The following is a 46,494-nucleotide window of genomic DNA, read 5'->3' as shown; positions in this document are numbered from 1 at the left end:
GGTCCGGTGCCGCCCGCGCCTGTGCTGGCAGGAACTGGCCGCTCGGTCGCTCGGTCGACGGGCAGCATCGACCCGCGCTCCGGCCGATGGGGAGCCGCCACCCGGGGGGGGAACGAGCCGGCGGGCCCCGGCACGCTCCTGGGCCCGCCGGCACACGGCCGCCGCAGGCGTTGATCAGCCGACGGACGACCGCCGGGCAGGCCGGTCAGCCGACAGGCAGCCACCGAGCGGGCCGCCGAGGGGACCGGTCAGCCGATGGGCGGCGTGCCATGGGTGTGGAAGGACTCGATGGTCTTCAGGCCCCAGGCCTGGCCCTTCTTCCGCTCGTTCTCGCTCCACGTGACCAGGGGCCAGTCGGGGGCGAGGACGAGGCGGGTGAGCGGGTTGCACAGCTCGATACGGTTGCCGCCGGGTTCGTAGACGTACAGGAAGAACGTCTGCTGGATGGCGTGCTTGTGCGGGCCCGTCTCGATGAACACACCGGTGTCGATGGCGAGGTCGGCCGCGCGCAGGATGTCCTCACGGGTGTCCGTGGCGAACGCGATGTGGTGCAGGCGCCCGCTCGAACCCGTCCAGTCCTCCGTGTACACGATGTCGTACGACTTGCTGCTGAAGGTCAGCCACTGGGCGGCGATCCTGCCGCTGTCGAGCTGGATCTGCTCGGTCGGGCGGGCGCCGAGCGCGTCACGGACGAAGTCTCCGTTGGCGGCGACGTCGGAGGCGAGGAAGTTCACGTGGTCCAGGCGTCGCACGCCGACCCCGTGGCCGGGCTTGGCCTGCGGCTGGTTCTTCAGACCGGGCTTGAGGTGGTCCGGCGCCTGATACCACTCGCTCTCCCAGTACAGGGCGAGTTCGTGACCGTCGGGGTCGGTGGTGACGTAGACCGAGCCGAGACCCGGCTCGTCGTTCGCCCAGCGGCCCTCGCGGCCGGCGCTCTCGATCTCCTTGACCCGGCGCTGGAGGGCCCCCTCGCTGGAGGCGCGCAGGGCGGTGCGGCGGACGCCCGAGGTCGTGTGGGCGGTGAGGGTCAGGCTGTGGTGCTCGTAGTCGTCCCAGGTCCGCAGATAGACGGAGTCTCCGGAGCGGCCGTTCTCGGTGAGGCCGAGGTAGTCCGTGAAGAACCGGACGCTGGCGTCCAGGTCGGGGGTGAGCAGTTCGACGTGCCCGAGGTGGGCGATGTCGCCGAGCGGCGGGGCCATGGGGGCCTCCTCATGGTTGAAGTGCGGCTCCGGCCGGCCGGGGGAAGACCGTGCCGTCGAAGATCTTGCGTGCGGTGCGGACGACGGCGGTGCGCCGGGCCACGGGCGCTACGCCCCCGGGGCCGTACTCGACACCGGCTTCGATGTCGAGGAATCCGGTGGGGTGTTCGATACGCAGCTGGTCGCCCCGTTCGGGCGGGCGGGCCACGGCGTGCCCGACACCGCCCTCCACGCGCAGCCCGGCGGCCACGCTCGCGGCGCCGAGGACGCCGATGGAGGTGTGGCAGCGCACCGGGATGAAGGTGCGGGTCATGACGGCACCGCCGTCGCGCGGCGGAGCGAGCAGGGTCAGCTTCGGCACGGTGGCGTTCTCGACGTCCCCGAGACCCATCAACTTGCCCGCCTCCAGGCGGATCTCGCGGAGCCGGTCGGCCAGCGCCAGATCCTCCTCCAGGTCCTTGGGAGTCTCGTATCCGGTGACACCCAGCGAGGACGCGGCGATCAACACGGTCGGCATGCCGTTGTCCACGCAGGTCACCGGGGTGTCGGCGACAATGTCCCGGGCGTGGCCGGTGGGCAGCAACGGGCTGCTCCCTTGCGGGAACTCGATCACCACGGGGGCGGCGGTCCCGGGCACCCCGGAGATCTCGGCGGAGCCCGGGTAGACGACGCGCCCGCCTTCGGTGGGGAAGCTCGCCACCGCGAGGTCCCCGGAGTTGACCATGCGGATGCGCACCGAGGTGCTCCCCTCCCCCGGCTCGACCAGTCCGCGTTCGACGGCGAACGGACCGACCCCGGCGAGGATGTTGCCGCAGTTCTGACGGTCCGACACCTCCGCCCGGTCGACGGCGACTTGGAGGAACAGGTAATCGACGTCGGCCGCGGGGTCCGCGGAGACCGAGACCACGGCCACCTTGCTGGTCAGCGGGTGGGCACCGCCCAGGCCGTCGATCTGGCGCGGGTCGGGGCTGCCCATCACACGCAGCAGCAGGTCGTCGCGTTCGGCGGCGTCGGCGGGCAGGTCCTCGGCCAGGAAGTAGGCGCCCTTGGAGGTGCCGCCGCGCAGGAGCATGCAGCGCACCTCCTGCGGCCCGCTCACGGCGCGGCTCCGTCCCGCACGTACTCGTCGTAGGACGTGTACGTCACACCAAGGCGTACGAGGGTCTCCCGCAACCCGTAGCGGTCCAGGCCGAGTTCGCCTTCGAGGAAGGCGGCGCGGGCCAGCGCCTCCTTCCGCTCGCGGGCCTCGGACGCCTCGGCGACCCGGCGGGCGTCCTCGCGGGGCACGCACACCACGCCGTCGTCGTCGGCGAGGATCACGTCGCCGGGCCGGACGATCTGGCCGCCGAGGACCACCGGTACGTTGACGGATCCGCCGGTCGCCTTCACGGTGCCCTGCGGGCTGACCGCGGCGGACCAGGCGGGAAAGCCCATCTCGCGCAGTTCGGCGGTGTCCCGGATACCGGCGTTGATGACCAGACCGCGCACGCCGCGCCGGTGCAGCGCGGTGGCGAACAGCTCACCGAACATGCCGTCGGTGGACGGCGAGGTGGTGGTGATCACCAGGATGTCGCCCTCGCCGCACTGCTCGACGGCGGCGTGGATCATGAGGTTGTCGCCGGGCCAGGAAAGGACGGTGACCGCGGTGCCCGCGACACGGGTGCCCTGCTGGATGGGGCGCAGACGCGTGCCGAGCAGGCCGGTGCGGCCCATCGCCTCGTGCACGGTCGCGGTGCCGTATCCGGCGATCGCCTCGACGTCCTTCGCGTCCGCCTTCGGCGGGCCGGTGACGATCACGCCGCTCATGCCAGCTCCTTCGCGATCTGCGGGTAGGGACGCATGAACGCCTCGGCCATGGTCTTGTGGGCCAGGCCCAGATTGGGGCCGGCGTTGCGCTTGAGCTGGACCCCGCGGCGCACGGCGAGGTCGGTGTAGTAGTCCCACAGGTGCTGCTGGGCGCCGAGGCATTCCATCGCCTTGCGCTTGGTCTCCCACACCTCGGTGATGTCGAGCAGCACCTCGGGCCGGAAACCGCTCATCTCGGGCTGGTGGGGCTCGAAGCAGAAGACGGGCGGGGCGCCGATGATCTCGCCCTCGCCCGGGTAGCCGATGGCCTGGGCGAGGACACGGGCCTCCAGCGCCATGCGGTTGGCGGCCGGGTGGTCGCCGTTGTACGGGTCCTCGGCCGGGTGGGTGAGCACGACGTCCGGCTGGGTCTCGCGGTAGACCGTCACCAGGCGGTCGGTGAGCTCGGCGGTGGCGGTCAGCGGGTAGTCGCCCGCGTCGAAGAAGCGGACCTCGGCGCCGAGCGTGGCGGCGGCCTTCTCGGCCTCCTCGCGGCGTATCGCCTTGATCTCGTCGAGCTTCTTGCCCTCGCGCCAGGCCTTGGCGGACTCGCCGCGCTCGCCGAAGGTCAGGCACGCGATGGTGACCTTCTCGCCCCGGGAGGCGGCCAGGGCGATGGCTCCCCCGGCCCGCCACACGAAGTCTCCGGCGTGCGCGGTGACGACCAGTGTCGACCGTGCTGGGCGCCCCCCTGGCTCGGGCGGGTCCGAGGGTTCGGGGGCGGCGGGCGCGTTGCCGTGCGTCATTGCAGCAATCTCCTTGGTGGACAGGTGCGCGCCCGCCTCGGCTGTCCGTCGTACCGCGCGTCGCCGCGCGACACGTCAGTCGCGCAGCGCTTCGATCACACTGCCGAGGTGAGCGCGGACGGCCGCTTCGGCCGCCTGCGGGTCCCTGGCCCTGATCGCCTCGATCATGGCCAGGTGTTCACTCAGGGAGTGCTGCGCACGACCGGGGCGCAGCGCCAACTGGAACCGGTGGCGCACCAGTTGGGCGTTGAGCCGCTCCAGGAGTCCCACGGCCGTCTGCTGGCCGGAGAACTCCCTGATCCGGGCGTGTACTTCATGGTTGAGCTCGGAGTAGGTCACCGGTTCGCCGTCGGCGACCGCCTTGGACATGGCCGCGCCGAGGTCCGCCAGTTCGGCGAGCTGGTCGTCGGTGGCCAGGGCGGCCGCCTTGGCGGCACAGAGGCCTTCGAGTGCCATACGGCACTCGGTGATGGCGACCGCTTCCTCCACGGTCACCACCCGGACGCGCGACCCGCGGTTGCGGATCCGCTCGACCAGGCCCTCCGATTCCAGCTCGATCAGCGCCGCGCGGGCGCTGGCCCGGGTGACACCGAACTGCTCGGCGAGTTCGTTCTCCACCAGCCGCTGGGCCGGTGCCATCTCTCCGCGCAGAATCGCCTGCCGCAGCTGCGCCAACGCGTGCTGCTTGGCCTGCTCGCCGGTGCCTGGACGGGCTTCCTTCTGCATTGCTGCCCTCCCTGAGTGAGTGCCTGTCGAACGTAAATCTAGACCAACAAGATTGTCAACAATTTTGTTCGGTATGTTGCCGACATGCTTCGGGCAGCGACACGCGCACCCGAGACCGCCGGTCGGGTGCCCCTGCCTTCACGGCCGCCGGGTTGTGGTGCGCGAATGACACCCCTGCGGCCACCCGCCCGCGCCACGGTGTACCTGCCGGAGTCCGATGGTTCGCCGCCGGTGCACGTCAACTTCCACAGCGGCGGCCCTGTGATGCCGCCGACCGAGCTGGACGACCCGCTGTGCCGCTGCCTGCCGCCTCGGCGGGTGTGGTCGTCGTCGACGTGGACAAAGTGGTACCGAACCCGCGTGAGCGCTCCGACCCGCTGGTGTCGCCGGCCCATCCGTCCGACACCGGTGACCTGAACGGCATCGCGCCCGCCCTCCTGGTCACCGCGGAGTTCGACCTCCTCAAACCGGAGGGCGAACGCCACGCGGGACGACTGCGGAAGGCGGGCGCGCTGGTGGACCACGTCGATGTGCCGAAAGCGGACTACGGATACGACGGCACGGACGACGAGCCCGTGCCGGGTCCTACCCCTGGACCTCGGGCGGTGAGATGCCGAACCTGCTCGCGCTCTCCGTGAGTTCGCGCCACACCTTGGCCGCCACGGGCACCCCCTCCCCCGCGCGCCGCTCCGCCACCGAGGCGCTGCGCTCGCCCGGATAGAACACGCCCTGTGCTCCGTCCGCCGGAGTCAGTGCCTTGAGGGTGGCGAGCGTGACGTCGACCGCCGCGGTGAACGCGGCCGGGTCGCCGAAGGCCGCCGGGTCGATGGCGATCAGCAGGGCGTTCTGGCGGTGCTTGCGTCCCGCGGGATCGTCGGAGTGGAAGGCGGCGAAGATGGGCCCTCCGACGAGCACGCTGGTCAGCAGCTCGAAGGCGAGCGACATGCCGGACCCCTTGGCACCGCCCAGCGGCAGTGGCATGACGGCCTTGTCCGGGTCCGTGGTGGGGGTGCCGTCCTCGGTGGCCGCGGCCCCCTCGGGCAGCGGGGTTCCGCTCGTCCTGGCCTGCCGGATCTTGCCCAGGGCGATGGTGGCGGTGGCCATGTCGAGGAGCAGGGGGGCGTGGCTCTCGGCCGGTACGGCGACGGCGAGCGGGCTGGTGGCGACGGCCGCGCCCTTGACCCCGGTGTAGCCCATGTTGGGCATGCCGGCGACGAACGCGATGCCGATCAGGCCCTGTTCGGCGATCTTCGAGACGTAGTAGCCGATGGCACCGGTGTGCACGGTGCGGCGCACCCCGACGGCCGCGATGCCGTTCGCCCTGGCCCGGGTCACCGCCTCCTCGGCGGCCGCGGTGAGGGCCACGGGGCCGGGCGCGCGGTCGGCGTCGAGCACGGCGACGGCCGGGGTGCCCGACTCGACCGTGATCTCGGGACGGGCGTTGGCCACCCCCTTGGCGAGCAGCTCCAGATAGGCGGGAACGCGCGCGGTGCCGTGGGAGTCGACGCCGCGCAGCGCGGCCCAGACGAACACGTCGGCGGTGGTACGGGCGTGCTCGGGGCGCAGGCCGCCCTTCTCCAGCAGAGCCGCGGCGAAGCCGCGCAGTTCCTCGGCGGGCACGAGTACCCTGCCCGGCTTGGGCGTTGGGGTGTCGGTCATGGTGGCGGGTGCCTCCTGGATCAGCGGGTGACGAGGACGTCGACGACGGCGGTGGTGCCCTCCGCCACGGCCTTGAGCGCGCGCTCCAGGGCGGGGGCGAGCGCGTCCGGCGTGTCGACGGTCTCGGTGTGCATGCCGAACGGCTCGGCGAACCGCGCGAGTCGGGGCAGCCGGCGCAGGTCGGTGCCCAGCCACTCACCTGTGTCGGCCGCCGCGCCCTCGGGGTAGAACCTGCGGTGGTTGAGGTTCATCGACTTGTAGACGCGGTTGTTGAAGACCACGATCAGCAGCGGCAGTCCGTACGCGTTCGCGGCGTCGTACGACGGGATGACCGGGTTGTAGGTGAAGGCCCCGTCGCCGATCGTGAGGACCACGGGGCGTTCCCGCGCGGCGAGTTTGACGCCGAGCGCGACGGCGATGCCCTGGCCGAGTCCGCCCTGCACGTAGAAGTACGAGTCGGGGTCGGCGGTCCGCGTATGGCGTTTGACGACGCGGCTGTGCGTGATGGTCTCGTCGACGACGATCGCGTCCTGCCCGTCGAGCAGCCTTCGCAGGGTGGCGGCGACGAGCACCGGGTCGACGCCCTCGGCCTGTGCCGCCTTCGCCTCGGCCGCCGCGATCGCGGCCTGTTCGTCGGCGTGCCGCTCCTCGTGCGCCGCGCGCCGCGCGGTGACGGCGGCCAGTGCGGCCGGGTCGGAGGGTGTCGGGTCCGCACGCTTGGCCAACTGGCGCAGGGTGTTGGCGACGTTCCCTTCCAGGTAGCGGTCGGCGAAGAGGACCTGGTAGGCGATGTGCGGGCGTTGCGGAACCTCGTCGATGACGACGACGCAGGCCTTCGACGGGCGCCGCGAGGGCGGGTAGAAGGGGGCGCGGCAGTTGACGAGGAGGATGAGGTCGGCCTCGTCCATCCAGGGGCCGATGTCCGAGCCCGCGTGCAGCGGGTGGGTGCGCGGGAAGTTGCCGCACACCGCCGAGTCGGGTTCGACGACCGGGAGGTTCCAGGCCTCGGCGAAGGCGACCAGGGCCTCGAAGCCGCCCGCTTCACGGCCCGCCGTCTCGGTGACGATGACCGGATTGGCCGCCTCGCGGATCAGCTGCGCGACCGGGTCGACCTCTTCGGGCGAGCTGTGGGTCGAGCCCGGCCGGACGATCGGTTCGGCCTCGCGGCCGTCCCAGTCCTCCAGCAGGATCTCCAGCGGGATGTTGAGGTAGGCCGGTCCGGCCGGTGCCCGCCAGGCCAGCTCCGCCGCCCGCGTGACCATGGCGGGCAGTGTGTGCACCCCGGCGGCCTCGTTGGACCACTTGGTGAACGGCTGGGCGATGCCGTGCGGCCCGCCCACGACGGACAGGTTGCGGTACCACTGGCCGCCGGGGTCCTGCCCGGGGCCGTCGCCGTAGCTGGTCGACTCGGAGGAGGCGACCAGCATGGGGACGCCGGCGAGCAGGGCTCCGTGGATCGCCATGGAGCCCTGGAGCAGGCCGGGGGCCGCGTGCAGGAGCACGGCCTGCGGACGCCGGGCGATGAGGCCGTAGCCGGTGGCCATGCCGACCGCCACCGTCTCGTGGGTGAGGTCCAGGTACTGCGGGGCCGGCTCGCCGTCGCGGTGGCGCCGGGCCAGGGACTCCCAGACCGGGGCCCATTCCGACCCCGACGAGCAGAAGACGTAGTCGGCGCCGACGGCGTTGAAGGCCGAGACGAGCGCTTCGCCGCCGTCACCGCCGCCGGCACCCTGTGTGTTCTCGGTGTCCGTCATCTCCGGTTGTCCTCAGCCCTCGATCGGCCAGTCGAGGACCTCGGAGATGCCGCGGCCCAGGATCCACTCCAGCTCCTCGGGCGTGAAGTCCCAGTGCTGGGTGAACTGCTCGATGGTGTCGGTGTAGGTGATGCCGTGGCCGAGCAGGCGGGTGATGTCGGTGCCGTAGAAGCACCGCTGGGGGCCCAGCTTGTCGACCATCTCGCGCACGTACTTCTCGATGTTCTTGTTCGGGAAGGGCTGCGTCGAGTAGCCGGGGAGGGCGGAGACCTTGACGTAGATGTTCGGGTGGACGGCCAGGTCGGCGGTCTCCTGGACCCAGTAGCCGATCGCGTCGTCCACGCAGCGGGCCATGATGCCCATGTGGTCGATGATGATCTTCAGGCCGGGGTGCTTGGCGGCGATCTCGCCGAGCTCGCGCTTCCAGATCGGGGCGTGGACCATGGTGGGGATGCCGAGTTCCTCGGCGATCGGCCAGTACCAGTCGTTGGTGCCGTCGATCATCCAGTTGCGGTCCTGCGGGCGGTGGAAGGTGAGCCGGGTTCCCTTGATGTGCGGGTTCCGGGCGAAGTCCTTCAGCATCGCGGTGCCTTCGACGGCGTTGTCCTGGGGGACGCGGGCCATGATGCCGAAGCGGTCCGGGTGGGCCTCGCAGGCTTCGAGGGCGTAGTCGATGCGGTTGCCCTCCCACGACGGGGGCAGGATCAGCGCCCGGTTGACGCCGGCCTCGTCCATCAGCTCAAGGGCCTCCTCGTAGGAGAAGGGGTCCTCTCGGTGTCCGTTGAGGCGGATGCGCTCCCGTGCGCCCGGGACCCAGGGGCGGTCCGGGGTCTCTTCCTTCCAGATGTGGATCTGGGTGTCGACAACGAACATGTCATCTGCCGTTTCTCTGCGAAGGGGGTGGTGAGGTGGTGCGGATGGAACGCTAGGTCGGCGAAAGGCCTTTGCCGAGCGCTGGGAGTGCAAGCAGTTCTTGCGCGAAAGTCCCCTGCGCGCAGGGCATGTTCAGGTTGCGCGGATGTCGCCGAAGACGGTGTCCGCGATGTGTTCCGCGATCGCCATCGAGGAAGTCGCGGCGGGCGAGGGCGCGTTGCGTACGGCGGTGACCGCACCGACTTGACGGATGACGAAGTCGTCCACCAACGAGCCGTCCCTGCCGAGTGCCTGGGCGCGTACGCCCGCTCCGCCGCGCACCACGTCACCGGCGTGGATGGCGGGGACGTACGCCTTGGCGGCCTTCATGTAGGCGTCCACCGACAGGGAGCCGTGCATCTCCTTGATGCCGGTGCGCCAGTGTTGCCCGGCCAGCCGCCACATGCCGGGGAAGCGGGCGATACGGGCGAGTTCGCGCAGGTCGATGTCCGAGCGGCGGTAGCCCTCGCGGGAGAGGGCGAGGACGGCGTTGGGGCCGACCTCGACGTCGCCGTTCACGCGCCGGGTGTAGTGGACGCCGAGGAAGGGGTAACGCGGGTCGGGAACGGGGTAGATGAGGCCGCGCACCATGTGGGCCCGGCTCGGCGAGACCTTCATGTACTCGCCGCGGAAGGGGATGATGCGCGGCTCGTCCCCGTCGTCGGCGAGTCGGGCCACGCTGTCGCTCTGGAGTCCCGCGCAGAGTACGAGGCGGTCGACCCGCAGGGTTTCGGCGCCGGAGGCCACCTCGATGCCGCCGCCGGTCAGCCGGGTGACGCGGGTGACCGGGAAGCCGAGCCGTACCTCTCCGCCGGACTCCACGACGTCCCGGGCGAAGGACCGGGCGACGGCGGTGTAGTCGGTGATGGCGGTGCGCGGTGAGTGCAGGGCCGCCAGGCCCACGGCGTAGGGCTCGATCTCGTGGATCTCGCCCGCGTCGACCCGGCGCAGGCCGGGCACCCTGTTCTCCAGGGACTTGGCGTACAGGGCCTCCAGGCGCGGCACTTCGTCGTCCGTGACCGCGACGACGAGCTTGCCGCACTCGTCGTAGGGCAGTCGCCGGTCGCGGCAGTAGTCACGGATCATCGCCATGCCCTTGGTGCACAGCCGGGCCTTGAGGCTGCCGGGCGTGTAGTAGATGCCGGCGTGCACCACGCCGGAGTTGTGCCCGGTCTGGTGGACGGCGACCTCCTGTTCCTTCTCCAGCACGACGACCCTTGTGCCGGGGCGGCGCCGGGCGATCTCCCGGCCCGTGGCGAGGCCCACGATCCCGGCGCCGACGATGCCGATCGTCTCGTCAGCCATCGGCTTCCTCCTTTCGTCGTTCAGGGCGCCGTCAGACACCGAAGTGCATGGCGACGGTCTTGACCCGGGTATAGAAGCGCAGCCCTTCCTCGCCCTGCTCCTTGAACGGCGATCCGGAGTCCCGGAAGCCGCCGAAGGGGTGGTGGACGTCCCAGCCCGAGGTGGTGGTGTTCACCGCGATCTGGCCGCACTCGGCCTGGTCCGCGAACCGGTGGGCGGCGCCGAGGTCCTGGGTGAACACGGCGGCGGCGAGACCGAAGACGGAGTCGTTGACCGCCTCGACCGCCTCGTCGAAGGAGTCCACCGCGCAGAGCGCGACGACCGGCCCGAACACCTCCTCGCGCCAGATGTCGAGCTCCGGGGTCACCGCGCCGAGCACGGTCGGGTTGACGTAGCAGCCGTGACTCAGCGCCTCGTCCGTGGGCCGGTCGCCGCCGGCCAGGACCGTCGCGCCCTGCTTCACGGCGCGCGCGATGTCGGAGAGGACGCTGTCGCGCTGCCGGGCGCTGACCAGCGGCCCCATCGTGGTGCCCGCGGCGAGCCCAGGTCCGACGCGCAGGGCGGCGGTCTCGGCGAGCAGCAGCGCGGTGAACTCCTCGTACACGGGCCGCTCGACGATCACCCGGCTGGTGGCGGTGCAGCGCTGCCCCGCCTGGGCGAAGCCCGCGGCGGCCACGGCCCTGGCGGCGGCGTGCAGATCGGCGTCGGCGAGGACCACGGTGGCGTTCTTGCCGCCGAGTTCGCCCTGGAAGCGGACGCCTGTGCGGGCGAGCGCGGCCCGCAGGCCCTCGCCGACCTCGTTGCTTCCGGTGAACGTGAGGGCGGAAAGGCGCGGGTCACGGAGCAGGGCCTCGGAGATCTGCGAGCCGCGTCCGGTGACCACGTTGAGGACGCCGGCGGGCAGCCCTGCGTCGTGCAGGGCACGCGCGAAGTGCAGGGCGGCCTGCGGGGTGTCGGTGGCCGGCTTGAGGATCGCCGCGTTGCCCGCCGCGAGGCACGGGGCGAGCTTGCGGGCCGGGGTGATCAGCGGGTCGTTCCAGGGGGTGATGGCGAGGACGACGCCGATCGGCTCACGCTGGTGGTGGGTGCGGGTGTCGGGGCGCACGTCGTGCACCAGCGTGCCGTAGCCCTGGCGGGCGATACCCGCGTAGTACTCCAGGAAGTCGGCGGCCTTGACGGTCTCGCCGGTCGCCTCGGCGCGGGTCTTGCCCATCTCGGTGCTGAGGTCCTCGGCGATCCCGGCGACGCGCTCGCGCAGCAGCCGGGCCGCGTCGGTCATGATCCGGGCGCGTTCGAAGGGGCTGGTGCGCTTCCAGACGGCGAAGCCCTGTTCCGCGTGGTCGTAGGCGTCGGTCACGTCGGCGGCGCTGAGCGCGGGAACGCGGGCCACGGGGGTACGCAGATCCGCGGGGTCGTGGACGTCGATCCACTCGCCGGTCGCCACCCACTCCCCACCGGAGAGGGTTTCCAGGGTACGCATCAAGATCACTTCTCTCGTCCGCCGCGGTGCGGGGCCGCGGTCAACCGGATGGGACGGCCCTGGGGCCGCAACGACAACACACGAGTGGGGGCCGGTCGGACCAGCCCCGCGGCGGCAGACATTGCTTTCGCTCCGCGCGGGTCGCCCATCAGGGGATTCGTGCTGGAATCGGCGGGCCCGACAGCACGCCCCACCCGGAGGAAGACATGGCTTTCGCAGTCGTCGCCCACTACCGGTGCGCACCCGCCGACGAGGCCACCGTGCGCGCCGCGCTGCTGAAGATGCGCGAGCTGACGCCCACCGAGCCGGCGAACCTCGCGTACGAGGTCCACGCGGAGGCCGACCGGCCGGGGTCGTTCGTGCTCTACGAGCGGTACACGGATCGCGCGGGTTTCGAGGCGCACCGGGCGGCGGACCACTTCACGGAGTTCATCGTGGGGTGTGTGCTGCCCCTGCTGACGGAACGCACGGTGACGTTCGCCGAGGTGCTCTGAGCGGTCGGCCGGGAGAACGGGCGGCGCGCTCACCGTCGTGCTCCGAGTCGTCGGCCGGGAGGCGGTCCGCGTCTCCCGGCCGGCGTCGGCAGGCGGTCAGAACTCGTTGCCCCAGCAGTAGCGGGCGAGTGTCTCCACCAGGACCAGTTTGCGGCGCTGGTCCTCCGCGCCGAGCAGTGGCCGGGCCGCCACGTCGGCGAAGCCGCGGGACGGCGCGAGGGCCATGTCCTCGATGTCCTTGAGCTCGGCAGCGGCGTCGATGCGCGCCAGCACCGTGTCGATCTCCTCCAGCTCGGGCGTGGTCGCGTCCACGACCCCGAGGCACGCGTCCCGGTCCTCGGGCAGAGCCCTGAGCAGGTCGGTCTCGCCCGCCGTCCCCCGGTCGTACGGGAGGATCCAGCGGTCCGCGGGGACCTCGCCGTACAGCCGCTCGGCCCTGGCCCCGTCCACCACGCCCGGTGCCTCCCAGCCGGGACTGACACCGATCCGTACACCCTCGGGCCGTTCCTCCAGGCGCACCGCCATGGCCTCCACGGCGAGCGTGTCCGCGAAGGACAGCGCGCCGGGCGCGGCCGGGTCGGCGGCGAGGTGGCCGAGGAGCAGCGGGTTGTTCAGCTGGATCAGGCGGACGCCGCGGGAGACGAGCAGCTCGATCTCCGCGTGGATGATCTCCGCCAGGGCCTCGCCGAGTTCACGGGCAGAGGCCGGGCCGCCGGAGGCCGCGAGGCCGGGGTCGAAGGTGGTCGCGGCGAGGTAGGCCGGCGAGGGCAGGGACACCTTCGGGGCGATCACCGTCAGCTCGGTGAGCCGGGCCGCCCAGTCGGCCAGCAGCGGGCCGTTGGCCTTGGGCAGGGACTCGGCCACCCAGCGGGACAGTCCGTCGGGTCCCGCGTCCTCCGTACGGCGGAAGCCGGAGACGGTGCCGAGGACGGCTCCGCGGAAGTCCTCGCGGGGGAAGTCGCCGTCGGTGACGACGGTCGAGCGCGCCTTCCGCTGGAAGGCCACCGCCTCGGCGACCGCGTCGTCCAGCGCACCGGGGTCGTCGCCCGGGACGGTGAGGGTGACGGGGCGGACCAGGCTGCCGTGGTGGTCTATGCGGTAGTTGAACGTGTCCGCCATGGTTCAGGCACCCTTCTCGGTCTGCTCGGTCTGCTCGGTCTGCTCGGAGTTCTCGGAGTTCTCGGCCTTCTCGGGCTTCGCGGCGTCGCCGGCCGCGGTGCCGGCGACGCCCCAGGCGGCGAACTCCAGTTCGTAGCCGAGGGATTCGAGGACGTCGTCGGCGACCTGCTGGTCCTCGTCCGCGGTGCCGCCCGCGATGCCGAGTCCGCCGATGATCTCGCCGTCCTTCTTGATCGTGACGCTGCCCTCGGTGGCCATGATGGGCAGGGCCGCGCCGGGCAGTTGGGAGAGCTGCGCGAAGAAGACCGGCTGGCTCTCCTGCCACTTCTTCAGCATCTTGCCGGGGCGCTGCATCACGGCCGCGGTGTACGCCTTGGCGCGGGCGATGTCCGGGGTGAGGGGACGCGCGCCGTCGGAACGGCGGACGCTGATGACGAACCCGCCCGCGTCCACCACGGCGACGCTCACCGCCTTCCCGAGCGCCTGGGCGCGCTTCAGGGCGGCGCCGACGATCTCTTCGGCGGCGTCGAGGGTGAGGCTGCTCATGCTGCTTCCTTCTGTCCGAGAGTGCGGCGCAGGTGCGCGACGGCGTGGTTGTACGGGCCCGGCGTCTCCCAGTACATGGAGTGCGGGGCGTCCGGCACGATCTCCAGGCGGGAGCCGGGGAGCAGTTCGTGGGCGCGGGTCACGGTCTTCACGCTGAGCACCGCGTCCTTCTCGCCGAGCAGGAAGGCGATCCCGACGCCCGAGTCCTGGATGTCCCGCAGGGAGGGCCCGTCGGTGTCGAGGTTGCGCAGGTCGGCCATCCTCGCGACGTTGAAGGTGCCCATCTGCTGGAAGAGGAAGGTGCGGTCGGCGCTCTCCCGCCGGAAGCGGCCGGTGAGGAGCCGGTCGATGACGGGCAGCTTGACGGCCTCGGCGCGGTCGGCGGCGGCCAGTTCGCGCAGTTCGGGGTGGCTGATGCCGCCGAGGGAGTGACCGAGGACGACGGAGCCGACCCGGTCGGGGCGGAGCAGGCCGGCCCGCAGGGCGGCCACCGAGCCGATGGACTGACCCACCAGCATCACGTCGGTGAGGTCCTCGGCGTCCAGGACGGCGAGGACGTCGCCGGGGAAGTCCTGTCCGTCGAACTCGGGCCTGGACGAGCTCGGAGGAACAGGTGCGACGGACTTGCCGAAGCCGCGCAGGTCCATGGTGACGACGGTGAACTCGTCGCGCAGTGCGACCACTTGCTGCCACCAGGCGGCATGGTTGCCGCCGCTGCCGTGCACGAAGAGGATCGCCGGGCCGCTGCCGTGACGCTCGTAGTAGATGGAGGTGCCGTCGGAGTCGGCGAGGGGCATGGGAGGGAACTCCTAGCAGTACAGGGGAATGAACTCCGGGCCGAGCTCGCTCAGTTGGGACGCCTGCCGTGGAAGACCAGCTCGATCATGGTGTGGTCGGGGTCGTGGATGTAGCAGAACTTGGACTGGTTCTCCGGGCGTTCGATCGGGCGGGTGTGCCGGATGCCCAGCTCCTTGAGGTGGGCGAGGAACTCGTCCCAGTCGTCGACCTCGACGGCGAAGTGGTAGGGCGCCATGCGCTCCATCTCCTCGACCGGGGTGAAGTGGAGGTCGAAGTTGCCGCGGGTCATGAGAACGACCCGGGTGTTGGACTTGGGCATGATGCGCTTCATCCCGAAGACCTTCGTGTACCACTCGGCGGTCCGGTCGGGGTCGGTGGTGGGGAAGTTGACGTGGTGGATGTAGCGCGGTGCCTTGCTCATACGGAATTCCCTTCTGGGTGTACGGGGTTGGAGAGCACGCCGATGCCGCTGATCTCGACGTCGACGGTGTCCCCCGGCTCGATCTGGCACGTCGACTCGGCGCCCATCCACAGCACGTCACCGGGGCGCATGGTGATGTGCCGGGTGATCGCGACGATGTGGTCGAAGGGGTCGAAGACCATGTCGCCGGTCGGGAACGCGGCACGGACCTCGCCGTTGACCCGGAGCGTGGTCGTCTGCGCCAGCGCGTCGACGTCGGTCTCGATCCAGGGACCCATCGGCTTGAACGTGTCGCTGTTCTTGCTGCGCCAGAAGGTGCGGTCCTGGTGCTGCCAGGCGCGGGCGCTGACGTCGTTGCCGATCGTCCAGCCGAACACGGCCTCGCGGGCTTCCTCGTACGAAGCGTGCCGCAGCGTACGGCCGATGACCGCGACGAGCTCCGGCTCGGCCTCGAACCGCCCCGTCACCTCCGCCGGTTTGACGATGGGCGAGCCGTGGCCGGTCAGCGCGTTGTTGGCCCGGTAGCCCACTTCGGGGCGGGTGGGGACCTCGGCGCCGGCGTGCCGGATGTGCCGCGGGTAGTTCATGCCGACGGCGTAGAAGACGGGCGGGACGACGACCGGCAGCCAGACCGCCTCGCTGCGCGGCACGGCGCCGATGACGGTGGGGCCGCGTTCGCCGTGCGGCTCGCGCCGCGTGGCGTCCAGGGGGGAGTGGGACAGCAACTCGACGTCCCGCTCCCCCACGCGGCCCCACACCGCTCGTCCGCCGACCGACACCCGGGTGTATCGCATGGCGTCAGCCGGCCAGCAGATGGGAGACGCGCTTGGTGACCAGGTAGGCGTCCAGCGCCTCGGGCCCGCCCTCCCGTCCGTAGCCGCTCTCCTTGACGCCCCCCGAGGGTGCCTCGCTCACCGAGCCACCGCAGTGGTTGACGGAGAGGATGCCCGCCTCCAGTTCGCGCACCAGGTGCTCGGCGGTGGCCGCGGACTCGGTGAAGGCGTACGCGGCGAGACCGTAGGGCAGTTCGTTCGCGGTGCGCAGCGCCGTGTCGAGGTCGCTGAACGCGGTGATGGGCGCGAGCGGCCCGAACGGCTCCTCGCGCATCAGGTCCGCGTCCGGCGGTACGTCGGTGAGGACGGTCGGCGCGAAGAAGTAGCCCGCGCGGTCGAGCCGTTCGCCGCCGGTGCGCACGGTGGCGCCGCAGCGCACGGCGTCGGCGGTCAGCCGTTCCGTCGCCCGGAGCCGGCGTTCGTTGGCGAGCGGCCCCATGGTCGTGCCCTCGGCCAGGCCGTCGCCGACGACGACCGCCTCCGCCGCTTTCACGAACTCGGCGGTGAAGTCGTCGACGAGGCTCTCGTGGACGAGGAACCGGCTCGGCGAGGTGCAGACCTGGCCGGCGTTGGCGAACTTGGCCTGGGCGGCGCGCCGGGCGGCACGGGCCGGGTCGGCGTCCGCGCACACGATGACGGGGGCGTGGCCGCCCAGCTCCATCAGAGACGGCTTCATGACCTCACCGGCGGCCGCGGCCAGCAGTTTGCCCACGGGCACCGACCCGGTGAACGCGACGAGACGGATGACCGGCGAGGCGATCAAGTGGGCCGACACCTCGACCGGTTCGCCGAAGACGAGGTTGAGGACCCCGGCCGGCAGGCCCGCGTCCACGAAGCAGCCCACCAGGGCGGCTGCCGTGGCCGGGGTCTCCTCGGACGCCTTGATGACGATGGAGCAACCCGCGGCGAGGGCCGAGGAGATCTTGCGCATCGGTCCGCCGGCCGGGAAGTTCCAGGGGACGAACGCGGCGACGGGGCCGATCGGTTCACGGCGTACGGACAGCACGGTGCCGGGGGCGGAGGGGATGATGCGGCCGTAGGCGCGGCGGGCGTCGTCGGCGTGCCAGCGCAGGGTGTCCGCGACGCGGTGGGCCTCTCCGGTGGCTTCGGCGAGGGGCTTGCCCTGTTCGAGGGTCATGATCCGGCCGACCTCGCCGGCCCGCTCGGTGAGCAGGTCGGCGGCGGTGTGCAGGATCGCGGTGCGGCGGGCGACGGGGGTGTCGCGCCAGGTCCTGAATCCCGCGGCCGCGGCGTCGAGGGCGCGGTCCAGGTCGGCGGTGGTGGCGAGGGGTACTTCTCCGATCACCTCTTCGGTGGCCGGGTTCACGATCGGGGCGGTACGGCCGGTGCCGCCTTGGCACCACTCGCCCGCTATGTGCATGCGGACGGCGGGAAAGCCGTGGTCGGTGGTCATGGGTGGGAGCCCTCTCAGGCCGGCGAACGAGACGAATGGGGCCCGCGGCGCGAAGGCCGGGGGTGTGGGGCAGCCGCGTGGGGTGTCCAGCGCGGGGGTGCGGAGTGCGCGGGGGTGCGGAGTGCGCGGGGGTGCGGAGTGCGGCGCGCGCGTCAGGACGCGGGGGCGTCCTGCTGGTCGCGGTTGGTGCGCAGCGCCCAGATGTGGTGCGGCGGGGTGGTCTCGTGGACGCGGGTCTCGTACGAGTCGTCGACCCGGTCCATGTCGGCGGCGTACTCGACGCGTCCGCCGCAGGGCGCGTGCACGAAGCGGAAGACGTTGGAGCCGACGGTGTGACGGCCGAGCCTGCGGGCCTCGCGCCAGCCCCGGTCGATCATGTGGTTGCCGCCCTCGATGACGTCGTCGAAGCCGGGGACCTCGTAGGCGATGTGGTTGACGCCCGCTTTGTCGGGACGGTGGCAGAGCAGCATGGTGTGCTGGTCGTCGTCGCCCGGTGCCTGCATGAAGACGCCCATGGGCTCGACGACGTCGGTCGGCCGGAAGCCGAGGCGGTCGACGTAGAACGCGACGGCCTCCTCGCGGCCCTCCTTGCGGATGTTGAGCGCGACATGGCACATGCGCAGCGGGCGTACGCGGGTGATGGCCTCCAGCGCCGTGTTCCAGCGGGTGACCGTGCCCAGCGCGTTGGCGGGCCGGGGGGTGACGTCGGCGGGCCGGGGCCGGGCCAGGGTGAGTCCGGCCCCGAAACCCGTCTCGTCCACCGTGTGGAACACGCCGGCGGCGTCCTGCCGGACCGGGCGGTCACGGCCGGCCGCGGCCACGAGGCGCTCCAGTTCGCGCGGGGTGTCGACGCCCCACACCACTTCGCGCAGGGTGGGCCCAGCCTCCACCGGTGGCGGGAACAGCGGGCCGGGTTCGGTGTCGAGGTGGAGTGTCTGGCCGGTGCGGGTCTCGAACACCGCTTGCTCGTCGGTCCGTTCCAGCAGGAAGAGCCCGAAGTCGTCGAAGAACCGGACGCATTGGCCGAGGTCGTCGATGCTGTAGGTGACCGATTCGATTCTCTGGATTCCCATGGGTTCCTCGTTTCGCGGGTCGCCTGGTGAGCGTAGGTTTCGGGCGGCAGCGACCTCAACGGTCCAGGCTCGACGGAATCTGCAATCGTTTCTTGCGGCTACGACCGGATGGCCGGAATGGGGTTCTGGGAGAACCACGCGGTGAGGAAGTCGAGGAATACGCTGACCTTGCGCGGGGTGCCCTGTCCGGGGCCGTAGATGGCGTACAAGGGGCGGTCAGGGACCGCCAGTTCGGGCAGCAGCACCTGGAGAGCTCCCGAGATGAGGTCGTCGTACGCCGACCGCTGGGGCAGCAGGGCGATCCCGCGGCCGTGCACGGCGGCCTTCTGCAGGGCGATGTAGGAGTTGGACGAGAAGGCGACGTTGCGGATCTTGTGCAGGGTGGAGGCGTGTCCGTGGCCGATGCGCCAGACCGGGTCGTTGACGTGCACGAGGCACTCGTGGGCGGCGATTCCGTTCGGCTCGGTGAGCGGGCCGTTGCGGTCGAGGTAGTCGTCGGCGGCGCACAGCACGAAGGGCAGCGACGCGATCTTCTTGAGGCGGACGCTGGAGTCCCGTAGATCCCGGGTGTGGAATGCCACGTCGAATCCGCTGTCGAGGAAATCGTAGGTCCGGTCCGACATGCCTCCCAGTTCGAAACGGACCTGGATTTTGGGGTGGGAGGCGGAAAAGGCCGCTATCGCGTCACCGAGATCCAGACTCCCGATCCATTTGGGGCAGATGATGCTGAGCGTGCCCTCGGCGCGGTCGTGCAGCTGGGCGATTCCGGCGTCCTCGGCCTCGATCTCCTCCAGGATGCGCGCGGCGAAGTCGGCGTACCGCTGCCCCGGCTCGGTGAGGCTGACGGAACGGGCCGTGCGGTTGACCAGCCGGACACCCACCTGCCGTTCCAGTTCGGCGACGTGGCGCGACACCAGGGAGCCGGAGGAGCCCAGCTTCTTGGCCGCGCCGCTGAAGCTGCCGACCTGCGCGACGGTGACGAAGCTGTGCATGAGGAGCAAGCGGTCCATGTTTCCCTCCGGAGGCCCACGGCTGCCAGGGGTGGGCCCCGGCGGCGTTGCCGGTTGTTCGGGTGTGCGGGCGGCGTCCGTCCCGGGGACGGACCTCGCGGCGGTGCGGGCCTGGGTCACGCCGGCCGGAATGTCCCCAGAGCTCCTCTGTCAGGACATCCCGGTGACGACGGACGGGTGGCTCAGGACGCGCCGAGGAAGGCTCCGCTCATCGGGTGGGCGGCTATGACGTGGGGCAGTACTGCGGCGCCTTGGTCAGGTTGTCCTTGGTGACCAAGAGAAGAGGAATGTTGGCAATCTTGTCAACCTTCGGTTTGGCCAGCAGGCCGACGGTGCTCTTCACCGCCGTCTCGCCGATGACCATCGCCGAGTTGGCCACGGTGGCGGAGAAGCGGCCCTCCTTCACGGCGGCCAGACCCTCGTCGGTGCCGTTGACGGTCACGATCTTCACGTCCTCGGCACCGGCCGCGTCGAACGCCTTCCGGACGGCGAAGGCCATCTCCTCGTTGGCGACGAAGGCGTAGTCCAGGTCGGGGTGAGCCTGGATCATGTTCTCGGCCACTTCCTGCGCCTTGACCGGGTTGAACATGCCGGGCTGGTTCGCGACCACCTTCGCGCCGGCCGGCAGTTCCTTGGTGAAGCCGTCCACGAGCAGGTCGGAGGCCGCGCCGGGTGCTCCCGCGACCACGCCGATCTTCACGTCCTTGCCGGCGGCGTCGGTCCGGATCCAGTCCGCGTCCAGGGAGCCCACCTTGCGGAGGTCGACGACGGCCGCGCCCAGGATGTCGGTCGAGTCGGTGGGGATCACGGAGGTCAGGTAGATCGGGATGCCGGAGGCCTTGGCCTTGGCTATGTCGCCCGCGAGCGCGTCGACGTTGACCGTCTGCACGATCAGCGCGCTCACCTTGCGGGAGATCATGTCCTCGATGTTGGACAGCTCGGTTCCGGAATTCTGGTGGGAATTGGCCGTGTAGACCTTGGCCCCCTCCGACTTCGCCGTCTGCTCGACGGCTTTCTGCAGACAGGTGTGGAACGCGGTGTCGGCGCCGTTGACGAACCCGAGGGTGACGGCGCCGGAACTCGCTCCGGCGGTAGTGGCGTTGTCGTCCTTGCCACAGCCGCTCAGCACCAGGGTGGTGCCGGCGACCGCGGCGAACAGCGCGCGGCGGGAGCGGGCGGAAAGTCTCATGGTGGATCGCCTTTCGTGACGGGCCGAGGGCAGGGCAAATCACCTGCGGAAAGCGGGAGAAGGAAAGGGACGTGCGTCTTTCTGCGTCAATGCCGCGCGGCGCGGGCCTTGTGGACCTCGTTGGCGACGGCCGCGACGAGCAGGACGCCGCCGACGGAGACCTGCTGGTAATTGCTGGAGACCTGAAGGAGGTTGAGCGCGTTGGCCACCACACCGAGCAGCACGACGCCGAGCGCGGTGCCGATCACGGTGCCGTGGCCGCCCGCCAGCGAGGTACCGCCGATGACGACCGCGGCCACGGCGGTCAGTTGAAGGGAGAGGCCGCCCGTACCGGGGCTGCTGGAGCCGAGCCGGGACAGCAGCATCAGGCCGGCCAGACCAGACAGGGCGCCCGTGACGGCGTACAGCGTGAGCTTGCGCGCGGTGACGTTGATGCCGCTGAGCCGGGCCACGTGTTCGTTGCCGCCGATGGCGTAGGCGTCACGGCCGAAGACGGTGAACCGCATGACCAGAGCCGTCGCGACAAGGACCAGGACGGCGAGAACGAGCAGATAGGGAATGCCGAGGATCTTGTCGTTGCCGAGCGAGAACATCCTGGTGCCGATGGAGACGCTGACGCTGTCGAGCACCAGGAGCGCGACGCCGTCGAGCAGGGTGGCGGTGGCCAGGGTGACGACGAACGGGGCCACGTTGGTGAACGTCACGACGAGCCCGTTGACCAGGCCGATCACCGTCGCGAGCAGGATCGAGGCGACCACGGTGAAGACGGTGGAATGACCGTGCGACAGCAACTGCGCCCCGAGGGCGGTGGTGACGGAGACATTGCTGCCCATGGAGAAGTCCATGCCGCCCGCGGTCATCAGCAGGGTGAGACCGGCGGCGATGACAGCGGTGACGCTCACCTGCCGCAGGATGTTGATCACGTTCGTGTCGGTGGCGAAGGCGTCGGTCCGCAGCGCTGTGGCGACCACGACGACGACGAGAACGGCTGTCAGGCCGGTGTGCGGAGCGCGGCGCAGTGCGCCGAGCCGGTTCCCCGGCCGCCTCCGGTCGTGCGGCCCGCCGACCCCCGGGGCATCGGGAAGTGTCTTGACGCTCACTGGGGTTGACCTCCGAGTGCGGTGGCGACGAGCTCGTCGCGGGTGATGGCGGTGATGTCGTGTTCGGCGACCGTGCGGCCCGCGCTGACGACGATCACCCGGTCGGCGAGCCGCATGACCTCCTCGGCGGACGAGGACGCGAGCAGCACGGCCACGCCGCGCGCCGCGAGGTCGTCGACCAGGGTGTGGATGTCGGCCATGGCCGCGATGTCCACACCGTTCGTGGGGTCTTCGAGGAAGCAGGCGACCGGCTCGGTCTGCAGCCACTTGGCCAGCAGCACCTTCTGCTGGTTGCCGCCGGACAAGGCGCTGACCGGCGGATTGCCGGCGAGGGAGACCACTCCGTAGCTCCGCCTCAACGGCTGTGCCCGGCGGGCGAGTTCGGTACGGCGGTGCAGGCGCCGACGGGCGAGGCGGTCACCGGCGAGCATCAGGTTCTCTTCCAGGGACATCCCCGGGACCAGGCCGAGCGCCCGTCGGTCCCCCGTGACGCAGCGCAGACCGACGGAGAGCGAGGCGCGCACCCGGCCGAACGGCACCGGGGCGCCGTCGACGAGGAGTTCGCCGGCGTCGGGGCGGCGACGACCGGAGAGCAGGTCGAAGAGACGGGACTGCGCGTCGCCGGCCGGTCCGAGGACCGCGACGATCTCCCCCTTGCGCACCTCCACGTCGAGGTCCCGGACGGCCCGGCCGTCGCTCAGACCGCGCACCGCGAGGCCGATCTCGTCCTTGGGGGCGGGGCGTTCGGACCTCCGCGAGACGACGTCCCGGCCGACCATGCCGCGCACCAGCGAGGCCGGGTCGAGATCGGCGACCGGCGCGCTGCGCACCACGGCTCCGTCCCGCAGCACGGTGAGACGGTCCGCGACGGCCATCACCTCGTCGATGTAGTGCGAGATGTAGACGACGGCGACGCCCTCGTCGCGCAGGGTGCGCACCAGGTCCCTGATCTGCTGGGCGGCCTCGGCGCTCAGACAGGCGGTCGGCTCGTCGAGCATCAGGATCCGGCCGCCGCGCCGTACTTCTCGCGCCACCTCCACCATGGTCTGCTCGGCGACGGTCAGCGAACCCGCGGTCCGCTCCACGTCGATGTCGATGCCGAGCCCCGAAAGGGCGCGCCTCGCCTCGGACTTGAGCGTCGTCCAGCGCACGGCGCCGTGCCGGGTGGGCAGGTCGCCCAGCATGACGTTCTCGGCGACGGTCAGTCCCATCGCGAGTTCGCGGCGCTGGGGAACCGAGGCGATGCCGAGCCGTCGGGCCCTGCGCACGGTCAGCCCGTGCTGGACCTGCCCCCCGACCTCGATGGTGCCGCCGTCCGCCTGGTGCACCCCGGAGAGGATCTGCACCAGCGTCGACTTTCCGGCACCGTTCATGCCCATCAGGGCGTGGACCTCCCCGGGGTACAGGTCGAGGTCCACGTTCGTGAGCGCGGCCGCCCCGCCGAAGGTCTTGGTGACACCGCGGACGCGCAGCACGGCATCGTGCGGGGTTCCGGCGCCGTCGCCCGCCGGCGTCGGAATGCTGGGGGTCACGGCGGCGCCTCCTTGCCTGTCCCGGTCCGTGAGAGCGGTCACGGCCGGGGTCCGTCGGTGTCGTGGCCGACACGTCCGTAGCCGCGGATGTCGGGGAAGGGGGGTTCGCGGTCGGCCTGGAGGTCCACCTGGAAGGTGTTCAGGCACATCCCGAGCATGGTGAAGTTGCCGAGCGCTCCGATGGTGTCCACCAGGCCCTTCGAGCCGAAGTGGCCGAGCGCTCGGGCGAAGGTCCCGTCGGAGACGAAGTGCTCCTCGAGGATCTCCCGGCAGAACTGGTAGAAGGCCTGGTCCGCCGCGTCCTCGAAGACGGCCTCGCGCTTCTCGGCGACGGCCTCGACGGCGGCCTGCGGGATCCCGGCCTCGATCGCCTGGTGCACATGCGCGTTCCAGGAGTACTGGGCGTCCCAGTTCCGGGCGGCCATGAGCAGGGTGAGTTCGCGCAGGTGCTTGGGCAGACTGCAGTCGAACCGGGCGAAGGCGCCGAGGGATTCGGCGCGCTCGCACATCTCCGGGCTGTGCAGCCAGACCCGGAAGGGGCCACGGACGGCGCCGCGCCGGCCGGCGATGCGGGCGGCCAGTTCCTGCTGGCGCGGATCCATGTCCTCATCGGTCAGAACGGGGAGCCTCATGTGGCTGATACCTGCCTTTTCTTTCCGGCGTGTTTCAGGCACGTACGGGGAAGCCGTGCGATGCCAGCCGACGGTACAGCCGGGTGCGGGAAGCTCACCCTTCTCGGAGTGCAAGGTAAAACTGCACGCCGGAGGGCACCCATTCACGGGGACGCGACCTAACGTCGGTCGACGCAACAGCGTTGACGGGAGAGGAACTCCGGATGGCCACGATCATCAAAGCCGCGTCCGTGCCCCTGCTGGACCGGGGCGGTGCCGTCGTGACGACACCGCTCGTCACGACACGGTCCGCGGGCGGGGAGAACCGGATCACGAGCGGGATGAGCGTGTATCCGGTCGGCTCCGGCGCGCCTTTGCATGCGCACAACTGCGACGAGCACGTGACGATCCTCGAGGGCGAGGCGGAGGTGGTCGTCGACGGCGAGGTGACGAAACTGGAGCGCTTCGACACCACCTACGTCCCCTCCCCCGTCCCCCATCTCTTCAGGAACATCGGCGACGGCCCGCTGCGCATCCTCTGGGTCTACTCCTCGGGCCATGTGACCCGGACGTTCACCGAGACCGGCAGGACGGTCGAACACCTCTCGGACGAGGACCAGATGGGCTGAGCGCTCCCCGCACAGGGCGGCGGCCTGCGCGTGGGGCGCGTCTCGTACGGTGATCATCGGCGTCCGGGGCATCGTGTCCGCGCGCGCCGGTCACCCCGCTCGGGAGGAATCGCGTGCGGGGCCGTTCGATCCCCTCGTGAAAGGCCTCATCCTGTGCCCGTCGACGCCCCGCGCGACCGTGTCCGTACGGTGGCGATCGGTGCCGCCCGTTCGCGGCCGTGCACCCTCGTCGTCTGCCGAGGCTGCTGCTGCGGCGATCCTCGGAAGTTCCCGGACAGCGATCACGCCTGGCAGCTGGAGCGGTTGCGGGCCGGCGCCGAGGCGTCCGGGGGACGCTTCGCCGTACGGACGACGGATTGCCTCGGGCCCTGCGACCAGGCGAACGTGATCGTGGTGCAGCCGTCGGGCGAGGGCCGGCGCGGCGGCGGCCGGCCGACCTGGATCGGTTTCGCCATGGACGACGACTGCACGGACGAGCTGCTGGCGTGGGCCGCCGCCGGGGGGCCGGGCGTCGCCGCGCCACCGGCCGCGCTGGAGCTCCAGTTCGTGCGTCCGCCCCGCGAGGCCCGGGCCCGCGGGCGGCGTTGAGGTCGCGGACGGCGGCTTCCCCTTCGGCGAGGACACCCCCGGCCCCGCGCGAAACGAAGACGGTCCCGCCCCCATGAGGGCGGGACCGTCTTCAGGAGCGGGTCCGCACGTGGCTACCGGGCCGGTGCTCCTTGGGAGGGCGCCGGTGCGAGGCCGGTGGGCCGGGTGGTGAAGACACCCCGGCCCTGCGTCCGGCTGCGCAACCGGGTCGCGTAGCCGAAGAGTTCGACCAGCGGCACGGTGGCGGTGATCACCGTCGTACCCACCCGGGTGAGCGAGCCCGAGACCCGGCCGCGCCGGGCCGCGAGGTCGCCGAGCACCCCGCCGACCGCGTCCTCGGGCACGGTGACGGTGACCTCGACCACCGGTTCCAGCAGGAGCATGGCACTGGTGCGCAGCGCCTCACGGAGCCCGAACCGGCCGGCCGTGCGGAACGCCATCTCCGAGGAGTCCTTGGCATGGGTCGCCCCATCGGTGAGGGTGACGCTCACCCCGGTCACCGGATGACCGCCGAGGGGACCCTCGGCGAGCGCGTCCCTGCAGCCGGCCTCCACGGCACGGACGTACTCCTGCGGTACCCGGCCGCCGACGACCGTCGAACGGAACACGAAGCCCGCCGGACTCCCGTCGGTGTCGCCCGAGTCGGACCCCAGTGGCTGCACGTCGAGGACCACATGGGCGAACTGCCCGGCACCGCCGTCCTGTTTGACATGCCGGTACACCAGACCCGACACCCCGCGGGCCACCGTCTCGCGGTAGGCCACCCTCGGCCGCCCGACGGCGACGTCGAGCCCGTGGGCGCGCCGGATCTTCTCCACCGCCACCTCCAGATGCAGTTCTCCCATGCCCGACAGCAGCGTCTGCCCGGTCTCGGGGTCGGTGCGGACGACCAGCGAGGGGTCCTCCTCGACCAGACGCGTCAGGGCCGACACCAAGCGGTCGGTCTCGGTGCTCCTGCGCGCCTCGACCGCCACGGACACCACCGGATCGGCGACGGCCGGCGGTTCGAGGAGCAACGGTGCCGCGGGGGCGCACAGAGTCGCCCCGGCCCGGGCGGACTTCGGCCCGATCACGGCGACGATGTCACCGGCCACCGCGCGCTCCAGCTCCGCGTGGCGGTCGGCGCGGACCCGCAGGATCCGCGCGATCCGCTCGGTGCGTCCCGTGCCCACGTCCACCACCGCCTGTCCTTTCTCCACCGTGCCCGCGTAGACCCGCACGTACGTCATCCGTCCGGTGGCGGTGGCGTTCACCTTGAACACCAGCCCGGCGAACGGCGCCGCCGGGTCCGCCGCCCGTTCCTGTTCCGCGCCGCCGTGCGTGCCGCGCACGGCGGGCACGTCGAGCGGCGAGGGCAGATAGGCCACCACGGCCTCCAGCAGCGGTTCGACGCCACGGTTGCGGTAGGCCGAGCCGCACAGCACCACCACTCCCTCGCCGGTACGGGTCAGGTCGCGCAGCGCTGCCGCGAGTGTCGCCGCGGAGACCGTGGAGCGGGCGCAGAACTCCTCCAGAGCCACCGGGTGGAGTTCCGCCACCGCTTCCTCCAACAGCCGGCGACGCCGTCGGGCCTCCTCCAGCAGCCCCTGCGGCACCGGGCCCTCCTCGGCCGACTCGGCACCGTCGGCCCACACCAGGGCGCGCATCCGCAGCAGGTCGACCACCCCTGTGAAGGCGTCCTCCGTGCCGATCGGCAACTGGACGACCAGCGGCGCCGGATGCAGCCGTTCCCGGATCGACGCGACCGCGCTGTCGAGGTCGGCACCGGCACGGTCCATCTTGTTCACGAAGGCGATCCGCGGAACGCCGTGCCGGTCGGCCCGCCGCCACACCGACTCGCTCTGCGGCTCGACGCCCGCCACGGCGTCGAACACCGCGACGGCGCCGTCGAGAACACGGAGCGAGCGTTCCACCTCGTCGGAGAAGTCGACGTGGCCCGGGGTGTCGATCAGGTTGATCCGGTGGCCGTCCCAGGCACAGCTGACGGCCGCCGCGAAGATGGTGATGCCGCGGTCGCGCTCCTGGGAGTCGAAGTCGGTGACGGTGGTGCCGTCATGGACCTCGCCCCGTTTGTGGGTGGTCCCGGTGAGGTAGAGGATCCGTTCGGTGACGGTGGTCTTCCCGGCGTCGACGTGGGCGAGGATGCCCAGGTTGCGGACGGCGGCGAGGGAGTCGGTGAGGTGGAGGTGCAGGTCGGTACGCACGGCCCAGGGCCTTTCGGACGATCCGGAAACGGGTCGGCGCGATTCCCGGACGACACGCCTGTGATCAGGCGGTGGAGGACCTCCGGCAGGCAGGGTGCGCGGCGGCCGGGCGTGCCGGTCGCCACCGTGCGGGGCGGGAGGTCAGAAGGTCGTCGCGGGCATCCGGTTCCGGCCGCGCAGCCGGTACCGGGCCCGCGGAGACACGAGGATCACCTCGTACTGTGACCGGGGAACGACGGCAGCGATGCGGTAACGCACGGCCCGGCTCCCCTCGTTCGTCACGACACACGCGGCGCCGAAGGGGCGGCGTGTGATTCCGTGGCGAGTGTAGGGAACCGGGCGCGGGCCGCGCACCGGGTTTTCCGGGGGTCGCTCGGGCCGCCGGTCGATCCGTCAGGTGCGGCTCCAGTGCTGGTTCGTTCCCCCGTTGCACGACCACAGGACGATCGGTGTGCCGTTCGCCGTGCCGTTGCCCGACGCGTCGAGGCACAGACCGGAGACCCTGTTGGTGACGGTGCCGGCCGCGTTGACGGTCCATTTCTGGTTGGTGCCGCCATTGCAGTCCCACAGGACGACCCGGGTGCCGTTGGCGGTCCCGCTGTCGTAGGCGTCCAGGCACTTGTTGCCGTAGACGACGAGTTCGCCGCGCGAGGTGGCGGTGAACGTCTGGTTCTGGCCTCCGCCGCAGTCCCAGAGTTCGGCCTGGGTGTTGTTGGCGATGGCGCTCTTGAAGAAGTCGAGGCAGCGTCCGGAGCCGGTGCCGACGATCGCGGTGCCGTCGGTTCCGGGGAGGGCGTGGACCGCGACGGCGTCGACGTCGGGCGCGGTGCCCGAAGCGGCCGCGAAGGTCAGTGTGTTGGAGCCCTTGGCCAGCGAGGCGAGGACGGAGACGGTGCGGTACGTGCTCGACGACCCGGTGGGCGGGAAGGCGAGGGTCTGCGCGTACTGGTCGTTGACCCGGAGGGTCGCCCTGCGCGCCGTGGAGCCGCCGTTGGCGTAGCTGATGTCGACGAGCTTCGTGCCGGCGGCGGCCGCGCTGACGCCGGTGAAGGTGGGTGTGGTGGCGGAGGTGGTGTCCTCGTACGTCGTCCCGGAGCCCTCGGTGCCGCCGACGGTGAGCAGGACGGCCTCCCCCGCGGGTACGCCGGTGGTGTAACTCGTCGCGTAGGAACCTGCGTCGGAAGCCGACCACACGTTGCGGACCGTGGCGGAGGCCGTGGTCAGGCCCATGTCCGCCCAGCGGGCGGTGATGTTCGCGGCGGCGGACGTGCGGTTCAGCAGCAGGACCGCGCGCTTGCCGGTGCCGGAGAGGACCTTGCTGTAGACCTGAAGGCCCGTCGTGTCCTCGGCGACCTTGACGCCCTGGAGACCGCGCGGGTCCTGGTCGATGGCGATGACCTCGGAATCGGTGAGGACCGACGCGGTCGACGCGCTCATGGTGGCCAGGTTGTTGCCCGCGAGCAGGGGCGCGCCGGAGATGGCCCACAGTCCCATGTGGGTGCGGTTCTGGGCGGCGCTCAGACCCGTCATGCCGACGGTCATCATGTCGGGGTCGTTGTAGAAGCCGGTGTGCTGGGCGGCGGGATGCAGCGACTTGTCGAAGTTCGCGAGGACGCCGGCCATCGAGGGGTTGTCGGGCCAGTAGACGATGTCGGTGCTGGTGCGCCACAGGTCACCGGTGCCGGAGGCCCAGTTCCACGGATTGCCCGTGCCCCATTCGCACAGCGAGAGGACGAGCCGGCGTCCGGTGACCGCGGTGGCGGCGGCGTTCGCGTCGCGGATCGCCTTGTACGTCGTCTCCTGGTCGAGGCCCTCGGCGTCCCCGCCGCACCAGTCGACCTTGACGAAGTCGAAGCCCCAGTTCTGGAAGGTCTGGAGGTCCTGCTGGTTGTGGCCCTCCAGGCCGGTGCCGGGGGTGGCCGGCGTGGTGGAGGGCGTCGGGTAGTAGTAGCCGCAGCCGTTCTTCCCCGCGTCGGTGTAGATGCCGGCCTTGAGTCCCTTGCCGTGGATGTAGTCGGCGATGGCCTTCATGCCGCCCGGCCACTGGGCGGTGTCGACGCTGATGTTGCCGCCGCTGTCGCGGGCGCCCTGCCACCAGCCCTCGTCGATGTTGACGTACGTGTATCCGGCGGCGGCCATGCCGGAGGAGACGAGGGCGTCCGCCTGGGCCTTGATGGTGGCGTGGTCGATGTCGCTGGCGAAGCTGTTCCAGGACGCCCAGCCCATCGGAGCCGGGGTGACCCCGATCTGGCTGGTGGCGACCGCGGCCGGTTCGGCCCCGAGCGGCGCGGCCGAACGGCCGAGTCCGGTCAGTCCGGCGAGGGCGAGCAGCAGGACGGCGCAGTGGACGCCCGCGCGTCTGAGGAGGTGCACGAGAAATGACGTGTTCGAAATCGGGGACATTCGGCTCTCCCTTGGAGGGTGTGTTCGCAGACTCGAACAAAAGTCAACGCGACTCGCCATATGGCAGCGCCTCGGCCGGGCCACGTCAAGTCCCCTGCCACAAAGGGCCGTTCACTGTCGGACGGCCCTCGACCGACGCGAACACGTCCGTGACGTGATGCGCGGCCCGCCCATCACGTCACGGAGGGACACGGAGGGATGAGGGAGGGGAAGGACGAACGGGACGCGGAGCGGCGGCCGTACGCCGACGAGCGCGCCCTCGCGATACCTTCGCCCTGTCAGAGCCCCTGGGGCCACCAGCAGGTCTTCACCATCGGGATGGACATGCGCGAGGAAGCAATCGTCGAGGCAGCCGCCGGAGTTCATCTGGTGCACGGCAGCAACACGAACTGGGTGGTGCTGACCGAGGGCGACTCCGTCACCCTGATCGACACGGGGTATCCCGGCGACCGCCAAGAGCTCCTGGCGTCACTGAAGGCTCTCGGCCACGCGCCCGAGGCCGTGAGCGCCGTGCTCATCACGCACGCGCACAACGACCACCTCGGCTCCGCCGAGTTCCTGAACAGCACCTACGGCACCCCGGTCCAGCTGCACACGGCCGAAGTGCCGCACGCGCGCCGCGAGTTCCTCCACCAGGTGAGCGTCGGACAGGTGATGCGACAGGCGTGGCGTCCCGGCGTGCTGCCCTGGGCGGTGCACGCCATCCGCTCCGGCGGCACGGCGGACGTGCGCATGACGAAGCCCGAGGCCTTCCCGCACGAGGGCCCGCTCGACCTGCCCGGCCGGCCGGTCCCGGTGCACACTCCCGGCCACACGCCGGGCCACTGCGTCTACCACCTGCCGGACGCCGGGGTGCTCATCTCCGGTGACGCCCTGGTGAGCGGCCACCCCACGTCACGGATTCAGGGTCCGCAGCTGCTGCCCGAGATGTTCGACACCGAGCGCGCCGGGGCACTTGCCTCGCTCGACCGCATCGAGTCCCTCGCCGCCGATGTGCTGCTGCCCGGGCACGGACCCGTGCACCGCGCCCCGGTGCGCGAGGCGGCTCAGCGCGCCCGGGAGCTGGCCGGCTGACGAGGTCCGGCCGAACCGCCGGCGGACCGGGTCCCGGGCACGGGCACGGTCCCCCGGCGGGACACGTTGCCGCTTGACGCATGGGGCATATGGGCGCAAAGTTGTACAGATACGTCGTAAACATACGTCGTTGCCTGCCTCTCCCACTCAGGAGCGACGCCATGGCGCCACGCAAACCGAGTCGTGCGGAGTCTTCGGGGTCCGGGTCCACTTCGGCCGGGGTCCCGGACGCACAGACCGTCCGGCCCGCCTCCGGGCACCGGCACCTGGTCTGCCGTGCCGATGCGGCGCTCGCCTCCCTACCGCCGCCCGCGCGCACACGAAGGAGCCGGGCCTATGAGTGCCCCTTCAACCATTCTCGTCACGGGCGGCGCAGGATTCATCGGCAGTCACGCCTGTGTCGAACTCCTCGACCACGGCTACGAGTTGATCGTGGTCGACGACTACTCCAACAGCAGTCCGCAGGTCTTCGCCCGCGTGGATCGCATCGCGGGCCGTTTCCTCGGCACCGTCTATGAGCTGGACATCCGTGATCGACGCGCCCTCTCGGCCGTCTTCGACCGACACTCAGTGGACGCCGTCGTGCACTTCGCCGCGCACAAGGCCGTGGGCACGTCGACACGGATGCCCATCGAGTACTACGACGTCAACGTCGGCGGAACGACCGCGCTGCTGAACACGATGCACGAGCACGGGGTGCACCAGCTCGTCTTTTCCTCCTCCTGCTCCGTCTACGGCGACGCCGGTCACGGTCGGCTCGACGAGTCCACCCCGGCCCGCCCCACCAATCCGTACGCGGCCTCCAAGCTCGCCTGCGAACAGATCCTCGCCGACGTCTGCCGGCGCCGCCCCGAGTACACCGTGCTGTGTCTGCGGTACTTCAACCCGGCGGGCGCCCACCCCAGCGGGCTGCTCGGCGAGGACCCCCGCGGCTCACCGGACAACCTGCTGCCGAACGTGGCCCAGGTGGCCGTCGGGCGACGGGAACGCCTGCGCGTCTTCGGCGACGACTACCCGACACCGGACGGGACCGCGATCCGCGACTACCTGCACGTCATGGACACCGTCGAGGCCCATCGCGTCGCCCTCGACCACCTCGCCGACGAGCGGGGCATGCGGGTGTACAACCTCGGCATAGGCACAGGAAGCTCGGTCCTCGACGTGATCGCCGCCTTCTCCAGGGAGTGCGGCAGACCCATTCCCTACGAGATGGTCCCGCGCCGCCCCGGCGACGTGGCCGAACTCGTGGCGGACGCCACCGCCGTGGCGCGTGCCTGGGGCTGGCACCCCTCCCGGGACCTGTCCGACATGTGCCGGGACGCGTGGCGGTTCCAGCAGCTCAATCCCCATGGTTACGCCGGCTCCGCCCGGCGCCCGAACGGCGCAGGCTCCGCCCGGCGCCCGAACACCAAGGGCTGACGGCCCGCCCGGACTCCCCGAACGCCAAGGACGGCCGGCCCGCATGGACTGACGGCCCGCGTCGCCGACTACCCGGCAGGACGACGCGTCGCGGTGCGCGCGGGGCGGACGGCGTGGGATGTGCGAGGGGCGGGGGCCTGGCCGGTGGTTTCGATGTCATCAGCGACCCGGCTGCGGTTCCGACAGCACGAACGCGGTCTCCACCAGCGCGATATGGCTGAACGCCTGCGGTGCGTTGCCCAGTTGACGGCCGGTGTCGGGGTCCCACTGCTCCGAGAGCAGACCGATGTCGTTGCGGATCGCCAGAACCCGCTCGAAGGCTTCCCGGGCCGCCTTCCTCTGTCCGGTGGCGGCGAGCGCGTCGGCATACCAGAGGGAACACGCCACGAACGCGCCCTCACTGCCGTGCATGCCGTCCACGCTGTGCACGCCCTGGCCGTTGTACGCGTACCGCCGCACGAACCCGCCATGGGTCAGCTCCCGCATCGCCTGTACGGTACCGCGCACCCTGCCGTCTCCGGCGGGCAGGAAACCCAGCCGGGGAATGAGCAGCGACGAGGCGTCCAGCGCCGACGAACCGTAGGACTGGACGAAGGACCGCCGCCCCGCGTCCCAGCCTTCCCGGCACACCTGCCGGTGCACCTCGTCCCTCATGGCCCGCCACACGTCCGAGGACCCGTTCCTGCCGAGCAGCTCACCCATCCGCAGCGCGCGGTCCGCCGCCACCCACGCCATGACCTTGGAATGGACGAACTGGCGTGCCGGTCCCCGCACTTGCCACAAACCCTGGTCGGGCTCACGCCAGTGGCGGCGGAGGTGGCCCATCATGGCTTCCACCAGACTCCACACATGGCTCGGCATGGGGATCCCCGCTCGCAGTGACAGCAGGAGGGTGTCGAGAACCTCGCCGTACACATCCAGCTGGAACTGGCTCACCGCGGAGTTTCCGAAGCGGACCGGCCGCGACCCCTCGTAACCGGGCAGCCACGGCGCCTCCGTCTCCGGGAGCAGTCGCTGTCCGCCGACGCCGTACACGGTCTGCAGATCGGCGGGTTCCCCCGCGATGGCCCGTACCAGCCAGCCCAGCCATGCCGTCGCCTCGTCCCGGTAGCCGCAGCGGAGCAGACAGGACAGCGTCAGGGTGGAATCACGCAACCAGCAGAAGCGATGGTCCCAGTTGCGTTCGCCCCCGATACAGCCGGGCAGTGAGGTGGTCGGGGCGGCGACGATGCCTCCGGTGGGCGCGTAGGTCAGGGCCTTCAGGGTGATCAGCGACCGCACCACGGCATCCCGCCACGGCCCCTCGTAGCGGCACTGACCGGTCCAGCGCAGCCAGAAGTCAGTGGCTTCCTTGAGTACCGTCTCCGCCGGCACGGACAACGGAGCGGGCGGCTCGGGCGCGTACGACGGCGCCCACACGAACGTCAGGGTCGTCCTCCGCCCGGCCCGGACGGTGAAGTCGTGGACGGTGGAATCCTCACCGTCGAGCTCTCGCACCAGGCCCTCGGTGTTCAGCCAGACGGCGTCCGGCCCGGCGACCGCGACGGTGCAGTTCTCGCCGACCTGGATCCACGGCACGATCCTGCCCTGGTGGAAGCGCAGCCGCAGTTCGCTGCGCATGGTCACGGCACCCCGGAGTCCGTCCACCACGCGCACGATGCAGGGCAGTTGAGTGCGCGGCGGCATGACGTCGGTGACCCGCACGGCGCCCGTAGGGGTCTCCCACACGGACTCCAGGACGAGTGTGTCCGGCCGGTAGGAACGGCGTGCACAGGGAGCGCGTGCCATGCCCGAGAGGGGCGCGATCCGCCAGAAGCCGTTGTCGTCCGTGCCCAGCATCGCGGCCAGACAGGCCGGCGAGTCGAACCGGGGCAGGCACAGCCAGTCGATGGACCCGTTCCTGCCGACCATGGCAGCGGTTTCCAGGTCGCTGATGAGGGCGTAGTCCTCGATGGGTGCGTTCATGATCGGAGCTACGCCGTCGTGTACGTCGCCGCCTCTCCAGCATACGGCCGCGGCGCTGGAATGCGCATGACGGCCAGGCCCTTCGCGGTCTGGGCCCGGACTCCGGCCGTGGCGGAACGTGGTGCGTACGAAGCCGCTGAAGGCCGAGGAAGCCGGGGTTCACAAGCAGCGGGCGCAACGGACCGCCGCGGGTCCTTCCACGAGTGGTCCGCGGGCGCCGACTTCCGGCGGACCGTCGGCAGACGCGTTGCCCGGCCCAGCGTGCCGTCGGCTCAGGTGACCGGGCGGTCGCCCGTCACGCCGCCGGACTCCCGGCTCTCGACCGGGCCAGTTCCTCGCAGACCCGGTCGACCGCGCTGTTGGTGAGGTCGAGGTGCAGGGGGAGGGACAGCAGTTGGGGAAAGAGCGCGTCGGCCCCCGGCAGACCGCCGGGCGGAGTCGTCGTGGTGCTCCGGAAATACGGCATGTGGTGCAGCGGGATGAAGTGGACGGAGGTGCCGATCCGCTGATCGGCGAGCAGCTCGACCAGCTCGTCCCGGCCCCTCCCGTACTCGTCCGACACCCGCACCACGTACAGGTGGCGGGCGTGTCGCCCGGGGGTGGTGACGTCCAGCGGCTCGATACCGGGGACGGGCTCCAGCGCTTCCGCGTAGCGCCGCGCGAGGGCGTGGCGGCGCCGCTGCCAGTCGTCGAGGTGGCGGAGCTGGGCGCGTCCCACGGCGGCCTGGACATCCGTCATGTTGGCCTTCAGACCCGCTCCCTCGACGGTGTACCGCCAGCTGCCGCCCGGCATGTTCCGTCGCCAGGGGTCGGCGGACATCCCGTGGAGCCTCGCGCGCCGGATCCGCTCGGCGAACGAGGGGTCGTCGGTGGTGACCATGCCACCGTCGCCGATGGGGAGGTTCTTGGTGGCGTGGAAGCTGAAGCAGGTCCCGCGCGACAGACTTCCCACGGACCGCTCGCCCACCGATGCGCCCAGGGCGTGGGCGGCGTCCTCGATCACGTGTGTCAGCGGGAGCTGCGCGGCCTCGGCCAGTTCGGCGACCGGCGCCGGGGCACCCGCGTAGTGCAGGGCCATCATCGCGTGCGGACGTCCGCAGGCTCTCGCCGCGCGGGCGACGGTGTCCGGGTCCGGCATCGCGGTGCGCGGGTCGACGTCGACCAGCACCGGCTGGAGTCCCGCGTGCAGGACGGCGTGCGCCGCGCCGCAGAACGTCACGGCCGGGAGCAGCACCTTCCCGCCGGACGGCAGTCCGAGAGCGCGCAGGGACAGTTCGAGCGCCGCCGTGCAGGAGCTGACGGCGACGGCGTGCTCCGCGTCGACGTGCTCCGCGAACTCCTGCTCGAAGCGCTCGGTCTCGTAGCCGGTGGTCACCGAACCCGAGGCGAGCACACGTTGTGCCGCGCTCCGGGCTTCCGGGCTGATGCGGGTCACGGCGAAGGGGACGTCCGGTTCCGTCGCGCGCGGCGGCGGACCGGCGCCGAGGCGTGACACGCCGTTCCGGGCAGGCCCGGCAGGCTCCCCCGGCTGATTGCGAGGCCGCATGTGATCGACTGTCATGCCGTGCTTCCCGGTACCGACTTTGTCAGGGAAAATGTCGACGTCACACTCACACGAATTGCGTATATTTACGACATATACGTACACCTTGCCCCCGTAGGTGCATAGAGTCAACACGAGCAGGATGTGAAGTGCGCGGGCCGTCTGGAGGCAGGTCATGGCCAAGGAGCGGGCGCGAGACAAGGACAGCGAGGCCACCGCGAGACCGGCGCGGCGCGCCAGCGACCGGGGTCACTACGGCCGGCTGAGCCGGGAGCGTGTGCTCGCCGCCGCCCTCGACCTGGTGGACCAGGAGGGCCTTTCCGCGCTGAGCATGCGCAGGCTCGGCGCCCGGCTCGGCGTCGAGGCCATGGCGCTCTACCGGTACGCGGAGGGCAAGGACGCCCTGCTGGACGGACTGGTCGAGGCCCTCCACCTCGAACTGGAGGAGCGCCTGGCCGCCGGTCACGGACCGGATCCCGGATCCGCGGAGTCCGAGTCGGCCGCGTGGCGCGCGGAACTCCATCGGATCGCGCGTGCGATGTACGAGGTAGGCATCGCCCATCCTCAGGTCGTGCCACTGCTGTCCACCCGCATGCTCGCGGTCCCCCTGGCCCGGCGGCCGCTCACCGTGCTCAAGGGACACGAGCGGGTGCTCGCCCTCCTCGAGGACGCGGGTCTGGACCGTGCCCGCTCCGCGGCGGTCTTCCGCGCGTTCACCGGCTGGGTGCTCGGCTATGTGTCCGTGGAACTGCGCGCCATGGTGGACAACCCCGAGGAGGCGGACCCCGCCTTCCGTCTGGGGCTGCACCGGATGCCGGCCCAGGAACTGCCCAGGCTCCGCGAGTTCGCCGCGACCCTCGCCGACCGGGGCGGGCCGGACGGCCTGGCCGCCGGGCTGGACGCCCTGCTGGACCGCTTCACACAGCCCTAGGAGGCGGCGCCGGGCCCCCGGGGCACCGGCATGCCCGCGGAGCGGCGGTGGAGCCCGCACGGAGGGCCGCCCGTGCCGAACGCCCGCACGCGCCGCATGCACCCAGGAGATGCACCCCGCCACCGCCCGTGCCTACGATCAACGCAGCCCCGGAACCCGGCGAACGGTCCTGTGCCGTCCGACGTAGGGAGGCGGTTCGGCTTGCTGCGGGCACATCGCCTCACAGGCGTGTACGCCCTGCTGGTGTCGGTCGTCACTGTCGTCTACATGACCGTTCCGGCAACCCGGCCACCCCTGTGGGCACTCATCGGACTCGGCGGCGTCGCGGCCGTAGTCACGGGAATCCGCGTCCACCGCCCCGCTCACCGGTGGCCCTGGTGGCTGCTGGCGGCGGGGCTGCTGGCCTTCGCCGCGGGCGACACGTCCTACAACGTGATGGAGGCGTACTTCGACTTCTCCAACCCGTTCCCGTCCCCCGCGGACGCCTGCTACCTCGCGGTGTATCCGCTCTTCGCCGCCGGGCTGTACGGCCTCGTGCGGTACCGCTGGCCGGGACATGACCTGCCGAGCCTGCTCGACGCGCTGATCTTCGCCCTGGCTCTCGCACTGCCGGTCTGGGTCTTCCTGGTGCAGCCGCTGGCGCATGTGGAGGGCATGACGTGGCAGCAGCGCGCGATCAGCATCTCCTACCCGCTGGGTGACGTGCTCGTGCTGGCGATGCTGGCCCGCCTGCTGGCGTCGAGCCCCGGCTCCGGCCGCAATCGCTCCCTGCAACTCCTCGTGGTGGGAACCACGACGCTGCTCGTCTTCGACATCGCGTACGGAATTCTCCAGCTCAACACGCTGTGGCAGACCGGGACCGCGCTCGACGCCGGCTGGATCGTCTTCTACACGGCCTGGGGGCTCGCCGGACTGCACCCCTCGATGGTGGAACTGACGCGGCCCGTGGAGCGGCAGGAGTCCCTGCGGCCCACCCGGCGCCGGCTGCTGATGCTCGCCGCGGCCACCCTCGTTGCGCCCGGCATTCTGCTGTACGAGGGGCGGAACGGGAGCACGGAGAACGCCGCCGTGATCGCAGTCTTCTCCGCCGCACTCTTCCTCCTGGTGATCCTCCGGCTGTCCGGGATGGTCAGGGCCCACCGCAACGCCGTGGCGCGCGAGCAGGCACTGCGCACAGCGGCCATCACCCTCTTCGCGGCGACCCGGCCCCTGGATGTCGCACAGACATGCGACGCGACGGTCAGCGCACTGTTCGGGCCCAAGGTCGCCCACCGGAGTCTTGTCCTGTCGGCCGAGTACGCGAGCGGACTGGCGACACGCCGCTCCCACCTCGTGTCCACGGCCACGCTCGGTGAGGACATCGCGAGCAGGCTCGACAGCCTGCCGACCACGCTGGTGTGCCCCATGATCCCGCCCGACGAGCCCGCCGGAGAGCTGCCGGGCGTGCTGTTGGCGGCGGGTCCGGAGCAGCAACTCAGTGAGATCCAGAGCTCGTTGGACATCCTGGCCTCGCACGCCGGTCTGGCCGTCGAGCGCATCGCGCTCCGCCAGGAGATCATCCGCAAGGAGAGCGAGGCGTACTTCCGCACGCTGGTGCGCAACGCCTCGGACGTCATCCTCATCGTCGAAGAGGACAACACGGTGCGGTACGCGAGTCCGTCCGCGCGAGCCGTCTTCGGCGGGGCCGAGCTGACCGGCGCGCCGCTGCCCGATCTGGTGGACGACAGCGACCGGCAGCGGGTCGTCAAAGGGCTGGCGGCCATGCGGACCGAAGGAGCGCCCGAGACCCACGACCACTGGTGGGTCCTGCGCGACGGCGGCCGCATCGAGGTCGAGGTGCGGTGCAGCGACCTGCGCGAGGACCACACAGTGGGCGGTCTGGTCGTCACGCTGCGGGACGTGACCGAGCAACGACGCCTGGAACACGAACTGACGGAGCGGGCCTTCCATGATCCGCTGACCGGTCTGCCCAACCGGACCCTGCTCCTCGAGCGGATCGAGCGCGCCCTGTTGCGCAGCCGCCGGGGAACGACGCTCACCTGCCTGCTCTTCATCGACCTTGACGACTTCAAGATGGTCAACGACACCATGGGGCACTCGACGGGCGACCACCTCCTGACCGCCGTGGGCGAGCGGCTGTCGGGATCCCTGCGCCGCACCGACACGGCGGCCCGCCTCGGGGGTGACGAGTTCGCGGTGCTCATGGAGGACGCGAAGAGGCCGCTGGACGCCGAGCTGCTGGCGGCGCAGGTGATCCAGGCGCTGAGCAGGCCGTTCAGCCTTCAGGAGGGCTCGGTGAGCGTGTCCGCGAGCGTGGGCGTGGCCACCGCCAGGGACAGCACGGACGCCGAGGAACTCCTCGGTCACGCCGACCTGGCCCTGTACGCGGCCAAGGCGGCGGGCAAACGGCAGTGGCGCAGGTTCCAGCCGCGGCTTCGGGTGCGGATGGTGGAACGGCACGATCTGCAGGCACGCCTCGACGGCGCGGTGGCGCGGTCCGAGTTCACGCTGCGCTACCAGCCCGTCGTCGACATCAGCGCGGGCGACGTCGTGGGATTCGAGGCCCTGGCCCGCTGGCCGCATCCGCAGCACGACCCTGTTCCGCCGGACCAGTTCATCGCTCTCGCCGAGGAGACGGGGCACATCACGCCGCTGGGCGCCTGGGTCCTGGCCAACGCCACGACCGACATCGCCGGCCTCCAGCGGATGACCGAAGGGGCGGACCCGCCGTACATCAGCGTCAACGTCTCCGCCCGCCAGTTCCGGGACAGCGGCTTCCTGGGCGAGGTCCGCAAGGCGCTGGAGACGCCGGGACTGGCCCCCGGGTCGCTGCAGCTGGAGCTCACCGAGACGGTGCTGATGCGCCGGGACGCACAGATCCAGGCGATGCTGTACGCGCTCAAGGACCTCGGGGTGCACATCGCGGTCGACGATTTCGGAAGCGGCTACTCCTCGCTGCGGTATCTGCGGGACTTCCCCGTCGACGTACTGAAGATCGACAAGACGTTCATCGACGACATCGCCCTGGACACCCGGCAGGTCGCGCTCGTCGAGGGAATCGTCAGCCTCGCCGACACCCTGGGCATCCAGGTGATCGCCGAGGGGATCGAGGACTCGGTGCAGCGGGATCTGCTGGCCGGTATGGGATGCCGCTTCGGGCAGGGCTTCCTCTTCGCACGGCCGATGACGGTGCAGCAGAGCGAGTTCCTGCTGCGGCAGCGGGACGGGACCAGAGCCCCGGCACCCTCCGTCGGCACGCCGACGGTATTCGGGCCACAGAAGGAGCTGGCGGTATTCGGGCCGCAGAAGGAGCCGACGGTATTCGGGCCGCAGAAGGAACAGACGCAGCGGGTTCTCGACCGGGCGCCTGAGGAACAGCCCGCCCCGTCCGGGGCGGCGGAGACCGACGGCCCACGCCGCTCCAGGCGCTGGCGCGACCTCGAACACCTGCGGCAGACCAGCCCCATGAGCGACGCCGTACTGGACGAGGTGCGCGGCCGGCACATCCGCTGCGGGGACCACTGGCTGATCGACTTCGCCTCGTGCAACTACCTCGGATTCGACTGCGATCCGGAGATCATCCAGTCGATCGAGCCGGCCGTGCGCCGCTGGGGCACCCACCCGAGCTGGTCCAGGCTGATCGGCAGTCCGAAGCTGTACCCCGACATCGAGGAACGACTCGCCGACCTGCTCGGCGCGCCGGACACGCTGCTGCTCCCCACGCTGACCCTGATCCACGCCTCGGTGATCCCCGCCCTGGCGGGCCAGGGCCATGTCTTCGTCGAGGCCACCGCGCACCGGACCGTGTTCGACGGATGCGTGGGCGCCCGCGGGCAGGGCGCGACGCTGCGGCGGTTCCACGCGGAACGCCCCGACGAACTGGACGCCATGCTAGATGCGGTGCCCGGCGGCCTGCCCCGGCTCGTCTGTCTGGACGGCGTGAACAGCATGAGCGGGAACATTCCCGACCTGCCGACGCTGGCCGCGGTGTGCCGGGCCCGGAACGCCACGATGTACGTCGACGACGCGCACGGCTTCGGCGTCATCGGGGAGCGCGGCCCGCACGAGTCGTGTCCGTACGGGTCACGCGGCAACAGCATCGTGCGGCACACGGGGGAGTCGTACGAGGGGATCGTGCTCGTCGGCGGGTTCTCCAAGGCGTACTCCTCGCTGCTCGCCTTCCTCGCCCTGCCCACCTCGCTCAAGGACCGCCTCAAGACCGCCGCGGCGCCCTATCTCTACTCGGGCCCCTCACCCACCGCGTCCCTCGCCACGACGCTCGCGGGGCTCGACGTCAACGACCGCCGCGGGGACGCCATCCGCGCCGATCTGTACCGCAAGACCGTCCGTGTCCTCGACCACCTGGAGGCACTCGGGGCCGGCACCCTCAACACGGACCGTCTGCCGATCATCGAGATCCCCCTGGCCGACGCAAACGACCTGGACGCGGTCGCCGGCTTCCTGTGGGACAACGGCATCTATGTGACCCTGGCGGCCTATCCCCTCGTCCCGCGCGACCGGGTGGGCTTCCGGATCCAGCTCACCGCGCTCAACTCCGACGACGACGTCGACCGGCTCAACGACACACTGAGCCGGCTCTCCGAGCGCTATCAGTTGCGGCCGAGGGACGGAGTCCGCGATGGCGGTCCTCAATGACGATGTGAACTGGGACAGCTGGCCTGTCGAGGACTACCTGGCGGAGAACTACCGCGAACTGCACCCCGCCGACGAGGCGGTCATCACCCACCACTGCGCGTTCTACCGCGAGCTCGCGCCCGGCAGCGTCGGCCGGTCCGTGGAGGTCGGGGCCGGCCCCAACCTGTATCCGCTGATACTCGCGTCCGCCGCGAGCCGCCGCATCGACGCCGTGGAGGCGGGCGCCTCCAACGCCGTTTACCTGGAGCGGCAGTTGAGCCGAACCCCCGACCGGAGCTGGCTGCCCTTCCACGCGTTGTGCCGCAGCCTCAATCCCGATGTGCCGGAGACTCTGGAGCGCTCGCTGTCCGCGGTGCGTCTCGTGCACGGCGACCTCAGGTCCCTCGCGCCCGGCGGGTACGACCTCGCCTCCATGCACTTCGTCGCCGAGGGTGCCACCGAGGACATCGAGGAGTTCAAGGACTTCTGCCGCCGGTTCGTCCGCTGCGTCGTCCCCGGCGGACTTCTGGTCGCCGCCTTCATGGAGAACATGCCCACCTACCGGATCGGCGCCGCGTCACGCTGGCCCGGCTGCCCCGTGGACACGGAGATCATCACCGAGGTCTTCACTCCGCTCACCGATCAGTTGACGGTCAGTCACATCGAGTCCGATCCGACCCTGCCGGACTACGGAGACTCCGGAATGGTCGTGCTCACCGGGGTGGCGGCGGCCCGTCCCGCGGCGTGAGCGGCACCGGCACGTGGCGTGTGCGGGGCCCGGGCGGGCGCGGGCGGGCGCCCTCCCCCAGCCGTACGCCCGTCCCCGCTACCCGAGCTCCAGCGACGTGACCCCGTAAGTCCGCTCCCCCGCGAACTCCCTGACCGGCCCGGTGTACATGCGGGCCGTCTCGAAGGAGGGGGTGAGGCCGAGCTTCTCGGCGAGGGCGACGGCCGCCGCGTTCGTCTCGGGCACGTCGATGGCGACCGGCCTCCCGTCCGCGTCGGCGGCGAGCGCGGCGAACAGGGCCTCGGCGTCGTCGGCGGTGTCGGCGAACAGGGGGCCGATGCGCAGGGAGTCACGCGCCGGACGGATCACGGCGTACCCGCTCAGCCGGCCGTCCTCGGTGTGCCGGACGACGGTCCGGTGTCCGGGGGAGGTCAGCCACGACTCCAGGAACACCGGCCGGTCGGCGGGGTAGCACTCGCTGTCGTACGCCGTGATCGCCGCGCGGTCCGCCGGCTCGGCCGCCCGCACCCCCGACGGCTCCTCCCCCACCGGGGCGACGCCGCCGAACCGGACGGTCCGATAGGCGAGTTCGAAACCGGACTTGCGGTAGTTGTCCTGCTGCGCGACCACTCCGTCGAGTCCTACCGTCCGGCCACCGGCGTGGGCGAGGGCCGTCCGCCAGGTGGCGAGGCCGTAGCCGTTGCCGCGCACGTCGGGGCGTACGAGGTAGAAGCCCAGGAAGGCGTAGTCGGGGCCGTAGTTGACCACCGAGATGGCCGAGACCGGCTCCCCGTCGATGCGTCCGACGAAGAAGCCCTCGGGGTCCTGGGCGAAGAAGCTCAAACTGTCGGACAGACCGGGGTTCCATCCCTCGTCCGCCGCCCAGCCGCCGACGATCTTCCAGTCGTCCGGCGAGGCCTGGCTGACGACGAGGCCGTCGGGTCCCGGAGAGGTCATGGGGCGCTCCAATGCGTACGGGTCGCGGGGTGCGCCGGCCGGGCGCACGCGCAGCATCCTTACCGATCTCCGTGCCGGTCGCAGCGACGAGCACCAGCGTGGGAAGGGATTCGGCCACCTCGGCACAGCCGTCCGCCTCGCCCGCCCGGCCGGTCCCGGTGCCCGTTGCCAAAGCCGGTTCCGGTGCCGGTCGACGGGCACGGTGGACCCGGCGAGCGGGACGCGGAGGAGGCCCCACCGGTCACCCGTCCGCTAGAGCCTCCGGTCCGTGATCGCCGCGGGTCAGCGCACCGCGGCGGGCCGGAACCGGCGGTACAGGACGGCGCCGCCCAGCAGGAGCGCCGCGCTCGCCGCGAGGGCGGGCACCGTCTGATCCGTGCCGGTGTGGGCGAGGGAGGCCAGGGAGCCGCTCTGCGGCAGGACCCGCTCCGGTACTCCGGGGTTCGGGTGGGCCACCGGCGGGGTGGACGGCCTCGGGGTGGGGTTGTCGGGGTGGTGCGGCTGCCAGGGCTTGCCGCCCGAGGTGGTGACGGACTCGTTTCCGGCGGACGCGTTGCCCAGTCCGACCACGGTCACGGAGTTGCCGCTGACGTTGACCGGGAGGTCCACCGGGAGCTGAAGGCCGTTGCCCGACAGCACACCCGGCGAATCCTTTCCGCCACCGTGCGCGACCGCTCCTCCCCCATTTCGCGCGCCGCCCCGGTGGGTGTCGGCGCCGTGCGCGACGCCGCCGCCGTGCCTCCCTCCGCCGGGCCGGGCGGCGCCGTCGCCGTCGCTCCGATGGGCGCAGCGGTTGCCCGCGGCGGGGTTGAGGAGCCCTGCCACGTTCAGCGTGTTCCCGCACACGTTCACCGGAACGTGCACCGGGAGCTGGACGCTGTTGCCGGAGATCAGCCCGGGCGAGCCTGCCGCCGTGCCGTCCGCCGCGGAGTCGGCGTGGGCCGGCATGGCCGCGGCCAGCGCGCCCGAGGCGGCGGCCGCGGCGATCAAACCATTTCGGGTCACCCGTTTCATGGGTTCACTGCCTTCCAGAGCGAGGTCGCGGGCATGCGCCCACAGTGCCTAGAACGCGTGTGAACCATCCGAGTTATGGCTTATCGGCCTTTCACCCCATCGAGCGTCCCGCATTTCGAACGGGTGCGCCTCGGCATGTCCGGCGGGCGCGGGCCGCAGAGTAAGGCATGGCGGCGGGTCCCGCTCGCCCAGAGGCGTGCCCCCGAGGCCGCGTCTATCGTGATCCGGGAGGTATCGCCGGTCCACCGCGGGCGACCCTGGAGGCATGCATGCTGTCCATGCACCAACGCTTCGCGATCGTGGGAGCCGCGACCGCGACGCTGGCCCTGCTGGCGGCGGGCCTGCCGACGACGGCGACCGCCGACGAAGACCCCGACCTGTCCCGCTTCTACGGGCAGAGGATCACGTGGGCCGCCTGCACGGGCGAGGGCATGCCCAAGGACCTGCAGTGCGGCAGGGTCACCGTCCCGCTGGACTACGCGCGGCCGGACCGCGGCACACTCGACCTGGCCCTGGCCCGCTACCGGGCGACGGGCGACCCACGGGGTTCGGTGCTGTTGAACTTCGGCGGTCCCGGCGGCGCGGGGGTTCCCCAGCTCGCCGCGGGCGGCAAAGACTTCATGGGCCTGACGAACGGCTACGACGTGGTGACCTTCGACCCCCGCGGCGTCGGCCGGTCCTCGCCCGTCAGCTGCGGCGAGGGCATGGACCAGATCTTCGAGGCGACGGACAGCGCCACCGACACCACCGACGTACGGGCGGCTCTCGAGGCGGTCAGGAAGGCCGCCGCCGAATGCGCCGAGCACTCCGGCGCCGTGCTCCCCCACATCGGCACGGTCAACGCCGCCCGCGACATGGACGTGATGCGCCAGGCCCTCGGCGACAAGAAGCTCAACTACCTCGGCTTCTCGTACGGAACGCGGCTCGGCGCGGTGTACGCGGCCCAGTTCCCCGACAAGACGGGGCGGATGGTGCTCGACGGTGTCGACACCCTCACCGAACCGATGACCGAGCAGGGCCTGACAGGTGCCGAGGGACAGCAGACCGCCCTGGACGACTTCATCACCTGGTGCACGAAGAGCATGGCCTGTCCGTTCGGCGAGGACGCGCGCAGCGCCCGCGACCAGGTGGTCCAGCTCGTCGACTCGCTCGACGCGGACCCGGTGCCGTCGGACTTCGGCCAGCAGTTCTCCGGCCAGGACCTGGTGGGGGCGATCAGCCAGGCCCTCTACAGCAAGGAGATGTGGCCCACCCTCGAACAGGCCCTCACCCTGCTGATCCAGGACGGCGACACGCACGGACTCGTCCAGCTGTCCGGAGGCGCCTCGTTCCCCGACGCCTCCCCGTCCGCCCGCCGGGCCGAGAAGGGGGACGGCGGGCTCGCCGACATCGAGGACATCCCCCTCGACAATCTCCCCGCCGCCCTGATGGCCATCAACTGCGCCGACGACCCCGACCGGCCCAGCGCCGAGCAGGTCACCCGGCAGGTCGAGAAGCTGCGTGCCGCGTACGCGGAGGCCTCGCCCGTCTTCGGCCAGTACCGGCTCACCCAGGTGCTGATGTGCTACGGCCGCCCGAAGGGCACCGACTACATCCGCGACGACGTCCGCGACGTCGGCGGCCCGAAGAAGCTGCTCGTCGGCACCCGCGGGGACCCGGCGACCCCCTACCGCTGGACCCAGGAGACCGCCGAGCGCCTCGGCTCCTCCGCGGTCGTGCTCGACAACAAGGGCGAGGGGCACACCGGCTACGCGTCCTCGAAGTGCGTGCACCGGAAGGTCGACGACTTCCTGCTGTACGGATCGCTGCCGGCCAGCGGCAGTTCCTGCGGCGCGGAGGACACGGGCAGGGACTGACCGCCGGTCCGCTGCCCCGAACGGCGGAGGCGGCATCCCCGGACGATGACAGAACAGACGCGGATACGTAACACAGACAAGTCGGCTACAACCTCTCGTACCCCCCGAAGGTCACACTGGGCAGGCGTCGCCTTCATCCGGCCCGCCGGACCCGCACCCGCACGTGCCCACAGCAGGGGGAACATCACCGATGCGCATCCGACCCGTCCTCACCCTCTCCGCCATCGCCGCCGCGCTGCTCCTCGCGGTACCCCAGAGCGGTGCGGCGGCCACGCCGTCCGCACCGTCCGGCGCCCATCCCACGAAGGCCGCCGCGCAGCCGAGGAAGTGCTCGGCGAACGCCCTCAGGCTGCGGGCCGAGCAGTCCTCGGACCGCCGCGTGCTGCACCTGCGCGTGACCAACCGGTCGACCCGCGCCTGCACCGTCGACCGCATCCCCGTCGTCACCTTCGGCAACCTCGACGGCGCGGCCCTGCCGAAGCCCGCGGGACAGAGCGGTCCGTACCGGATCGCCGCGGGCAGGACGGCGTACGCGTCCGTGCGCACGATCGCCGACCGGTCCGACCCGCAGGCCCGCAGGGTCCGCTCGATCACCGTCTCGGCCGATCCCGCGCGCTTCGGGCGTTCCTTCACCGCGCGCGAACTGGGCGCCGGCAGCACCGTCCTGGTGTGGGAGCCGGTGACGACCTGGTGGAAGCCGTCCGCGGCCGCCGCCGACCGGGTGCTCGGCCTCCGCTGAGCGGTTCCCCTCCGGGTCCCGCGCCCGCTCGCGCGGCGCGGGAC

General features: G+C 71.2%; 39 protein-coding genes. 11 read left to right on the top strand and 28 right to left on the bottom strand.

Annotated features, from left to right (window positions below):
- Window positions 1–248: 248 nt before the first annotated feature.
- From ACFWBT_RS15395 to ACFWBT_RS15375, 5 genes are all read right to left on the bottom strand, one after another.
- Window positions 249–1,199: a catechol 2,3-dioxygenase gene (locus ACFWBT_RS15395; RefSeq protein WP_385700040.1), complete on the bottom strand. Its 951-nt coding sequence runs from the start codon at window positions 1,197–1,199 to the stop codon at window positions 249–251.
- A gap of 10 nt (window positions 1,200–1,209) precedes the next feature.
- The gene (locus tag ACFWBT_RS15390) at window positions 1,210–2,298 is read right to left on the bottom strand and encodes a 4-oxalomesaconate tautomerase (protein ID WP_385700038.1); all 1,089 of its coding nucleotides are present in this window, start codon (window positions 2,296–2,298) and stop codon (window positions 1,210–1,212) included.
- On the bottom strand, window positions 2,295–3,005 hold the full coding sequence (locus ACFWBT_RS15385) for a 4-carboxy-4-hydroxy-2-oxoadipate aldolase/oxaloacetate decarboxylase (protein WP_385700036.1): 711 nt from the start codon (window positions 3,003–3,005) through the stop codon (window positions 2,295–2,297). Before ACFWBT_RS15385 ends, ACFWBT_RS15390 begins: the two co-directional genes overlap by 4 nt.
- Window positions 3,002–3,790, bottom strand: coding sequence for a PIG-L deacetylase family protein (locus ACFWBT_RS15380; RefSeq protein WP_385700033.1), 789 nt, complete (start codon window positions 3,788–3,790; stop codon window positions 3,002–3,004). The genes ACFWBT_RS15385 and ACFWBT_RS15380 overlap by 4 nt, the downstream gene beginning before the upstream one ends.
- 75 nt (window positions 3,791–3,865) lie before the next feature.
- Window positions 3,866–4,516 (bottom strand): GntR family transcriptional regulator, encoded by a 651-nt coding sequence (locus tag ACFWBT_RS15375; RefSeq protein ID WP_385700031.1) that lies wholly within the window; start codon window positions 4,514–4,516, stop codon window positions 3,866–3,868.
- A 293-nt stretch (window positions 4,517–4,809) separates the two neighbouring features.
- Between ACFWBT_RS15375 and ACFWBT_RS15370 the strand changes: the two genes are divergently transcribed.
- Window positions 4,810–5,154 (top strand): alpha/beta hydrolase fold domain-containing protein, encoded by a 345-nt coding sequence (locus ACFWBT_RS15370; RefSeq protein WP_385700029.1) that lies wholly within the window; start codon window positions 4,810–4,812, stop codon window positions 5,152–5,154.
- Here the strand turns inward: ACFWBT_RS15370 and ACFWBT_RS15365 are convergent.
- The 5 genes from ACFWBT_RS15365 to ACFWBT_RS15345 all read right to left on the bottom strand — a co-directional run bounded on the left by ACFWBT_RS15365 (window position 5,102) and on the right by ACFWBT_RS15345 (window position 11,626).
- Window positions 5,102–6,175 (bottom strand): Ldh family oxidoreductase, encoded by a 1,074-nt coding sequence (locus ACFWBT_RS15365; protein WP_385700027.1) that lies wholly within the window; start codon window positions 6,173–6,175, stop codon window positions 5,102–5,104. The two genes, ACFWBT_RS15370 and ACFWBT_RS15365, sit on opposite strands and share 53 nt — an antisense overlap.
- A 20-nt stretch (window positions 6,176–6,195) precedes the next feature.
- Entirely contained in the window at window positions 6,196–7,929 is a 1,734-nt protein-coding gene (locus ACFWBT_RS15360) for a thiamine pyrophosphate-dependent enzyme (RefSeq protein WP_385700024.1), read from the bottom strand.
- Between the two features lie 12 nt (window positions 7,930–7,941).
- Window positions 7,942–8,802 (bottom strand): amidohydrolase family protein, encoded by an 861-nt coding sequence (locus ACFWBT_RS15355; RefSeq protein ID WP_351541979.1) that lies wholly within the window; start codon window positions 8,800–8,802, stop codon window positions 7,942–7,944.
- A gap of 132 nt (window positions 8,803–8,934) precedes the next feature.
- Window positions 8,935–10,146: an L-2-hydroxyglutarate oxidase gene (gene lhgO / locus ACFWBT_RS15350; protein ID WP_385700021.1), complete on the bottom strand. Its 1,212-nt coding sequence runs from the start codon at window positions 10,144–10,146 to the stop codon at window positions 8,935–8,937.
- Between the two features lie 31 nt (window positions 10,147–10,177).
- Complete coding sequence (locus ACFWBT_RS15345; RefSeq protein WP_385700019.1) at window positions 10,178–11,626, bottom strand: aldehyde dehydrogenase family protein; 1,449 nt, start codon at window positions 11,624–11,626, stop codon at window positions 10,178–10,180.
- A 206-nt stretch (window positions 11,627–11,832) separates the two neighbouring features.
- Between ACFWBT_RS15345 and ACFWBT_RS15340 the strand changes: the two genes are divergently transcribed.
- Complete coding sequence (locus ACFWBT_RS15340; protein WP_356756636.1) at window positions 11,833–12,120, top strand: antibiotic biosynthesis monooxygenase; 288 nt, start codon at window positions 11,833–11,835, stop codon at window positions 12,118–12,120.
- A gap of 96 nt (window positions 12,121–12,216) precedes the next feature.
- Here the strand turns inward: ACFWBT_RS15340 and ACFWBT_RS15335 are convergent, their stop codons facing one another.
- The 12 genes from ACFWBT_RS15335 to ACFWBT_RS15280 all read right to left on the bottom strand — a co-directional run bounded on the left by ACFWBT_RS15335 (window position 12,217) and on the right by ACFWBT_RS15280 (window position 23,757).
- On the bottom strand, window positions 12,217–13,239 hold the full coding sequence (locus ACFWBT_RS15335) for a methionine synthase II (cobalamin-independent)-like protein (RefSeq protein WP_385700017.1): 1,023 nt from the start codon (window positions 13,237–13,239) through the stop codon (window positions 12,217–12,219).
- A 3-nt stretch (window positions 13,240–13,242) separates the two neighbouring features.
- Entirely contained in the window at window positions 13,243–13,785 is a 543-nt protein-coding gene (locus ACFWBT_RS15330) for a heme-binding protein (RefSeq protein WP_385700014.1), read from the bottom strand.
- Window positions 13,782–14,582: an alpha/beta fold hydrolase gene (locus tag ACFWBT_RS15325; RefSeq protein ID WP_385700012.1), complete on the bottom strand. Its 801-nt coding sequence runs from the start codon at window positions 14,580–14,582 to the stop codon at window positions 13,782–13,784. Before ACFWBT_RS15325 ends, ACFWBT_RS15330 begins: the two co-directional genes overlap by 4 nt.
- Window positions 14,583–14,632: 50 nt before the next feature.
- A complete protein-coding gene (locus ACFWBT_RS15320; protein WP_385700009.1) occupies window positions 14,633–15,004 on the bottom strand; it encodes a VOC family protein in 372 nt (123 codons plus the stop codon).
- Complete coding sequence (locus ACFWBT_RS15315) at window positions 15,001–15,798, bottom strand: fumarylacetoacetate hydrolase family protein (RefSeq protein WP_385700007.1); 798 nt, start codon at window positions 15,796–15,798, stop codon at window positions 15,001–15,003. The genes ACFWBT_RS15320 and ACFWBT_RS15315 overlap by 4 nt, the downstream gene beginning before the upstream one ends.
- 4 nt (window positions 15,799–15,802) lie before the next feature.
- Window positions 15,803–17,251, bottom strand: a complete 1,449-nt coding sequence (locus ACFWBT_RS15310) for an NAD-dependent succinate-semialdehyde dehydrogenase (protein ID WP_385700004.1) — start codon at window positions 17,249–17,251, stop codon at window positions 15,803–15,805.
- A 152-nt stretch (window positions 17,252–17,403) separates the two neighbouring features.
- Complete coding sequence (locus tag ACFWBT_RS15305; RefSeq protein WP_385700001.1) at window positions 17,404–18,324, bottom strand: VOC family protein; 921 nt, start codon at window positions 18,322–18,324, stop codon at window positions 17,404–17,406.
- A gap of 98 nt (window positions 18,325–18,422) precedes the next feature.
- On the bottom strand, window positions 18,423–19,334 hold the full coding sequence (locus ACFWBT_RS15300) for a LysR family transcriptional regulator (protein WP_385699999.1): 912 nt from the start codon (window positions 19,332–19,334) through the stop codon (window positions 18,423–18,425).
- A 223-nt stretch (window positions 19,335–19,557) separates the two neighbouring features.
- Window positions 19,558–20,523 (bottom strand): sugar ABC transporter substrate-binding protein, encoded by a 966-nt coding sequence (locus ACFWBT_RS15295; protein WP_385699997.1) that lies wholly within the window; start codon window positions 20,521–20,523, stop codon window positions 19,558–19,560.
- A gap of 86 nt (window positions 20,524–20,609) precedes the next feature.
- Complete coding sequence (locus ACFWBT_RS15290) at window positions 20,610–21,623, bottom strand: ABC transporter permease (protein ID WP_385699995.1); 1,014 nt, start codon at window positions 21,621–21,623, stop codon at window positions 20,610–20,612.
- A complete protein-coding gene (locus ACFWBT_RS15285; protein ID WP_385699993.1) occupies window positions 21,620–23,155 on the bottom strand; it encodes a sugar ABC transporter ATP-binding protein in 1,536 nt (511 codons plus the stop codon). Before ACFWBT_RS15285 ends, ACFWBT_RS15290 begins: the two co-directional genes overlap by 4 nt.
- A gap of 38 nt (window positions 23,156–23,193) precedes the next feature.
- Window positions 23,194–23,757, bottom strand: coding sequence for a carboxymuconolactone decarboxylase family protein (locus tag ACFWBT_RS15280; protein ID WP_385700045.1), 564 nt, complete (start codon window positions 23,755–23,757; stop codon window positions 23,194–23,196).
- A gap of 233 nt (window positions 23,758–23,990) precedes the next feature.
- Here ACFWBT_RS15280 and ACFWBT_RS15275 point away from each other — a divergent pair, with 233 nt between their 5' ends.
- Both ACFWBT_RS15275 and ACFWBT_RS15270 read left to right on the top strand, forming a co-directional pair.
- Window positions 23,991–24,395, top strand: a complete 405-nt coding sequence (locus ACFWBT_RS15275) for a cupin domain-containing protein (RefSeq protein ID WP_385699991.1) — start codon at window positions 23,991–23,993, stop codon at window positions 24,393–24,395.
- Between the two features lie 153 nt (window positions 24,396–24,548).
- Window positions 24,549–24,983 carry a (2Fe-2S) ferredoxin domain-containing protein gene (locus ACFWBT_RS15270; protein WP_385699989.1) on the top strand — a complete coding sequence of 145 codons (435 nt, stop codon included), beginning with the start codon at window positions 24,549–24,551 and terminating at the stop codon, window positions 24,981–24,983.
- 113 nt (window positions 24,984–25,096) lie between these two features.
- On the opposite strand, the gene fusA is transcribed toward ACFWBT_RS15270, so the two are convergent.
- On the bottom strand, window positions 25,097–27,187 hold the full coding sequence (fusA, locus tag ACFWBT_RS15265) for an elongation factor G (protein ID WP_385699987.1): 2,091 nt from the start codon (window positions 27,185–27,187) through the stop codon (window positions 25,097–25,099).
- Between the two features lie 393 nt (window positions 27,188–27,580).
- Entirely contained in the window at window positions 27,581–29,590 is a 2,010-nt protein-coding gene (locus ACFWBT_RS15260; protein ID WP_385699985.1) for an RICIN domain-containing protein, read from the bottom strand.
- A gap of 324 nt (window positions 29,591–29,914) precedes the next feature.
- On the opposite strand from ACFWBT_RS15260, the gene ACFWBT_RS15255 reads away from it, so the two are divergent.
- Complete coding sequence (locus tag ACFWBT_RS15255; RefSeq protein ID WP_385700043.1) at window positions 29,915–30,664, top strand: MBL fold metallo-hydrolase; 750 nt, start codon at window positions 29,915–29,917, stop codon at window positions 30,662–30,664.
- A 336-nt stretch (window positions 30,665–31,000) separates the two neighbouring features.
- A complete protein-coding gene (gene galE / locus ACFWBT_RS15250) occupies window positions 31,001–32,083 on the top strand; it encodes a UDP-glucose 4-epimerase GalE (protein WP_385699983.1) in 1,083 nt (360 codons plus the stop codon).
- A 159-nt stretch (window positions 32,084–32,242) separates the two neighbouring features.
- On the opposite strand, the gene ACFWBT_RS15245 is transcribed toward galE, so the two are convergent.
- Together ACFWBT_RS15245 and ACFWBT_RS15240 are read right to left on the bottom strand one after the other, a co-directional pair.
- Window positions 32,243–34,048: a glycoside hydrolase family 15 protein gene (locus ACFWBT_RS15245; protein ID WP_385699981.1), complete on the bottom strand. Its 1,806-nt coding sequence runs from the start codon at window positions 34,046–34,048 to the stop codon at window positions 32,243–32,245.
- A gap of 295 nt (window positions 34,049–34,343) precedes the next feature.
- Window positions 34,344–35,594, bottom strand: a complete 1,251-nt coding sequence (locus ACFWBT_RS15240; protein ID WP_385699979.1) for a DegT/DnrJ/EryC1/StrS family aminotransferase — start codon at window positions 35,592–35,594, stop codon at window positions 34,344–34,346.
- 172 nt (window positions 35,595–35,766) lie between these two features.
- On the opposite strand from ACFWBT_RS15240, the gene ACFWBT_RS15235 reads away from it, so the two are divergent.
- The 3 genes from ACFWBT_RS15235 (at window position 35,767) to ACFWBT_RS15225 (ending at window position 41,905) form a co-directional block, all read left to right on the top strand.
- Window positions 35,767–36,522: a TetR/AcrR family transcriptional regulator gene (locus ACFWBT_RS15235; RefSeq protein WP_385699976.1), complete on the top strand. Its 756-nt coding sequence runs from the start codon at window positions 35,767–35,769 to the stop codon at window positions 36,520–36,522.
- A 267-nt stretch (window positions 36,523–36,789) separates the two neighbouring features.
- Window positions 36,790–41,178, top strand: a complete 4,389-nt coding sequence (locus ACFWBT_RS15230) for an aminotransferase class I/II-fold pyridoxal phosphate-dependent enzyme (protein WP_385700041.1) — start codon at window positions 36,790–36,792, stop codon at window positions 41,176–41,178.
- Window positions 41,162–41,905, top strand: coding sequence for a class I SAM-dependent methyltransferase (locus ACFWBT_RS15225; RefSeq protein ID WP_385699973.1), 744 nt, complete (start codon window positions 41,162–41,164; stop codon window positions 41,903–41,905). The genes ACFWBT_RS15230 and ACFWBT_RS15225 overlap by 17 nt, the downstream gene beginning before the upstream one ends.
- Window positions 41,906–41,983: 78 nt before the next feature.
- Here the strand turns inward: ACFWBT_RS15225 and ACFWBT_RS15220 are convergent, their stop codons facing one another.
- Together ACFWBT_RS15220 and ACFWBT_RS15215 are read right to left on the bottom strand one after the other, a co-directional pair.
- Window positions 41,984–42,841, bottom strand: coding sequence for a GNAT family N-acetyltransferase (locus ACFWBT_RS15220; protein ID WP_385699970.1), 858 nt, complete (start codon window positions 42,839–42,841; stop codon window positions 41,984–41,986).
- 282 nt (window positions 42,842–43,123) lie between these two features.
- Window positions 43,124–43,855 carry a chaplin gene (locus ACFWBT_RS15215; RefSeq protein ID WP_385699967.1) on the bottom strand — a complete coding sequence of 244 codons (732 nt, stop codon included), beginning with the start codon at window positions 43,853–43,855 and terminating at the stop codon, window positions 43,124–43,126.
- 269 nt (window positions 43,856–44,124) lie between these two features.
- On the opposite strand from ACFWBT_RS15215, the gene ACFWBT_RS15210 reads away from it, so the two are divergent.
- Both ACFWBT_RS15210 and ACFWBT_RS15205 read left to right on the top strand, forming a co-directional pair.
- Window positions 44,125–45,711, top strand: a complete 1,587-nt coding sequence (locus tag ACFWBT_RS15210; protein ID WP_385699964.1) for an alpha/beta hydrolase — start codon at window positions 44,125–44,127, stop codon at window positions 45,709–45,711.
- Between the two features lie 190 nt (window positions 45,712–45,901).
- On the top strand, window positions 45,902–46,450 hold the full coding sequence (locus tag ACFWBT_RS15205) for a DUF4232 domain-containing protein (protein WP_385699961.1): 549 nt from the start codon (window positions 45,902–45,904) through the stop codon (window positions 46,448–46,450).
- Window positions 46,451–46,494 lie beyond the last annotated feature (44 nt).

Source organism: Streptomyces sp. NPDC060027 (genome assembly GCF_042737005.1).
In the GTDB taxonomy this organism is placed as follows: domain Bacteria; phylum Actinomycetota; class Actinomycetes; order Streptomycetales; family Streptomycetaceae; genus Streptomyces.
The sequence above is the reverse complement of the archived record's forward strand: the minus strand, read 5'-3'. Positions and strand labels throughout refer to the sequence as shown.

Bases quoted from the DNA above. Each gene is read 5' to 3' on its own strand.
- ACFWBT_RS15395 (WP_385700040.1), bottom strand. From the start codon at position 1,199: ATGGCCCCGCCGCTCGGCGACATCGCCCACCTCGGGCACGTCGAACTG.
- ACFWBT_RS15385 (WP_385700036.1), bottom strand. From the start codon at position 3,005: ATGAGCGGCGTGATCGTCACCGGCCCGCCGAAGGCGGACGCGAAGGAC.
- ACFWBT_RS15380 (WP_385700033.1), bottom strand. From the start codon at position 3,790: ATGACGCACGGCAACGCGCCCGCCGCCCCCGAACCCTCGGACCCGCCC.
- ACFWBT_RS15375 (WP_385700031.1), bottom strand. From the start codon at position 4,516: ATGCAGAAGGAAGCCCGTCCAGGCACCGGCGAGCAGGCCAAGCAGCAC.
- ACFWBT_RS15365 (WP_385700027.1), bottom strand. From the start codon at position 6,175: ATGACCGACACCCCAACGCCCAAGCCGGGCAGGGTACTCGTGCCCGCC.
- ACFWBT_RS15360 (WP_385700024.1), bottom strand. From the start codon at position 7,929: ATGACGGACACCGAGAACACACAGGGTGCCGGCGGCGGTGACGGCGGC.
- ACFWBT_RS15355 (WP_351541979.1), bottom strand. From the start codon at position 8,802: ATGTTCGTTGTCGACACCCAGATCCACATCTGGAAGGAAGAGACCCCG.
- lhgO (WP_385700021.1), bottom strand. From the start codon at position 10,146: ATGGCTGACGAGACGATCGGCATCGTCGGCGCCGGGATCGTGGGCCTC.
- ACFWBT_RS15345 (WP_385700019.1), bottom strand. From the start codon at position 11,626: ATGCGTACCCTGGAAACCCTCTCCGGTGGGGAGTGGGTGGCGACCGGC.
- ACFWBT_RS15340 (WP_356756636.1), top strand. From the start codon at position 11,833: ATGGCTTTCGCAGTCGTCGCCCACTACCGGTGCGCACCCGCCGACGAG.
- ACFWBT_RS15335 (WP_385700017.1), bottom strand. From the start codon at position 13,239: ATGGCGGACACGTTCAACTACCGCATAGACCACCACGGCAGCCTGGTC.
- ACFWBT_RS15330 (WP_385700014.1), bottom strand. From the start codon at position 13,785: ATGAGCAGCCTCACCCTCGACGCCGCCGAAGAGATCGTCGGCGCCGCC.
- ACFWBT_RS15325 (WP_385700012.1), bottom strand. From the start codon at position 14,582: ATGCCCCTCGCCGACTCCGACGGCACCTCCATCTACTACGAGCGTCAC.
- ACFWBT_RS15320 (WP_385700009.1), bottom strand. From the start codon at position 15,004: ATGAGCAAGGCACCGCGCTACATCCACCACGTCAACTTCCCCACCACC.
- ACFWBT_RS15315 (WP_385700007.1), bottom strand. From the start codon at position 15,798: ATGCGATACACCCGGGTGTCGGTCGGCGGACGAGCGGTGTGGGGCCGC.
- ACFWBT_RS15310 (WP_385700004.1), bottom strand. From the start codon at position 17,251: ATGACCACCGACCACGGCTTTCCCGCCGTCCGCATGCACATAGCGGGC.
- ACFWBT_RS15305 (WP_385700001.1), bottom strand. From the start codon at position 18,324: ATGGGAATCCAGAGAATCGAATCGGTCACCTACAGCATCGACGACCTC.
- ACFWBT_RS15300 (WP_385699999.1), bottom strand. From the start codon at position 19,334: ATGGACCGCTTGCTCCTCATGCACAGCTTCGTCACCGTCGCGCAGGTC.
- ACFWBT_RS15295 (WP_385699997.1), bottom strand. From the start codon at position 20,523: ATGAGACTTTCCGCCCGCTCCCGCCGCGCGCTGTTCGCCGCGGTCGCC.
- ACFWBT_RS15280 (WP_385700045.1), bottom strand. From the start codon at position 23,757: ATGGATCCGCGCCAGCAGGAACTGGCCGCCCGCATCGCCGGCCGGCGC.
- ACFWBT_RS15275 (WP_385699991.1), top strand. From the start codon at position 23,991: ATGGCCACGATCATCAAAGCCGCGTCCGTGCCCCTGCTGGACCGGGGC.
- ACFWBT_RS15260 (WP_385699985.1), bottom strand. From the start codon at position 29,590: ATGTCCCCGATTTCGAACACGTCATTTCTCGTGCACCTCCTCAGACGC.
- ACFWBT_RS15255 (WP_385700043.1), top strand. From the start codon at position 29,915: ATGCGCGAGGAAGCAATCGTCGAGGCAGCCGCCGGAGTTCATCTGGTG.
- galE (WP_385699983.1), top strand. From the start codon at position 31,001: ATGAGTGCCCCTTCAACCATTCTCGTCACGGGCGGCGCAGGATTCATC.
- ACFWBT_RS15245 (WP_385699981.1), bottom strand. From the start codon at position 34,048: ATGAACGCACCCATCGAGGACTACGCCCTCATCAGCGACCTGGAAACC.
- ACFWBT_RS15240 (WP_385699979.1), bottom strand. From the start codon at position 35,594: ATGCGGCCTCGCAATCAGCCGGGGGAGCCTGCCGGGCCTGCCCGGAAC.
- ACFWBT_RS15235 (WP_385699976.1), top strand. From the start codon at position 35,767: ATGGCCAAGGAGCGGGCGCGAGACAAGGACAGCGAGGCCACCGCGAGA.
- ACFWBT_RS15230 (WP_385700041.1), top strand. From the start codon at position 36,790: ATGACCGTTCCGGCAACCCGGCCACCCCTGTGGGCACTCATCGGACTC.
- ACFWBT_RS15225 (WP_385699973.1), top strand. From the start codon at position 41,162: ATGGCGGTCCTCAATGACGATGTGAACTGGGACAGCTGGCCTGTCGAG.
- ACFWBT_RS15220 (WP_385699970.1), bottom strand. From the start codon at position 42,841: ATGACCTCTCCGGGACCCGACGGCCTCGTCGTCAGCCAGGCCTCGCCG.
- ACFWBT_RS15215 (WP_385699967.1), bottom strand. From the start codon at position 43,855: ATGAAACGGGTGACCCGAAATGGTTTGATCGCCGCGGCCGCCGCCTCG.
- ACFWBT_RS15210 (WP_385699964.1), top strand. From the start codon at position 44,125: ATGCTGTCCATGCACCAACGCTTCGCGATCGTGGGAGCCGCGACCGCG.
- ACFWBT_RS15205 (WP_385699961.1), top strand. From the start codon at position 45,902: ATGCGCATCCGACCCGTCCTCACCCTCTCCGCCATCGCCGCCGCGCTG.